The sequence below is a fragment of the Actinomadura syzygii genome (genome assembly GCF_008085905.1).
Taxonomy (GTDB): domain Bacteria; phylum Actinomycetota; class Actinomycetes; order Streptosporangiales; family Streptosporangiaceae; genus Spirillospora; species Spirillospora syzygii.
Genome location: NZ_VSFF01000009.1, coordinates 461,374 through 516,061, shown reverse-complemented (window position 1 = coordinate 516,061; position 54,688 = coordinate 461,374). Strand labels below are relative to the sequence as shown.

56 protein-coding genes and 4 tRNA genes (1 of these 60 cut by a window edge) are annotated in these 54,688 nt (G+C 72.3%); 33 read left to right on the top strand and 27 right to left on the bottom strand.

Going from position 1 to position 54,688, the window contains the following annotated elements; translation table 11 throughout:
* Window positions 1-111 precede the first annotated feature (111 nt).
* From FXF65_RS25215 to FXF65_RS25200, 4 genes are all read left to right on the top strand, one after another.
* Window positions 112-474, top strand: coding sequence for a hypothetical protein (locus FXF65_RS25215; RefSeq protein ID WP_148352473.1), 363 nt, complete (start codon window positions 112-114; stop codon window positions 472-474).
* A gap of 328 nt (window positions 475-802) precedes the next feature.
* Window positions 803-1,654 carry a peptidoglycan-binding domain-containing protein gene (locus tag FXF65_RS25210; RefSeq protein ID WP_148352472.1) on the top strand — a complete coding sequence of 284 codons (852 nt, stop codon included), beginning with the start codon at window positions 803-805 and terminating at the stop codon, window positions 1,652-1,654.
* A 52-nt stretch (window positions 1,655-1,706) separates the two neighbouring features.
* Window positions 1,707-2,594 carry a peptidase inhibitor family I36 protein gene (locus FXF65_RS25205; RefSeq protein WP_148352471.1) on the top strand — a complete coding sequence of 296 codons (888 nt, stop codon included), beginning with the start codon at window positions 1,707-1,709 and terminating at the stop codon, window positions 2,592-2,594.
* Between the two features lie 36 nt (window positions 2,595-2,630).
* A complete protein-coding gene (locus FXF65_RS25200; protein WP_222868727.1) occupies window positions 2,631-3,578 on the top strand; it encodes a peptidase inhibitor family I36 protein in 948 nt (315 codons plus the stop codon).
* A 125-nt stretch (window positions 3,579-3,703) separates the two neighbouring features.
* Here the strand turns inward: FXF65_RS25200 and FXF65_RS25195 are convergent, their stop codons facing one another.
* Genes FXF65_RS25195 through FXF65_RS25185 form a run of 3 tightly spaced genes read right to left on the bottom strand, consistent with a single transcriptional unit; the run spans window position 3,704 to window position 5,861 of the window.
* A complete protein-coding gene (locus FXF65_RS25195; RefSeq protein ID WP_222868726.1) occupies window positions 3,704-4,339 on the bottom strand; it encodes a response regulator transcription factor in 636 nt (211 codons plus the stop codon).
* Window positions 4,309-5,391, bottom strand: coding sequence for a sensor histidine kinase (locus FXF65_RS25190; RefSeq protein WP_246199074.1), 1,083 nt, complete (start codon window positions 5,389-5,391; stop codon window positions 4,309-4,311). Before FXF65_RS25190 ends, FXF65_RS25195 begins: the two co-directional genes overlap by 31 nt.
* 47 nt (window positions 5,392-5,438) lie before the next feature.
* A complete protein-coding gene (locus tag FXF65_RS25185; protein WP_148352468.1) occupies window positions 5,439-5,861 on the bottom strand; it encodes a hypothetical protein in 423 nt (140 codons plus the stop codon).
* A gap of 179 nt (window positions 5,862-6,040) precedes the next feature.
* On the opposite strand from FXF65_RS25185, the gene FXF65_RS25180 reads away from it, so the two are divergent.
* On the top strand, window positions 6,041-6,934 hold the full coding sequence (locus tag FXF65_RS25180) for a DMT family transporter (RefSeq protein ID WP_148352467.1): 894 nt from the start codon (window positions 6,041-6,043) through the stop codon (window positions 6,932-6,934).
* Window positions 6,931-7,800: a DMT family transporter gene (locus FXF65_RS25175; protein WP_148352466.1), complete on the top strand. Its 870-nt coding sequence runs from the start codon at window positions 6,931-6,933 to the stop codon at window positions 7,798-7,800. Before FXF65_RS25180 ends, FXF65_RS25175 begins: the two co-directional genes overlap by 4 nt.
* On the opposite strand, the gene FXF65_RS25170 is transcribed toward FXF65_RS25175, so the two are convergent.
* A complete protein-coding gene (locus FXF65_RS25170; RefSeq protein WP_148352465.1) occupies window positions 7,778-8,845 on the bottom strand; it encodes an MGDG synthase family glycosyltransferase in 1,068 nt (355 codons plus the stop codon). The two genes, FXF65_RS25175 and FXF65_RS25170, sit on opposite strands and share 23 nt — an antisense overlap.
* A gap of 31 nt (window positions 8,846-8,876) precedes the next feature.
* Between FXF65_RS25170 and FXF65_RS25165 the strand changes: the two genes are divergently transcribed.
* The gene (locus FXF65_RS25165; RefSeq protein ID WP_148352464.1) at window positions 8,877-9,587 is read left to right on the top strand and encodes a polysaccharide deacetylase family protein; all 711 of its coding nucleotides are present in this window, start codon (window positions 8,877-8,879) and stop codon (window positions 9,585-9,587) included.
* A 41-nt stretch (window positions 9,588-9,628) separates the two neighbouring features.
* Here FXF65_RS25165 and FXF65_RS25160 read toward each other — a convergent pair whose 3' ends face one another.
* Window positions 9,629-10,303: an HhH-GDP family DNA glycosylase gene (locus tag FXF65_RS25160; RefSeq protein WP_148352463.1), complete on the bottom strand. Its 675-nt coding sequence runs from the start codon at window positions 10,301-10,303 to the stop codon at window positions 9,629-9,631.
* Window positions 10,304-10,565: 262 nt separating this feature from the next.
* Between FXF65_RS25160 and FXF65_RS25155 the strand changes: the two genes are divergently transcribed.
* The 6 genes from FXF65_RS25155 (at window position 10,566) to FXF65_RS25130 (ending at window position 15,138) form a co-directional block, all read left to right on the top strand.
* Complete coding sequence (locus tag FXF65_RS25155; RefSeq protein WP_148352462.1) at window positions 10,566-11,546, top strand: urea transporter; 981 nt, start codon at window positions 10,566-10,568, stop codon at window positions 11,544-11,546.
* Entirely contained in the window at window positions 11,543-12,358 is an 816-nt protein-coding gene (locus FXF65_RS25150) for a CbiX/SirB N-terminal domain-containing protein (protein ID WP_148352461.1), read from the top strand. Before FXF65_RS25155 ends, FXF65_RS25150 begins: the two co-directional genes overlap by 4 nt.
* Window positions 12,330-12,722 (top strand): urease subunit beta, encoded by a 393-nt coding sequence (gene ureB / locus FXF65_RS45425; protein ID WP_148352460.1) that lies wholly within the window; start codon window positions 12,330-12,332, stop codon window positions 12,720-12,722. Before FXF65_RS25150 ends, ureB begins: the two co-directional genes overlap by 29 nt.
* The gene (locus FXF65_RS25140; protein WP_148352459.1) at window positions 12,700-13,461 is read left to right on the top strand and encodes an urease accessory protein UreF; all 762 of its coding nucleotides are present in this window, start codon (window positions 12,700-12,702) and stop codon (window positions 13,459-13,461) included. The genes ureB and FXF65_RS25140 overlap by 23 nt, the downstream gene beginning before the upstream one ends.
* Before the next feature lie 70 nt (window positions 13,462-13,531).
* The gene (gene ureG / locus FXF65_RS25135; protein ID WP_148352458.1) at window positions 13,532-14,167 is read left to right on the top strand and encodes an urease accessory protein UreG; all 636 of its coding nucleotides are present in this window, start codon (window positions 13,532-13,534) and stop codon (window positions 14,165-14,167) included.
* The gene (locus FXF65_RS25130) at window positions 14,149-15,138 is read left to right on the top strand and encodes an urease accessory protein UreD (protein ID WP_246199073.1); all 990 of its coding nucleotides are present in this window, start codon (window positions 14,149-14,151) and stop codon (window positions 15,136-15,138) included. Before ureG ends, FXF65_RS25130 begins: the two co-directional genes overlap by 19 nt.
* A 90-nt stretch (window positions 15,139-15,228) precedes the next feature.
* Here the strand turns inward: FXF65_RS25130 and FXF65_RS25125 are convergent, their stop codons facing one another.
* A complete protein-coding gene (locus tag FXF65_RS25125) occupies window positions 15,229-17,421 on the bottom strand; it encodes an FUSC family protein (RefSeq protein WP_148352457.1) in 2,193 nt (730 codons plus the stop codon).
* 165 nt (window positions 17,422-17,586) lie between these two features.
* Between FXF65_RS25125 and FXF65_RS25120 the strand changes: the two genes are divergently transcribed.
* Entirely contained in the window at window positions 17,587-17,895 is a 309-nt protein-coding gene (locus tag FXF65_RS25120; RefSeq protein ID WP_148352456.1) for an urease subunit gamma, read from the top strand.
* Window positions 17,896-17,987: 92 nt separating this feature from the next.
* Entirely contained in the window at window positions 17,988-19,709 is a 1,722-nt protein-coding gene (gene ureC, locus FXF65_RS25115) for an urease subunit alpha (RefSeq protein ID WP_148352455.1), read from the top strand.
* A gap of 34 nt (window positions 19,710-19,743) precedes the next feature.
* Here the strand turns inward: ureC and crcB are convergent, their stop codons facing one another.
* From crcB to FXF65_RS25100, 3 genes are all read right to left on the bottom strand, one after another.
* Complete coding sequence (gene crcB / locus FXF65_RS25110) at window positions 19,744-20,115, bottom strand: fluoride efflux transporter CrcB (protein ID WP_246199072.1); 372 nt, start codon at window positions 20,113-20,115, stop codon at window positions 19,744-19,746.
* The gene (locus FXF65_RS25105) at window positions 20,112-20,612 is read right to left on the bottom strand and encodes a fluoride efflux transporter FluC (RefSeq protein ID WP_148352454.1); all 501 of its coding nucleotides are present in this window, start codon (window positions 20,610-20,612) and stop codon (window positions 20,112-20,114) included. The genes crcB and FXF65_RS25105 overlap by 4 nt, the downstream gene beginning before the upstream one ends.
* A 72-nt stretch (window positions 20,613-20,684) precedes the next feature.
* Window positions 20,685-21,857, bottom strand: coding sequence for an ammonium transporter (locus FXF65_RS25100; protein ID WP_246199071.1), 1,173 nt, complete (start codon window positions 21,855-21,857; stop codon window positions 20,685-20,687).
* A 364-nt stretch (window positions 21,858-22,221) separates the two neighbouring features.
* On the opposite strand from FXF65_RS25100, the gene ctaD reads away from it, so the two are divergent.
* The 3 genes from ctaD to FXF65_RS25085 are packed head-to-tail and all read left to right on the top strand — an operon-like array spanning window position 22,222 to window position 25,306.
* Window positions 22,222-23,907, top strand: a complete 1,686-nt coding sequence (gene ctaD, locus FXF65_RS25095) for an aa3-type cytochrome oxidase subunit I (RefSeq protein ID WP_148352542.1) — start codon at window positions 22,222-22,224, stop codon at window positions 23,905-23,907.
* 3 nt (window positions 23,908-23,910) lie between these two features.
* Window positions 23,911-24,195 (top strand): hypothetical protein, encoded by a 285-nt coding sequence (locus tag FXF65_RS25090; RefSeq protein WP_148352452.1) that lies wholly within the window; start codon window positions 23,911-23,913, stop codon window positions 24,193-24,195.
* Between the two features lie 55 nt (window positions 24,196-24,250).
* Window positions 24,251-25,306, top strand: a complete 1,056-nt coding sequence (locus tag FXF65_RS25085) for a DUF2776 family protein (protein ID WP_187412488.1) — start codon at window positions 24,251-24,253, stop codon at window positions 25,304-25,306.
* Between the two features lie 134 nt (window positions 25,307-25,440).
* Here FXF65_RS25085 and FXF65_RS25080 read toward each other — a convergent pair whose 3' ends face one another.
* The 3 genes from FXF65_RS25080 to FXF65_RS25070 all read right to left on the bottom strand — a co-directional run bounded on the left by FXF65_RS25080 (window position 25,441) and on the right by FXF65_RS25070 (window position 28,442).
* Window positions 25,441-26,391 (bottom strand): sulfite exporter TauE/SafE family protein, encoded by a 951-nt coding sequence (locus tag FXF65_RS25080; protein ID WP_148352451.1) that lies wholly within the window; start codon window positions 26,389-26,391, stop codon window positions 25,441-25,443.
* Window positions 26,388-26,966: a rhodanese-like domain-containing protein gene (locus FXF65_RS25075; RefSeq protein ID WP_148352450.1), complete on the bottom strand. Its 579-nt coding sequence runs from the start codon at window positions 26,964-26,966 to the stop codon at window positions 26,388-26,390. The genes FXF65_RS25080 and FXF65_RS25075 overlap by 4 nt, the downstream gene beginning before the upstream one ends.
* A gap of 120 nt (window positions 26,967-27,086) precedes the next feature.
* A complete protein-coding gene (locus FXF65_RS25070) occupies window positions 27,087-28,442 on the bottom strand; it encodes an MBL fold metallo-hydrolase (RefSeq protein ID WP_148352449.1) in 1,356 nt (451 codons plus the stop codon).
* A gap of 339 nt (window positions 28,443-28,781) precedes the next feature.
* Here FXF65_RS25070 and FXF65_RS25065 point away from each other — a divergent pair.
* The 5 genes from FXF65_RS25065 (at window position 28,782) to FXF65_RS25045 (ending at window position 30,990) form a co-directional block, all read left to right on the top strand.
* Window positions 28,782-28,866 (top strand) — tRNA-Ser (locus tag FXF65_RS25065).
* Window position 28,867: 1 nt separating this feature from the next.
* Window positions 28,868-28,940, top strand: a tRNA-Met gene (locus FXF65_RS25060).
* A 5-nt stretch (window positions 28,941-28,945) separates the two neighbouring features.
* Window positions 28,946-29,018 (top strand) — tRNA-Arg (locus tag FXF65_RS25055).
* Window positions 29,019-29,020: 2 nt separating this feature from the next.
* A tRNA-His gene (locus tag FXF65_RS25050) sits at window positions 29,021-29,092 on the top strand.
* A gap of 92 nt (window positions 29,093-29,184) precedes the next feature.
* A complete protein-coding gene (locus FXF65_RS25045; RefSeq protein ID WP_246199070.1) occupies window positions 29,185-30,990 on the top strand; it encodes a glycoside hydrolase family 3 protein in 1,806 nt (601 codons plus the stop codon).
* A gap of 23 nt (window positions 30,991-31,013) precedes the next feature.
* On the opposite strand, the gene FXF65_RS25040 is transcribed toward FXF65_RS25045, so the two are convergent.
* On the bottom strand, window positions 31,014-32,276 hold the full coding sequence (locus tag FXF65_RS25040) for an ABC transporter substrate-binding protein (RefSeq protein ID WP_148352447.1): 1,263 nt from the start codon (window positions 32,274-32,276) through the stop codon (window positions 31,014-31,016).
* A gap of 241 nt (window positions 32,277-32,517) precedes the next feature.
* Between FXF65_RS25040 and FXF65_RS25035 the strand changes: the two genes are divergently transcribed.
* From FXF65_RS25035 to FXF65_RS25025, 3 genes are all read left to right on the top strand, one after another.
* Window positions 32,518-33,699: an ROK family transcriptional regulator gene (locus FXF65_RS25035; RefSeq protein ID WP_222868724.1), complete on the top strand. Its 1,182-nt coding sequence runs from the start codon at window positions 32,518-32,520 to the stop codon at window positions 33,697-33,699.
* Window positions 33,700-33,934: 235 nt separating this feature from the next.
* Window positions 33,935-34,237, top strand: a complete 303-nt coding sequence (locus tag FXF65_RS25030) for a hypothetical protein (protein ID WP_148352446.1) — start codon at window positions 33,935-33,937, stop codon at window positions 34,235-34,237.
* Window positions 34,234-34,521 (top strand): hypothetical protein, encoded by a 288-nt coding sequence (locus tag FXF65_RS25025; protein WP_148352445.1) that lies wholly within the window; start codon window positions 34,234-34,236, stop codon window positions 34,519-34,521. The genes FXF65_RS25030 and FXF65_RS25025 overlap by 4 nt, the downstream gene beginning before the upstream one ends.
* A gap of 169 nt (window positions 34,522-34,690) precedes the next feature.
* On the opposite strand, the gene FXF65_RS25020 is transcribed toward FXF65_RS25025, so the two are convergent.
* The 7 genes from FXF65_RS25020 to FXF65_RS24990 all read right to left on the bottom strand — a co-directional run bounded on the left by FXF65_RS25020 (window position 34,691) and on the right by FXF65_RS24990 (window position 42,301).
* A complete protein-coding gene (locus tag FXF65_RS25020) occupies window positions 34,691-35,800 on the bottom strand; it encodes an AAA family ATPase (protein ID WP_148352444.1) in 1,110 nt (369 codons plus the stop codon).
* The gene (gene pnuC, locus FXF65_RS25015; protein WP_246199069.1) at window positions 35,797-36,444 is read right to left on the bottom strand and encodes a nicotinamide riboside transporter PnuC; all 648 of its coding nucleotides are present in this window, start codon (window positions 36,442-36,444) and stop codon (window positions 35,797-35,799) included. The genes FXF65_RS25020 and pnuC overlap by 4 nt, the downstream gene beginning before the upstream one ends.
* Before the next feature lie 86 nt (window positions 36,445-36,530).
* On the bottom strand, window positions 36,531-37,328 hold the full coding sequence (locus FXF65_RS25010) for an anti-sigma factor (protein WP_148352442.1): 798 nt from the start codon (window positions 37,326-37,328) through the stop codon (window positions 36,531-36,533).
* A complete protein-coding gene (gene sigK / locus FXF65_RS25005; RefSeq protein ID WP_148352441.1) occupies window positions 37,325-37,909 on the bottom strand; it encodes an ECF RNA polymerase sigma factor SigK in 585 nt (194 codons plus the stop codon). Before sigK ends, FXF65_RS25010 begins: the two co-directional genes overlap by 4 nt.
* Window positions 37,910-37,971: 62 nt before the next feature.
* Window positions 37,972-39,405: a High-affinity nickel-transporter gene (locus FXF65_RS25000; RefSeq protein WP_222868723.1), complete on the bottom strand. Its 1,434-nt coding sequence runs from the start codon at window positions 39,403-39,405 to the stop codon at window positions 37,972-37,974.
* Window positions 39,402-40,724: a tetratricopeptide repeat protein gene (locus tag FXF65_RS24995; RefSeq protein WP_148352440.1), complete on the bottom strand. Its 1,323-nt coding sequence runs from the start codon at window positions 40,722-40,724 to the stop codon at window positions 39,402-39,404. The genes FXF65_RS25000 and FXF65_RS24995 overlap by 4 nt, the downstream gene beginning before the upstream one ends.
* On the bottom strand, window positions 40,724-42,301 hold the full coding sequence (locus FXF65_RS24990; RefSeq protein WP_148352439.1) for a DUF4331 domain-containing protein: 1,578 nt from the start codon (window positions 42,299-42,301) through the stop codon (window positions 40,724-40,726). The genes FXF65_RS24995 and FXF65_RS24990 overlap by 1 nt, the downstream gene beginning before the upstream one ends.
* Window positions 42,302-42,563: 262 nt before the next feature.
* Between FXF65_RS24990 and FXF65_RS24985 the strand changes: the two genes are divergently transcribed.
* Entirely contained in the window at window positions 42,564-43,349 is a 786-nt protein-coding gene (locus tag FXF65_RS24985; protein WP_148352438.1) for an SDR family NAD(P)-dependent oxidoreductase, read from the top strand.
* Between the two features lie 37 nt (window positions 43,350-43,386).
* Here FXF65_RS24985 and FXF65_RS24980 read toward each other — a convergent pair whose 3' ends face one another.
* The 3 genes from FXF65_RS24980 to pdhA are packed head-to-tail and all read right to left on the bottom strand — an operon-like array spanning window position 43,387 to window position 46,788.
* Window positions 43,387-44,655, bottom strand: coding sequence for a dihydrolipoamide acetyltransferase family protein (locus FXF65_RS24980; protein ID WP_148352437.1), 1,269 nt, complete (start codon window positions 44,653-44,655; stop codon window positions 43,387-43,389).
* Window positions 44,652-45,665, bottom strand: coding sequence for an alpha-ketoacid dehydrogenase subunit beta (locus FXF65_RS24975; protein WP_148352436.1), 1,014 nt, complete (start codon window positions 45,663-45,665; stop codon window positions 44,652-44,654). The genes FXF65_RS24980 and FXF65_RS24975 overlap by 4 nt, the downstream gene beginning before the upstream one ends.
* Before the next feature lie 10 nt (window positions 45,666-45,675).
* Window positions 45,676-46,788 carry a pyruvate dehydrogenase (acetyl-transferring) E1 component subunit alpha gene (gene pdhA / locus FXF65_RS24970; RefSeq protein WP_148352435.1) on the bottom strand — a complete coding sequence of 371 codons (1,113 nt, stop codon included), beginning with the start codon at window positions 46,786-46,788 and terminating at the stop codon, window positions 45,676-45,678.
* Window positions 46,789-46,916: 128 nt separating this feature from the next.
* Between pdhA and FXF65_RS24965 the strand changes: the two genes are divergently transcribed.
* Complete coding sequence (locus tag FXF65_RS24965; RefSeq protein WP_246199068.1) at window positions 46,917-47,555, top strand: GntR family transcriptional regulator; 639 nt, start codon at window positions 46,917-46,919, stop codon at window positions 47,553-47,555.
* Here the strand turns inward: FXF65_RS24965 and FXF65_RS24960 are convergent.
* On the bottom strand, window positions 47,537-48,259 hold the full coding sequence (locus FXF65_RS24960) for a GntR family transcriptional regulator (RefSeq protein WP_148352433.1): 723 nt from the start codon (window positions 48,257-48,259) through the stop codon (window positions 47,537-47,539). The two genes, FXF65_RS24965 and FXF65_RS24960, sit on opposite strands and share 19 nt — an antisense overlap.
* Window positions 48,260-48,420: 161 nt before the next feature.
* Here FXF65_RS24960 and FXF65_RS24955 point away from each other — a divergent pair, with 161 nt between their 5' ends.
* The 3 genes from FXF65_RS24955 (at window position 48,421) to FXF65_RS24940 (ending at window position 52,199) form a co-directional block, all read left to right on the top strand.
* Window positions 48,421-49,650: an NRAMP family divalent metal transporter gene (locus FXF65_RS24955; protein WP_148352432.1), complete on the top strand. Its 1,230-nt coding sequence runs from the start codon at window positions 48,421-48,423 to the stop codon at window positions 49,648-49,650.
* Between the two features lie 319 nt (window positions 49,651-49,969).
* A complete protein-coding gene (locus tag FXF65_RS24945) occupies window positions 49,970-50,761 on the top strand; it encodes a putative hydro-lyase (RefSeq protein ID WP_148352431.1) in 792 nt (263 codons plus the stop codon).
* Between the two features lie 22 nt (window positions 50,762-50,783).
* Window positions 50,784-52,199 (top strand): protein kinase domain-containing protein, encoded by a 1,416-nt coding sequence (locus FXF65_RS24940; protein ID WP_148352430.1) that lies wholly within the window; start codon window positions 50,784-50,786, stop codon window positions 52,197-52,199.
* A gap of 21 nt (window positions 52,200-52,220) precedes the next feature.
* Here the strand turns inward: FXF65_RS24940 and FXF65_RS43925 are convergent, their stop codons facing one another.
* The gene (locus tag FXF65_RS43925) at window positions 52,221-52,835 is read right to left on the bottom strand and encodes a hypothetical protein (RefSeq protein WP_187412487.1); all 615 of its coding nucleotides are present in this window, start codon (window positions 52,833-52,835) and stop codon (window positions 52,221-52,223) included.
* 1 nt (window position 52,836) lies between these two features.
* Entirely contained in the window at window positions 52,837-53,472 is a 636-nt protein-coding gene (locus FXF65_RS24930; RefSeq protein WP_148352429.1) for a hypothetical protein, read from the bottom strand.
* Window positions 53,473-53,721: 249 nt separating this feature from the next.
* Here FXF65_RS24930 and FXF65_RS24925 point away from each other — a divergent pair, with 249 nt between their 5' ends.
* Window positions 53,722-54,111 carry an SSI family serine proteinase inhibitor gene (locus tag FXF65_RS24925; RefSeq protein WP_148352428.1) on the top strand — a complete coding sequence of 130 codons (390 nt, stop codon included), beginning with the start codon at window positions 53,722-53,724 and terminating at the stop codon, window positions 54,109-54,111.
* 43 nt (window positions 54,112-54,154) lie between these two features.
* Complete coding sequence (locus FXF65_RS24920) at window positions 54,155-54,520, top strand: hypothetical protein (RefSeq protein ID WP_148352427.1); 366 nt, start codon at window positions 54,155-54,157, stop codon at window positions 54,518-54,520.
* A gap of 60 nt (window positions 54,521-54,580) precedes the next feature.
* Here FXF65_RS24920 and FXF65_RS24915 read toward each other — a convergent pair whose 3' ends face one another.
* On the bottom strand, window positions 54,581-54,688 hold the 3' end of the coding sequence (locus FXF65_RS24915; RefSeq protein ID WP_148352426.1) for a nucleoside deaminase. It continues 381 nt past the right edge of the window; the window shows 108 of its 489 coding nt (coding positions 382-489); the start codon falls outside the window, past its right edge — the gene reads right to left on this strand; the stop codon is at window positions 54,581-54,583.

Sequence of the window (54,688 nt, the reverse complement as noted above, 5' to 3'; positions counted from 1 at the left end):
CCTCGGCAAGGTGGTCACTGCCCGCACCGCGGCGGGCTGCGACACAAGGGGGCTTCGACGAAGATGAGATTCGCCAAGGGGACATTGGCCGCGCTTCTCGCGGTACCGGCGATGGCAGCGGTTCCGACCGTCGCGTACGCCGAGTCCGCACCCGGCTGCAGCAGCACCGTCCAGATCGGCTCGACCGCCCATATCAATTCGGGCGGGCAGACGTTCGCGTCGGTGAAGCAGTTCAAGGGGTGCGGAAAGAACTGGGCATATCTCTACGTCTGGGCCGGCTACCGCAATTCGCACCGCACCTGGGACGCCTGCGTGGCGGTCGGCGACAATTCCGACCGGAGCCTTGAGGGCACCCAGTGCCGGACGAAGAAGGCGGAGATCTGGTCGCTCGGGAGCAACACGCTGGCGCACTGCACGCAGGCGATCGGCTGGATCCCGGACGGGCCCAGCGCCAAGACCAGCGAACGCTGCTGACAGGCGTCGTCCGCGAACACCGGGCCTGCACGTGACCGGCCCGGCCCCTCATCGGCCGCACGGTCAACGGTCTGAACGACCGCGTCCGAGCTGACCGAACAAGTCCCGCAAAGGGACTGCCTTCACGCGGCGACGCACGCAGGACTCCTGGATCGTCCCGCCGTAGTGGCCCGTTCACCGGAACTCACCCGTCAGGGGCGCGCATGCCCCTGCCGGGAGTCCGGCGAGCAGTCCGACGGCGCCGACCTCCCCCTCCGGCCTGTGCGCGATCCGTGACGGCCTGTTTCGCCGTGGCCATCCGCCCCGGCGCTCGCGATTAGGAGAACCGATGAAACTGCTTCCATACGCCGGAGCCCTCGCGGCGGCGGCCCTGCTCGCCGCCCTGCCCGGGGTGCCCCAGGCGTCGGCGGCGCAGTCGGCCGCCGGCGCCCGGGCCCTGCCGGGCGTGAACATGGAGGCCCTGGTCAAGGCCGCGCAGATCGACCCGCGGCGGGCGGACGACACGCTGACCCCGGGCGCCAAGGCCAGCGTGCTCCTCGTCGAGCAGGCCCTGCTGGACCGGAAGCTGCTCGACAAGAAGTGGGTGGACGGCTACTTCGGCACCACCACGGTCACCGCCTACGCGAAGTACCAGAAGTCGCTCGGATACACCGGCCTGGACGCCAACGGCATGCCGGGCAAGACCTCCCTCGCCAAGCTCGGCGCTGGCCGGTTCACGGTCGCCCACGTCATCACCCCCGGGTCGAAGGTGTCCGCGGGCGGCGGGTTCGTCGTCAACACCCGCACGCGGAGCATGCTCGCCGAGGCGGGACGCCTGCTCGGCCGCACCCTCGTCCTGGACCAGGGCTCGTACAACCCCGGCGGCGACCCCACGTCCGCGGGCACCCACGACGGCGGGGGCGTCGTCGACGTCTCGGTGAAGGTGATGAGCTCCGCCACCCGCGTGTCGGTCGCCCGCGCGCTGCGCCGCGTCGGCTTCGCGGCCTGGGTGCGCAGCCCCCAGCAGGGCGACTGGCCGTGGCACATCCACGCCGCCGCGATCAGCGACACCGATCTCTCCGGCCAGGCGCAGCACCAGATCGGCGACTACTACCTCGGCCAGAACGGGCTCGCCGACCGCGGCCCGGACGACGGGCCGAAGGTCGCCATCCGCACCTGGGAGGAGTACCAGCGCGGCTGACCGGCCGCCTGTCCAGACCCCGCTGAAGAAGGAAAGAGAAAAGGAGAACGGAATGGCAACGCTCAACAAGGCCCTCGCCGTGGCGGCCGCCGCCGTGGCGATCGGCGGGACGACGCTCGCGACCGCATCGACCGCTTCGGCGGCGACCCGCAACGGAACCTGCGAGAGCGGCGAGTTCTGCTACTACTTCAACAGCAACAACGCGGGCTCGGTCTCGGACTTCACCGGTTCGGTCGCCGACTACGGCACCGAGCAGCCCTCCTGCTACGACTTCAAGGGCGCGGGCAACGGCAAGGGGAAGTGCGTCAAGAATGCCGCCGCCTCGGTCTGGAACCGGAGCAGCAAGACCGTCCGGGTGTACTACAACAGCAACTACAGCGGCACGTACCAGGACTTCAAGGCGGGCGCGAAGGGCAACCTGAACTCCAGCCTGAAGAACCAGAACGCCTCGCACCAGTTCTCGCCCGCGTCGCGCACGAACCTGTCGTACGGGCTGTACAAGGCCAGCGGCGGCCGCATCACCTGCGGCTTCGACGGCTACACCAGCACCCCCGGCCGGCACGAGGGCATCGACATCGCCCGCGGCATCGGCTCGGACGTCCGCGCCCTGGTCAGCGGCAAGATCATCTACATCGCGCGGGGCAGCACGGGCAGCTCGGGCCTGTCCACCATCTCCATCTACAACGCCTCGGCGAACAAGACGGTGATCTACCTGCACTCCGCGCCGCGGTCGTCGCTGGCGGTGGGCCAGACGATCAGCCGCGGCCAGATCATCGCGGACGAGTCGTGGCACGGGGTGTCCTCCAGCTCCGGCGCGCACACCCACGTCGAGATGCGCCTCGGAAAGCAGACGCACGCGGCCAAGAGCGTCAACGACCCGCACCTGGACAACCCGAACCCGACCTCCTTCTGGCAGTCGCAGGGCTACAACGTCAAATAACGCGGTCCGTACCGCGACGGGGAGAAAAGGACGACCGTGTCAACACGAACCGCACGGCTGATCTCGCGACTCAGCGCGATGACCGCCGCGATGGCGCTCGGGGCGGCGGCGCTGGCCGCCGTCGCGTCGCCCGCCTCGGCGGCGACCCGCAACGGAACCTGCGAAAGCGGCGAGTTCTGCTACTACTTCAACAGCAACAACCAGGGCTCGCTTTCGGACTTCACCGGTTCGATCGCGGACTACGGTGACGCGCAGCCCTCCTGCTACGACTTCAAGAGCGCGGGGAACGGCAAGGGGAAGTGCGTCAAGAATTCCGCCGCCTCGGTCTGGAATCGCAGTAGCAAGACCGTCCGGGTGTACTACAACAGCAACTACGGGGGTACATACCAAGACTTCAAGGCGGGTGCGAAGGGCAATCTGAATTCGAGCCTGAAGAACCAGAACGCCTCGCACAAGTTCCTGCCCGCCGGGCCGACCGGGTGCAAGACCGACGGCACGCAGACCAAGCTGCCCACGACGATCCTCGTCTACCGGGTCTCCCTCGGGCGCGTGGAGCGGGTGGCGTTCAAGACCTACGTCAAGAACGTCCTGCCCAACGAATGGGTGTCGAGCTGGCCGAAGGAGTCGCTCCGGTCCGGGGCGATGGCCGTGAAGAACTTCGGCTGGTACTGGGCGCTGCACTCGACGAACAAGACGTCATGGGGCGAGTGCTTCGACGTCTACGACACCACGTCGAGCCAGGTCTACAAGCCGGGCTCCGCGAAGGCGTCGACGAGCGCCGCGGTGGACGCGACGTGGAGCACCCGCATGACCCGCGGCGGGAAGATCCTCCAGGCCCACTACTGCTCCACGACGACGGCGTGCGGCGGATGGGTCGACGGTGACTGGCTGTCGCAGTACGGCTCCCGCGACAAGGCCAACGCGGGCTGGAGCTACTCCAGGATCCTGAAGTACTACTACAGCGGGATCGCTCTCGGGTCCTGACCCGGGGAGTCCTGACCCGGAAGCCGTGCGGCCCAGCGCCGCACCGCGACCGGTGGGAAGAAGGGGTGTCTAGGGTCGGCGTGGTCACAGTGCCCGCCGCTCTAGGCACCCTTCTCATGTGCCGCTTACAGCCAGCCGCTCTCTTCGGCCACCCGCAGCGCCTCCATCCGGTTGCGGGTGCCGGTCTTGGTGGTGGCCCCGGACAGGTAGTTCCGCACGGTGCCCTCGGCGAGGTACAGCCGGGCCGCGATCTCGGCGACGGTGGCGCCGGAGCGGGCCGCGATGAGGACGTCGCGCTCGCGGGCGGTGAGCGGCGACTCGCCCGCCGCCAGCGTGGCCGCCGCCAGCGCCGGGTCGACCACCCGCTCGCCCGCCCTCACCCGCCGGATGGCGTCGGCGAGCGCGTCGGCCGGGGCGTCCTTCACGACGAACCCGACGGCGCCCGCCTCCATGGCCCGGCGCAGGTAGCCGGTGCGGCCGAAGGTGGTGAGGATGACCACGCGGCAGCCGGGCACCTGCGCGGCGAGCACGGCCGCCGCGGCGAGACCGTCCAGGCCGGGCATGTCGATGTCCAGCAGCGCGACGTCCGGACGGTGCTCCAGCGCCGCCGCGGCGACCTCGTCGCCGCGTCCGACCGAGGCCACCACCTCGAAGTCCGGTTCGAGGCCGAGCAGCGCGCCCAGGGCCTGCCGGATCATCTCCTGGTCGTCGGCGAGCAGCAGCCGGATCGTCACGCCGGCGCCTCCACCCGCAGCGACCATCCGCGCGGCCGCGTCGGACCGGCGGTCAGCACGCCGCCCGCCGCGGCGACCCTGGCGCGCAGGCCGTCCAGCCCCGAGCCCGCGCCCGCCGGGCCGCCGACCCCGTCGTCGCGCACCTCCACGCAGGACGCGGTCAGCTCGACCGTGCACCGTTCCGCCCGCGCGTGCCGCACGACGTTCGTCAGCCCTTCCCGCACGACCCAGCCGAACAGTTCCTGCCGCTCAGGCGGCACCCCGTCGTAGGCGGTGGGCAGGTCGGCGGCGACGCCCGCCGCCCGCAGCAGCTCCCGGCCGCGGGCGAGCTCGCCCGCGAGCGTGACGTCCCGGTATCCGGACACGGCGGCCCGCACGTCGGCCAGCGCCTGCCGGGACAGCCGCTCCACCGACTCCATCTCCGCCAGCGCGGCGGCGGGCGCGCCGGCGGCCAGCCGCCTGGCGAGGGTGGTCTTCACGGTGATGGCGGTGAGCGAGTGCCCGAGCAGGTCGTGCAGATCGCGCGCGATCCGGTTGCGCTCGGCCTCCGAGGCCAGCCTGGCCACCTCCGCCCTGGCCTCGCGCAACTGCTGGTTCGCCGTCGCGGTGCGGCTGAAGGTGTGCACGAGCAGCGCGGTGAACACGACGGCCACCGCGAAGTACCAGCCCGGCCCGGTGCTCCAGCCGGGCACGAGCATCGGCACCCCGACGCACGCCGCCGCGCCGAGGACCACCAGGGCGGGCGCCGCCCGGCCGTCCACCCGCGCCACCGCCGCCGGGACGATCATCGCGGTGAGGATCAGCGCGTTCTCGTGCGCCAGCGGCGCGACCAGCACGGCCAGCGCCGTCATCCCCGCCAGCAGCCACCAGTAGGTCCGCCACCTCGATCGCATCGAGGCCGTCACGATGGCCAGGTAGCAGGCGGAGACGGCCACCAGCAGCAGGTATCCGGCGACGAGGCCCGCGCCGCTCGCGTGCTGGGCGACGCCCGCCGCCGTCAGGAACGGGTAGCAGAGCATGCCCAGCGAGAGCAGCAGCCGGCGGCGCTCGTCCGGGCCGCGCGAATCCTGAGACTCCACGTCGGTGACCGTACCTCCACGGGGGCGGACGTGTCCCGAGCCCATGATCATCGGGCCGCGAAGGCGGCGCGCACGGTCCGCGCCAGGGTCAGCAGGACGACGATGATCAGCAGCGTCCCGCACACCCCGTTCTCGACCTTGAACCAGACCGGGAAGGAGCCGGGGATCGACTCGATCACCGCGATCGCCGCCACCTGGGCCAGCGCGATGATCCGCACCCTGCGGTAGGCGCTCCGCGAGCCCCTCGCCATCGACACCCCGAGCGCGAAGGTGATCAGCGAGGCGGCGGCGAGGATCGAGCCGCGGACCCACACCGCGCCGGTGACGAGGTCGGAGTCGCCGCTGAACACCACGATCGCCAGCAGGGTCAGCACGCTCACCGCCGCGTAGCCGCCGAGCAGCACCTTGGCGATGTGCAGTTTCTCGCGGGCGTCGGGATCGGTCACCGTCGTGCTCGTTTGCTTCGTCATGCCGTCAATGCTGTTCGTCCGGCTTTCCCGCTGGTAGCGACGTTCTCCACCGCCTCACCGTGACATCTGTCAGAAACCGGACATCCGCCGCCGCGGGGCCGGGGCGGGGCGGGTTCCGTCCGGTGGGCTGGGGTAGGTGCGGGTTCTGACGAATCGGTCGGGGGAGATCGTGGATTCGGATGAGCATTCTCGGGATGGCCATCGCCGTGGCGGCGGCGTTCTTCATCGGGCTCGGGTTCGTGGCGCAGCAGCACGCGGCGTACCGGGAACCGCTGTCGGAGATCCTGCACCCGCGGCTGCTGCTGGAACTGCTGCGGAGCAGGCTGTGGCTGACCGGCATCGCCTCGATGATCATCGGCCAGCTCATCTTCGCGTTCGCGCTGAACATCGCGGACGTCGCCGAGGTCACGCCGGTGCTCACGGTCAACCTGATCTTCGCGCTGCTGGCCGCGCACGTGATCTACCGCGAGCGGCTCGGCCCCCGCGAATGGTGGGGGGCGCTGCTGCTGACCGGCGGCGTCGCGCTGTTCCTCGGGGTGGGGCTGCCGCACGGCGGCTCCCTGCCCGGGGTGCACTCGCCGCGCTGGCTGGCCGGGGCGGTCGTGCTCGCCCTCGTCACCCTGTGCGCGTTCGGCAGCCTGCACCGCGACCTGCGGGTCCGCGCGATGCTGCTGGCATGCGGGGCCGGGCTGCTCTACGGGCTCATGGACACGCTGACCCGCAGCGTCCTGCTGGTGAGCGACGACGGCTTCGTCCACGCCCTGGTGACCTGGCAGCCGTACGTCCTGGTCGCGATGGGCGCGCTCGGGCTGCTGTTCGCGCAGAGCGCGTTCGACGCGGCGCCGCTGCGGATCTCGCTGCCCGCCACCACGGCGGCCGAGCCGCTCACCGGCATCGCGCTCAGCATCGTGATCTTCGGGGAGCGGGTGCAGCTGTCCGTCGGCGACCTCGCCCTGGAGTCCCTCGGGCTCGCGGCGATGGTCGCGGGCATCGTCATCCTCGGCCGGTCGCCCCACCTGGGCAAGCCGGGCGAGCACCCGTCGGCGTCGGCTGACGAGGTGGAGTGCCGATGATCCCCGTCATCTTCGGGATCCTCGCCGGGGCCTCGAACGCCCTCGCCTCCGTCCTCCAGCGGCGGGCCGCCAAGACCGCGCCGGAGTCGGACGCGTTCAAGCCCGCGCTCATCCTGGACATGCTGCGCAACCGGATGTGGCTCGGCGGCATCGGCGCGCTCATCGCCGCGTTCCTGTTCCAGGCGGTGGCGCTGTCGACGGGGGGCATGTCGCTCGTCCAGCCGCTGCTGGCCGTCGAGCTGCCGTTCACGATGGTCCTGATCGGGCTGCTGCCGCCGCGCGGGCTGAAACAGGTGCCGTGGACGGCCGTCGCCCTGCTCACCGTCGGACTCGCCGCGCTGCTGTTCGCCCTCGCGCCCGACGAGAGCTACCACGTGCCGCACGCCGTCGCGTGGATCATCGCGACGGCCGCGTCGGTCGGCTGCGTCGCGGGGCTCGTCGCGCTGGCGTGGGTCATCCGGGGGCCGGTCCGCGCGGTCCTGCTCGGCGTCGGCACCTCGGTGTCGTTCGCGCTGACGGCCGCGTTCATGAACGAGGCCACGCACGACTTCGAGCGCGGCGTCGAGGCCGTCCTGACCTCGTGGCAGCTCTACGCCATGGCGGTGGCCGGGCTCGCCAGCGTCTACCTGTTGCAGAACGCGCTGCACAGCGGGACGCTCGTCGCGGTTCAGCCCGCGCTGACCGTATCCGATCCCGTCGCCAGCATCATCCTCGGGGTCGGCCTGTTCGGCGAGAACGTCCGCGACGGGCCGTGGACGATCGTCCAGGTGGGCGGCATGGCGCTGATCCTCCTCGGCAGCGTCGGCATCGCCCGGTCGCCGCTCCTGCACGAGGAGCACGGCGTCACCCCAGCGCGGACCGGATGACCCGCTCGGCCGGGACGGCGTCGAACAACGCGGCAACCCGGCGCGCCCGGGTGTCACGCAGCGCCCTGCCGCCCAGCCGGTCGAGGGCGTCGACCAGCTCTGCGGGCGACCGGGCGAAGAAGCTCAGGCCGTCCCGCGCCATGGCCTCGGCGCCCTCCCGTCCGTGCCCGGGGATGGGCCGGTAAGAGATCACCGGCAGCCCGCACGCGAACGCCTCCCGGCAGGTCAGCCCCGCCGCGTTGTCGATCATCGCGTAGGCGCCCGCCATCAGCTCGGCCATGTCGTCGCGCCAGCCGAGCGCGGGCGCGTCGCGGATCCGCTCGCGCAGCCGCGCGTTCCGCCCGCACAGCACCACGGGCAGGTACCGGCCGGACGCGGCGAGGCCCCGCGCCGTGTCCACCACCGCCCCGACGCCCCACGCGCCCGCCGAGACCAGCACGATCCGCTCGTCCTGGCCCGCTCCGGCCAGCCGCCTCAGCCGGTCGCCGCCGCCGCGCGGGCGGCGGAACTCCGGCCGCACGACGGGCGCGTGCCCGGTCGCGGGACGGCCGGTCCGCCGCGTCACCGCGCGCGCCGCCCGCTCGTCCGGGCACAGGTAGCGGTCGTTGCCCGCGTGCAGCCACATCCGGTGCACGGCAAAGTCCGTCACCAGGACCAGTGAGGGGACGGTGAGCCGCCCGGTGTTCCGCAGGTGGCCGGCGGCCTGCGCGGCGAGGTGGAACGTCGACACGACCGCGTCCGGCGGCAGCTCCCGGATCCGCCGCTCCAGCCGGGCCGCGATCACCGCCGTCAGCGGGGACGAGCGCGCCGGACGCCCGGACGCGAAGAACGCCCGGTAAATGCCCGCGTACGTCCACGGCGCGGACCTGACCATGGCCTCGTACGCGCGCCGCAGCCCGTCCCCGAGGCGCAGCGGGACGAGTTCCAGCACGTCGATCACCGACGTCTCGACGTCCGCCGACGCCAGCCGGCGCGCCAGTTCCCCCGCGACGGCGTCGTGCCCGGCCCCCATGCCCGCCGTCAGAATTAGGAGTCGCTTGCCCATGACTTGAGCTCCCCCCGGTGACACTTCCCGCATGTCGCGCCGTGTCCTCGCCGCCGTGGCCGCCGTCCTCGCGGGCCACGCCCTGCCCGCGGCGACCTGGCTGCGCCCGGTCCGGCGCCTGACCCCCCGCGTCGCCGGGCGCGGCGGGCCCCGGCACGTCGCGCTCACCTTCGACGACGGCCCGGACGCCCGCTCGACGCCCCTGTTCCTGGACGAACTCGCGCGCCTCGGCTGCCACGCCACGTTCTTCGTCCTCGGCGCGATGCTCCGGCGCGACCCCGCGCTGGGCCGCCGCATCGTCGCGGACGGCCACGAGATCGCCGTCCACGGCTGGGACCACGGCAACGCGCTCACCTCGCGTCCCGGCCGCGTCCTCGGCGGGGTGCGGCGGACGGTCCGGCTGATCGAGGACGTGTGCGGCGTGTCCCCGTCCTGGTACCGGCCCCCGTACGGGGCGCTGAGCGCCGAGGCCCTCCTCGCCGCGCGCCGCGACGGCCTGCGCCCCGTCCTCTGGACGGCCTGGGGCAGGGACTGGACGGCCGCCGCCACCCCGGGATCGGTGCTGGCGGCCCTCGCGCCGGAACTCGTCGGCGGCGCGACGCTCCTCCTGCACGACAGCGACGTCACCTCGGCGCCCGGTGCCTGGACGTCGTCCCTGGCGGCGCTGCCCGGCGTCGTCGCCCGATGCCGCGCCGCCGAACTGGCCGTCGGCCCCCTGCGCGATCACGGGGTGCCTCCCTGACCACTGCTGTCACAGGGCTCTTCTCCCCGCTCATGCGCCCCCTATGTGGGGGAGTGTCCGTCCTCGCGGACGCGCGCGGCGAGGTCGTCGTCGAGTCTCACCCGGACCAGCGCGTCGGCGAGCGCCGCCAGCCGGTCGGCGGGGACGAGGTCCGCCAGCGCGTGCGGGTCGGTGGGCAGGCCGAGGCGCGCGGCGCCCGTGAGGACGCGGTCGTCCAGGGCGGGGCGCAGGAACGGCCACACCGCCTGCGCGTCGCGGCAGAACGCGGCGGCGCCCGCCGGGCCGATCCCGGGGAACTCCTGAAGCAGTTCGGCGACCCGGCCGGGACGCTCGTCGGCCTCGTCGGCCAGTCTTCGCAGGTCGCCGCCGTATCGGGACTGCGCCAGCTCCGCCGTCGCGCCCAGGCGGGTCGCGGTGCCGTTCGCGAGGTGGTGGTAGCGGCCGTCCAGCAGGGCGTCCTTGCGCTGCCGCCAGGTGAGCGTCGCCATTCCCTCGGCGGTCCCGCCGCCCGCCTCGAACAGCGCGCGGCTGCCGGTCACGGCGATCCCGGACTGGATCCGCGCCGACACCAGGTCGCTGAACACCAGGAGCCGCCACAGCGGGCCCGGCTCGTCCGCCATCCGGATCCCGGCCTGCTCGGCATAGGTCGTCCCCGCCTCGGACAGGAGCGAGTCGATCCGCTCGCGATGCGTGGTCTTCTTCGTCGCGTGGCTCATAACAGTCCGCTTGCTCCCCAGCCGGGTGATGTATCCGGGAAGGAGCAAATTACGGGACGAACAATGACGAAAGCGTTGGCTCTGCTCGACGCCCGGCGGCCGAACGGTCGAAATAGGGCAAACCCCGGATTTCCGTGCTTGACCAAACGTTGGCGATCAAGAGTTTTTGCGCGCCGACTTCCGGGAACCGTGCTGGAAGCCGTCACCGCAGGGGCCGCCGCCGAGCGCCATGTGGGCCGTCGCTCCTGATGGGAGAGCATCCATGGACACGCCGCCGACGTCACCGGACGCCCCCGGCGAGCCGTCGCGCCCGTCCGCGGAGCGGGTGAGGGAAGGGGTTTTGGCGATCCCGCGCGGGGTGGCGCAGGTCGATTTCCAGCCCAGTTATTGGACCGGGCTCATCTTCCTCATCGCCCTTTTCGTCGGCGGCTGGGAATTCGGCGCCTTCGGGCTGCTCGGCTGCGCCACGGCCACTCTCACCGCTTGGACCTTCGGAGTCCCCTGGGATCGGATCTCGGCGGGTCTCGAAGGGTTCTCGGGGACGCTCGTCGGCGTCGGCCTGGTCCTCTACCTCGGGACGAACTGGGTGACGGTCCTCGTGGTCATCGGCGCGTCGATCGGGGCCAGCATGGTCAACTCCGCGCTGGTCGTCCTGCTCAAGCAGTACAACCTCCCGGCTCTGACGGCGCCGTTCTGCGTGGTCACGCTGATGATGCTGATCGCGGCGCCGTCCTTTCACCGGGTGTGGATCCACCATCCGCTCAATCCGCCGCCGTCGGCCACCCATCCGGGCACCGAGGTCTCGTTCAGCGACGTCTGGCACGGCTTCTTCAACGGGTTCGGGCAGGTGTTCTTCCAGGACAAGTGGTACGTGGGGCTGATCTTCCTGGTCGGGCTGGCGGTGTCGAGCCGGACGGTCGCGGCGGCGGCGTCGGCGGGGAGCATCATCGGGCTGCTGATGGGCTGGTGGCTCGGCGCGCAGGCGGCGGACCTGGACGCGGGCCTGTACGGCTACAACTCGGTGCTGACCGGGATCGCGCTGGCCGGGACGTTCGTCGTGCTCGGCCCCGCCGGGATCGGCTTCGCCGCGATCGGGGCGGCGACCGCCGCGGTGGCCACCCCGGCGATCACCAACACGTTCAACATCGTCGGCGGACATGCGCTGACCTGGCCGTTCGTCCTGACGACCTGGATCTTCCTGGCCGCCGTCCCGACCCTTTCCATGCTCCGGCGGACCTCGTGACGGGGGACCGCGCCGTCCTGGCGGTCGGCGGGCACGAGAGCCTCGCGGCCGGGACGGCCGGGATCCACGACCCCGGCCGGGGGCTGCGCACCGCTTTGGGCGAGCACGCGCGGGCCGTCGTGGTGCCGATGACGCTGGGACGCGATCCCGGCGTCGCGCAGGCCGCCGCGCAGACGCTGGCGTGGGCGGCGCGCGAGCGGCGGCCAGGGGACCTGCTGCTCGCCCCGCCGCTCGGCACGGCCGCGCACCTGGTCGGGTGGATCCGCGCGGCGGTCGTGCGGACGATCCCCGGCGCGGGCTTCCACGGGGCGGTGCTGCTGGTGGCGCCGGCGGCGGACCCGGAGGCCGACGCGGAGCTGTTCAAGGTCGCGCGGCTGGTCAGGCAGTATCTGCCCGTCCGCTGGGTAGAGGTCGCGTTGGCGGACGGCGAGCCGGACGTGGCCGAGGGCGTGGAACGCTGCCGCCGGCTGGGGGCCGGGGAGGTCGTGCTCGTGCCCGCCTCACTCGTCCCGCTCCGACCCGACTCTTCGACCGGTGCGGACCGCGTCGCGGGGCCGCTGCTCGGCGGGGCGGCGCTCGCGGCACTGGTCCGCGAACGCGCGGCCGAGGCGGAGCGCCGCTGGCGCCGGAACCACGACGACGGCCTCGCCGCGGCCGCGAACCAAGGTCATGGCCACGGGCACGGGCACGAGCACGAGCACGAGCACGGCGGCGCTCACGAGGCGCGTCATCACGACGATTTTTCTGAAGTCATCGGCATGAAACCAGGGGAGGGGGCCGCACATGGGCGGCTACATGTTCGCGGAGGGTGACCTCGAGCTCAACGTCGGCCAGCGCAGAGAGACGCTGACCGTGCACAACACGGGTGACCGGGCCGTGCAGATCGGTTCGCATTTCCATTTCTTCGAGGTCAACCGTGCGATGAGCTTCGACCGCGATAAGAGCTTCGGAATGCGGCTGGACATTCCGGCGGGCACGGCCGTCCGGTTCGAGGCGGGCGACACCAAGGAGGTGAAGCTCGTCGAGTACGGCGGCGGGATGCGGATCGTCGGGTTCGGCGGCCTGCTGGACGGGAGCATCCGCTCCTCGTCCGCGCGCAAGAAGGCGCTGCACCGGCTGCACGTGCGGGGATACAAGGACACCGGGGCACACGGTGGATCGTCCGGCGGGCACTGACCGTCCGGCGGGTGCTGACCGTCCGGCGGGTGCTGACCGTCTGGCGGGCGCTGACGGGCTGGGGCCGCTGCTGGCGCAGTTGCAGCTCACCGACTCGGCCTTCCCGAGCGGCCTGTACACGCTGTCGCACGGGCTGGAAGGCCACTTCCAGCTCCGCGCCGTCCAGGCGGACAACGTGGCCGACCTGGTCCGCGACCTGGTGCGGGCGGCGGGTACCGCCGACGCGGCCGCGCTGGCGCTCGCGCACCGCGCCGTGACCGGCGACGACTGGGACGCGCTGGTCGAGACCGACCGCAGGCTGCACGCGATCAAGCTCAACCGGGAGCAGCGGACGGCCTCCGTCCGCACCGGACGGCAGGTCCTGGACACGGCGGGCCCCGCGTTCGACTCGGCCCCGGCGGCCCGGCTGTCCCGGCTCGTCGCGACCGGCGCGGCGCCGGGCAACCACGCGGTCGTCGTCGGCGCCGTGCACGCCGGGCTCGGGGTGCCGGTCCGGGACGCCGTGGCCGGTGACCTGTACGCGTTCGCGGCGAGCTGCGCCACGGCGGCGGTGCGGCTCGGCCGGATCGACTTCCGGCGGGCGCAGGCGCTGCTGCGGGAGGTCCGGCCGGAGCTGGTCGCGGCGGCGGACACGGCGCTGGCCGTCCGGGACCCGCGCGACCTGCACGCCTCGGCCCCGGCCGCGGACGCCGTCGCGGCCCTGCACGAACGGGCGGAGGCGCGCCTGTTCGTCACGTGACCCGCGTGACCCGCGTGACCCGCGTGACCCGCACGATCCCGCGTGACCGATCGACGTCCGGAGGGACGACATGGAACTGGAAGAGGTTTACAAGATCGGTGTCGGCGGGCCGGTGGGGTCCGGCAAGACCGCCCTCATCGAGGCGCTGGTCCCGATCCTGATCGAGCGGGGGCACGTCCCCGGCGTCATCACCAACGACATCTACACGCAGGAGGACGCCGAGCACGTCCGCCGCACCCTGGCCGGCACGCTGGACGCCGACCGGGTCGTCGGCGTGGAGACGGGCTCCTGCCCGCACACCGCCGTCCGGGACGACCCGACGATGAACCTCGCCGCGGCCGCCGAGCTGCTCGACCGCTTCCCCGACATCGACGTCCTGCTGTTCGAGAGCGGCGGCGACAACCTGACGCTCACGTTCAGCCCGGTCCTGGCCGACACGTACGTGTTCGTCCTGGACACCGCCGAGGGGGAGAAGATGCCGCGCAAGCGCGGCCCGGGCACCACCGACTCCGACCTCCTCGTCATCAACAAGATCGACATCGCCCAGTACGTGCGCACCGACCTGTCGGTGATGGAGCGCGACGCCCGCGCGGTGCGGGGCGCGGGGCCCGTCATCCTCACCGACTGCCTCACCGGGACCGGCCTCCCCGAGGTCGCCGACCTCGTCCTGGAGCGCATGGAGGCGATGTGCTCACCGGCGGGGTGACCACCGCGGGGGCGTCGACGGACCCGTCGGGGCCGGGGCGGCCCGACCGGATGAGCGCGGCCTACTGCGCTCCGGAGCGGGTCCCGCCCGTCGTGGCGCGGCACGCCGCCGTCCCCGACACCCTGCCCGTCGGATCGCCCGGCAAGGTCGGCGTGCTGGAGCTCGGCTTCGACCTGATCGGCGGGCGGACCGAGCTGACCCGCCGGTTCCAGAAGGCGCCGCTGCACATCGCCCGCCCCTTGTTCCAGGACGCCGCGCTGCCCGACATGGCGTACGTGATGTTCCTGACGTCCGGCGGCGGAGTGCTGCAGGGCGACCGCTACCGCATCGGCCTGGAGTGCGGGCGGGGGACGTCCGCGCACTTCACGACCCAGACCGCCACGCGCGTCTACCGGATGGAACACGACTACGCCACCCAGGTCGTCGAGCTGGACGCCGGGCCCGACAGCTACGTCGAGTACCTGCCCGCGACCACGATCCCGTTCCGGGACTCGCGGTTCTACCAGCACATGAGCGTCACCGTCGGAGACCGCGCGACCGTCGTCCTGGGCGAGAAGCTGATGGCGGGACGGCTCGCCCGCGGCGAACGCCACGCCTACGCCGCCTACTGCACCGACCTGGAGGTCCGGGACGGGCAGGGCCGCCTCCTGTTCGCCGACCCGCTCCGGCTGGTGCCCGACGAGCGGACGGTGACCGGGCCCGCCGTGCTGGACGGCTTCGGCGTCATGGCCACCCTGTACGTCATCACCGGCGCGGCGTCGGCGGGCCAGGTCGCCGACGCCATGCACGCCGCGATCGCCGCCACGGGCCTGCGCGGTGGCGCCAGCATCCTGCCGGGCGACCGCGGGGCATGGGCCCGGATCCTCGGCGACCGGTCGCCGGAGGTCGACGCGGCCTTCTACCGGACCTGGGACGCGGTGCGCCGCCTGCTGCTCCACGTGCCCGCGCCCGACCACCACGGGGGCCGCTGACCACGGCCGAGTCGGTCACCTGCGAGGCGGTCACCTGCGAGTCGGTCACGGGCGAGGCGGTCACGGGCGAGCTGGTCACGGGCGAGCCGGTCACGGGCGCGGCATCGCCGAGACCGCGCCGACCAGGTCGTCGACGTCGCCGACGAGGCCGTCGAGGGTCCGCCGGGTGGCGGCGAGGCCGCGCACCGTCCGGTCCGGGAGGTCGTGCTCCGCACGGCGCCGGTGGGCCTCCCGCGCCAGCCGGTCGTCCAGGTCGTCCAGCAGCCCGCTCACATCGAGACCGCCGGACGGCGGGGCGCCGGGCGCGGCGGCGTTCTCGATGGCGTCGGCCGTCCGGTCCAGGACGCGGGCGACGGGGTTCCGCGGACCGGACGTCACGCCGGTGGTGCCCGCCACCGTGATGAGACGGTCGCGGATGCGCCCGCAGGCTTCGATGAGCGTCGTCAGCCGTTCGGTCTGCCCGGGGTCGTGGTCGGGCTCGTTCTCCATCCGGGTCCGCAGCTCCGCGAGGCCGTCGATGGCCTTTCGGGTCGCGGCGAGCGGGCCGTCCGGGCCGTACGGCAGCCGGGACGCCTCGCCCTCGGCCACCGCCGCCGTGGCACGGGTCAGGTCCGCGCACGCGGACAGGAGTTCGTCCACCCGGTCGGGGACCTCCCGCGCCGCCTGCCGCGGCCACAGCACCCGCGTCCCCACCAGGGCGATCGCGCCGCCCGCCGCGATGAGCAGGATGCGCCGCAGCGCGATGGACCAGTCCGCCAGGAACGAGAGGTCCATCAGCATCAGGCTCAACGGGGTGACGAAGACGTTCCAGTACGTGTAGCCGAGCGGCCGCAGCGTGAACGCCGCCACCGCGAACAGCGTCATCGCGAGCGCGGCGTGCGGGCGGCTGTGCGTCGACGCCAGCACCACCGCCGCGATCAGGCAGCCCACGGCGCTGCCCGCGACCCGCTGGCCGACGCGGGACATCGTCTCCCCGTACGTGGCGTGCAACGTGACGAGGACGGTCATCGCCATCCACTGCCCGTGCCGGATCCGGAACGCGGTGGAGATCGTCATCGCGAGGCCGACCATGAGGGCGACGCGCATGGCCTGCTGGAACAGCACCGACCGGTGCCGGACCTCGGCGACGGCGCCCGCCGCCCGCGCCACCGGGCGCACCCGGACGGCGGGCCCCGGCAGCGACCGGTCGGCGAACGCGCCCCTGGCCGACTCCAGCGTGCTGTGGAGGCGGTCGACGGACCGGGTGATCTCCTCGGTGATCGCCGCGTTCAGCAGCTCGTCCCGGTCGTCCCCGGCGGCCCGCCAGACGTCCTCCGCCTGGTCGGCGAGGTCTGGCGACATCGGCGCGGCCCCGCCTCCGGACGGCGGCCGTGCCTCCTCCAGATCGGCGGCGAGCCGCCGGGCCTCGGCCGCCAGCGCGCCGATCGCCGCCGCCGTCTCCGACCGCCAGGCTTCCGGCACGGATTCCGGTAACGCTCCACCGGCGGTCAGGGCCCGTATCTGCGCCTCAAGGCCGACGGTCCGGTGGATCATCCGCCGGAACCCGCCGAGGAGCCGTTGCGGACGGGCGTTCGGCGCCTCCGGCTGCCCGCTCAGGTAGAGGCCGTAGGTGGTGGCGGCCTTCCGCATGGCCGCCGCCGCCTTCTTGCGCCGGTCCTCCCAGTCGGCGGCGCCGGTGGCGGGCTCGCGCAGTCCGTCGGCCGCCGCGTCCAGCATCGCGGCGACCGCGTCGGCCACCGCCCCGAGCGCGCCGCCGAGCGGACGCAGCCGCCGGAAGGGCCAGGGGCTCAGCAGGATCACGGCGACCCACAGCCCGCCGAGGGCCATCAGCGCCATGTTCTCCAGCGGATGCGTGGGCGGCGGGCGGACCGCGGTGAACAGGACGGCGAACTCCGGGACCGGCTTCACCTGGCCCAGCAGCACCGCGCCCGCCACGGTCGCGGTGATCACCACGACGACCGCCCAGGGGAAGGGGGCGAGCAGCCCGCCGAGCCCCCCGCCCACGGCGACGACCACGATGAACTCGGCCATGGACCGGGCCCGCGCCGCATAGGGGCCGGTGGGCGCGGCCACGGCGATCAGGTAGGCCCCGATGGCCGCGAGCGTGCCCCGGTCGGGCCGTCCGCTCAGCAGGCCGAGCAGCAGGGGCAGCCCGACGCCGAGCCCGGCCGCGACGCCGTGGAATGGCGTGGCCTGCCGCACGCCCCGGCGCACGGCCCGGTCGAGCCGCTCCCGCCCCTTCCGCCAGGCCGATCGGGCAGAGAACGACGCAATCTTGATCATTGATGAGTCATGGAGCGCTCTTGGCTTTCCCGCGCGGGGGAACGGAGATCAGGCTAACAGTCGCCTTCCGGCCGACTCGCAGCCCAGAACTCACGGGGCCCGTGCCAATTCGTGGCGGTGTGCCGCTTTTGGTCGTCCCGCCAATGGTCGTCGAAAGGATCGCCGATGAATCTCACACCACGGGAGATGGACCGACTGGTCATATTCACCGTAGCGCAGATGGCCATCAGACGCCGGGACCGCGGCCTGAAGCTGAACTACAGCGAGTCGGTGGCGCTGATCACGCACGAGATCGTGGAGGCCGCCCGCGACGGCAAGTCCGTCGCCGACTGCATGGAGCTGGGCAAACAGGTCCTGGGGCCCGACAAGGTGCTGCCCGGCGTCCGGGAGATGCTGCCGCTGCTCCAGGTCGAGGCCGTCTTCAACGACGGCACCAAGCTGGTCTCCTGCCACGACCCCATCGGAGCCAGCTAGCGGCGACCTCCCCGCCGCGTCCGACGCCGGATCGCGAGGCCCGCCGGAGCAATGAACGAGCGAGATGAACTTCGCCAGGAAGGTGAAATTGAATGACATCCATCAGTCGCCAGAAATACGCCTCTATGTACGGCCCGACGGTGGGGGATCGCTTCCATCTCGGGGACACGAATCTGATCGTCGAGGTGGAAAAGGACCACAGCGAGGGGCACTACGGCGACGAGACCCAGTACGGCGGCGGAAAGACCGCCCGTGACGGCATGGCGGCCGACCCCGCGTCGTCCAGCAGGGTCGCCCTGGACGTGGTGATCACCAACGCCGTCGTCATGGACCCGATCATCGGCATCGTCAAGGGCGACATCGGCATCAAGGACGGCCGGATCGTCGGGATCGGCAAGTCCGGCAACCCGCACACCCAGAACGGCGTGGACCGGCGGCTCATCATCAGCGCGGACACCGAGGTGATCTCCGGGGAGAACCTCGTGGCCACGCCCGGCGCGATCGACACCCACGTGCACTTCCTCGCGCCGGAGCAGGCGCAGCACGCGCTGAGCAACGGGATCACCACCCTGGTCGGCGGCGGCACCGGCCCCGCGGACGGCAGCCGGGGCGTGACGTCCACGCCCGGCCCGTGGAACCTCGCCCGCATCCTCCAGGCGTACGAGGACATCCCCATCAACGTCGCGGTGTACGGGAAGGGCAACAGCAGCCTTCCCGCGGCGCTGGAGGAGCAGATCCGCGCCGGCGCGTCCGGGCTGAAGGTCCACGAGGACTGGGGGACGACCCCCGCCGTCATCGACGCCGCGCTCTCGGTCGCCGACGTCTACGACATCCAGATCGCCATCCACACCGACACCCTCAACGAGGCGGGCTTCGTCGAGGACACGATCAACACGATCAACGGCCGCGCCATCCACACCTACCACTCCGAGGGCGCGGGCGGCGGACACGCCCCCGACATCCTGCGGATCACCGGGGAGCCCAACGTCCTCCCCGCCTCCACCAATCCGACCCTGCCCTACACGACCAACTCGGTCGACGAGCTGCTCGACATGACGATGGTCTGCCACCACCTCAGCTACGACGTGCCCGAGGACGTGGCGTTCGCCGACAGCCGGGTCCGCGCCGAGACGATCTCGGGCGAGACCGTGCTGCACGACCTCGGCATCATCAGCATCATCGGGTCGGACTCCCAGGCGATGGGCCGGGTCGGCGAGTCGGTCACCCGCGCCTTCCAGATCGCGCACCACAACAAGGACAAGCGGGGCGCCCTTCCGGAGGACTCGTCCCGCAACGACAACTTCCGCGTCCTGCGCTACCTGGCGAAGGTCACCATCAACCCGGCGCGGGCCAGCGGCATGGCGGACGAGATCGGCTCGCTGGAGGACGGCAAGCTCGCCGACGTGGTGCTGTGGCAGCCGCACTCCTTCGGCGCCAAGCCCTTCATGGTGGTCAAGGGCGGCATGATCAGCTGGTTCCAGATGGGCGACCCGAACGCGTCCCTGCCGACCCCGCAGCCCGTCTACTACCGGCCCACGTTCGGCGCGCACGCCGGCGCGCTGTCGAACACGTGCGTGACCTTCATGTCCCAGGCCGGGATCGAGGCCGGGGTGCCCGAGCGGCTCGGCCTGCAGCGGCTCATCCGTCCGATCCGCCAGTGCCGGACGGTCGACAAGCGGCACATGGTCCGCAACTCGACGCTGGCCGACATCGCGGTCGACCCGGAGACCTACAAGGTCTCGGTGAACGGCGAGCCCGCCCACATCGAACCGGCCACCGAACTACCCCTCAACCGCCTGTTCTTCCTCACCTGAACGCTCATCGCGACGCGCTGGACGCCCCGCCGGATCAGGAGAAGTGGGCGGTGAGGGCGTGCAGCGCGATGAACGCGAGGAAGCCGAGGGCGAGGCTGCCGATCGCGTTCGCGGCGACCCGGCCGTACTCGCGGTCCTGGATCAGGTGGACGGTGTCGAGCTCGAAGGTGCTGAACGTCGTCAGCGCGCCGCACAGGCCGGTGCCGAGCAGCGCCTCGATGTCGGTGTCGGTCCCCGCGCCGTGCAGGGCGCCGAGAAGCGCGGCGCCGATGACGTTGACGGTGAGCGTCCCCCACGGAAAGGACGTTCCGGCGAGGGATTTGACGTAGCCGTCCATGACGTAGCGGAGCACCGCGCCGACGGCCCCGCCCGCGAAGACCAGAAGGACCGCCACGAAGGTGGTCATGCCGATTCCGAGTTGTGGTGCGGGATCTTGCGCCCGAGGACGAGGCCGACGGCGACCGCGATCCAGCCGACGACGACGCTCATGACCGCGTAGCCGATCCCGAGGCCCGGCTTCCCGTGGTCGCCGAGGGTGTAGATGCCGTCGATGAGGTGCGAGAACGTGGTGAAGCCGCCGAGGTAGCCGGTGACCGCGAACGGCCGGGCCAGCGGGTGCGGCCTGCCGGTGAGCAGGTACGTCGTCAGCAGCCCCATGGCGAGGCAGCCGAGGATGTTCACGGTGAAGGTGTTCCACGGGATCCCCGACGCGGACGCGGGGATCGCCTTCGTGAGCAGGTACCTCGCGACCGCGCCGACCGCACCGCCCCCGGCGACCTCCATCAGGACGCGCGGGGCGAGCGCCGGTGGCGCGGGCTTGGCCTTGCGCGACCGCAGCGCGGCGGCCTCGGCGCGCTCGCGCCGGTAGAAATGGTGAAGGCGCTGCGCGGGCGACTCGTTCATGCGTTCCCGCGTTCCCGAGCGACGTTGATCCGGGCAAGCGCCGACAATGCTCGTCGCATCATGATCCCCCTGTCAGCCTTCGGTGAAGTGGGCGTCGGTGCCGAGGGCCTGCTCCTCGTCGGTCATGCGCATGCGGGTGAACCGGTCGACGATCGTGCCGATGAGGTAGGTGGCGGTGAAGGCGTAGGCGCCCACGGCCAGGACGCCGACGGCCTGCTTGCCGAGGACGGTGACCGAGCCGCCGTAGAACAGGCCCGCCGAGCCCTGGTCCCAGCCGGTGGCGAGGAACCCGAGCGACAGGATGCCGACGATGCCGCCCGCGCCGTGGATGCCGGTGACGTCGAGGGTGTCGTCGTATCCGGCGACGAGTTTCAGTTCGACGGCGTAGGTGCAGACGGCGGCGGCGATGACGCCGATGGCGAAGGCCCCCTCTACGCTGACGAAGGCGCAGGACGGGGTGATCGCGACCAGCCCGGCCAGCGCGCCGGACGCGGAGCCGAGCCGGGTCAGGTGCCGGAAGCGCAGCCACTCGATGAGCCGCCAGGTGAGCATGCCCGCGCAGCCGGCGATCATGGTGGAGACGAAGGCGCGGGTGGCGAGGGCGCCGTCGCTGAGCGCGGACCCGGCGTTGAACCCGAACCAGCCGAACCACAGCAGCCCGAGCCCGAGCAGGACGAACGGGACGTTCCCCGGCCGCGGCCCGTGCCCGCGCCGGAACTCCACGCCGCGTCCGAGGACGAGCGCCAGCGCGAGGCCGGAGATGCCGGAGTTGAGTTCGACGACGAGGCCGCCCGCGAAGTCCATCACGCCCCACTTGTTGAGCCAGCCGCTGGAGGCGAACACCCAGTGCGCGATGGGCAGGTAGACGATCGTGGTCCACAGGGTGGCGAACAGCATCCACGGGCCGAACCGGGCGCGCCCGGCGATGGAGCCGCTGATGAGCGCGACGGTGATGATGGCGAAGGTGAGCTGGAAGCAGGCGTAGAGCTGCTTCGGGATCACGCCCTGCAGGGCGTCCGGGCCGACGTGGCCGAGCCGCCAGTCGCCCCAGCCGATCAGCCCGAGGCCGCCCGCGTCGCGGCCGAAGGCGATGCCGTAGCCGTAGAGGAACCACACGACGGTGACCAGGCTGATGCAGATGAAGCTCATGTAGAGCATGGTGAGGAGGTTCTTCGCGCGGACCATTCCGCCGTAGAAGAAGGCCAGGCCGGGGGTCATCAGCAGCACCATGGCGGTGCTGGTCATCAGCCACGCTGAAGCGCCCGTGTTCAAGCCCGTGGACATTCCAGACCTTCCGGTCGCCGCTCCCTCCGGTCCCCACGATGAGTCCCAGCCGCCGGGGCGGAGCATTCCAGCCGACTATGTTCACTCGCGCCGGGCGAAAAAACGCAATGCTCCGCAACCTTGACTTGTTCATTGCGCGGTGATGATCTCGCCGGGGACGACACGGCATGCGGAGATGAATATTACCCGCATTTTGGTGCTCGGCGGTCTGGCGATATCAAGAGGCTCGCGATGATCAATAGATGGCGAACCTGTCGGCCGGGCCGCGTCTCGCGCGCGCCGTTATGGCCAAAATTCCGGTCGGCCGCCGGAGCGGCCCGTGAGCATGCTCGAACAGCGGTCGCCGGCGCCGCGGATCGCCCGGCCGAGGACGTCCAAGGGGCGCATCATCGCGTCCTGGCTCTCGTCCACCGACCACAAGGTGATCGGGTACATGTACCTGATCACCTCGTTCTGCTTCTTCATGTTCGGCGGGCTGCTCGCGCTGGCGATCCGCGCCGAGCTGCTGCGGCCCGGCCTCCAATTGATGAGCAACGAGCAGTTCAACCAGCTGTTCACCATGCACGGCACGATCATGCTGCTGCTGTTCGCGACGCCGCTGTTCGCCGGGTTCGCCAACGCGATCATGCCGCTGCAGCTCGGCGCGCCGGACGTGGCGTTCCCGCGGCTGAACATGATCTCGTACTGGCTCTACCTGTTCGGCGGGATCGTCGCCGTGAGCGGGTTCCTCACCCCGAACGGGGCGGCCGGTTTCGGCTGGACGGCCTATGCCACGCTTTCCGACCCGGTCCGGTCGCCCGGTATCGGCGGCGACCTGTGGGTGACGGGCCTGGTGCTTTCGGGCGTCGGCACCATTCTCGGCGCGGTCAACTTCATCACCACCATCCTGTGCATGCGCGCGCCCGGGATGACGATGTTCCGAATGTCGTTGTTCACCTGGAACGTTCTACTGACCTCCATTCTGATCCTGCTGGCCTTCCCGGTGCTCGCGGGCGCGCTCGCGGCGCTGGAGGCCGACCGGAAACTCGGCGCGCACATCTTCGACGGCGCGAACGGCGGCACGCTGCTGTGGCAGCATCTGTTCTGGTTCTTCGGCCATCCCGAGGTCTATATCATCGCGCTGCCGTTCTTCGGCATCATCAGTGAGATCATTCCGGTGTTCAGCCGAAAACCGCTCTTCGGCTATATCGGCCTGGTGTTCGCGACGATCGCGATCGCCGGGCTGTCGATCACCGTGTGGGCGCACCACATGTTCGTCACCGGCCAGGTGCTGCTGCCGTTCTTCTCCTTCATGTCGTTCCTCATCGCGGTTCCGACCGGGGTGAAGTTCTTCAACTGGGTCGGGACGATGTGGCGCGGCCAGCTCACCTTCGAGGCGCCGATGCTCTTCGCCGTGGGGTTCCTCGTGACGTTCCTCTTCGGCGGGCTGACCGGCGTGATCCTGGCGTCCCCGCCCATGGACTTCCAGCTCTCCGACACCTACTTCGTCGTCGCGCACTTCCACTACGTGGTCTTCGGGACCGTGGTGTTCAGCATGTACGCGGGTTTCTACTTCTGGTGGCCGAAGTTCACGGGGAAACTGCTCGACGAGAGGCTGGCGAAAATCCACTTCTGGCTGCTGTTCATCGGGTTCCACGGCACGTTCCTCGTCCAGCACTGGCTCGGCGCCTGGGGCATGCCCCGGCGGTACGCCGACTACGCCGATATCTTCGAGCCGTTGAACCACGTGTCCTCGATCTTCTCCTTCGTCCTCGGTGCGTCTACGCTGCCGTTCCTTTTCAACGTCTATGTGACGTGGAGAACGGGGAAGAGAGTGGAGTCGAACGACCCGTGGGGAACCGGGAACTCCCTGGAATGGGTGACGTCCTGCCCGCCGCCCCGGCACAACTTCAACTCCATTCCGGCGATCCGCTCGGAGCGTCCCGCGTTCGACCTGCACCATCCGCATCTCGGCACCGACTTGGCCGACGCCTATCTCACCCAGGGCGGTTCCCGGGCCGGGAGGGACTGACCGATGCGCCGCCCGCCGCCGCTGTTCTGGCTGTGCGCGGCCGTCCTGATGGGCGCGCAGATCCTCTTCCGGCTGGGGAGCGGGGACTGGGCGGGCGGCATCGTCCTGATCGCAGTGGCATGCCTGGCAGGGCCGGTGGCGGGCGGTGTCCGGCACGTCGCCCTCCGGGCACGGCGAACCGGCGGGGGAGCGGCTCCGGAGGCGGGAGAGTCCGCCGTCCGAACGTGGCTGCCGCTGCTGGCCGCCGTATCGATCGCGGTCGCCGTCCTCTGCATCGCCGTCATCTGATGTGTGAAAGGACCGGCACGATGACGGACTCCGACGCCGTCCCTCCGGGGGCTCGGTGAACTACAAGATCAGCCTTCTGTTCCGCGCGATACCCGTGGTCATGGGCGCCGTCTCAGCCGCGCTGGGGGGATACGTACTCGGGCATTCCGCCGGGCCGAGCGCACGTGTCGCCGGACTGGTGCTCATATTCCTGGCGGCGATCTGCCTCTGCCTGTTCGCCACCGCCGCCACGATCATCAGGCAGCTCATCGGCCGCTACACCGCGCTGGACCGGGTGCTCTACCCGGTTTTCGGATTCGCGGTCAGCGGTGTCGCCACGGGTTACGGGCTCTACCTCCTCGCCAGGACCCCGCGATCGCCGCCCGATTTCGTCGCCGGACATGTGATCTTCGGTGTCGGCATGGTCTGCGTGTGCGTCTCGTGCGTCGCCACGGTCTCGACGCGGTTCCTTCTCATCAGCGAGAATTCGGCGCTGCCGGAAGGGTCGCCGCCGCTTTCACCGGCGCCGTTCGGCCCGTCCACCGTGCGGATCCTGTCGACGCTCCCGGTCCTCGCGGCCCTGGCCACCTGGGCGTGGGCCTTTCTGCTGCTGGCGGGCGGGGGAGGCGGGGACTCGGCGGGACGCTTCACCGCCGCGCACGTGATGATCGGCCTCGCGCTCGTCTGCACATGCCTCATCGGGCTGGTGGCCAGCATTCTGCGGCAGATCCAGAACACCTACACGCCGCGGGAGCGCGTCCTCTGGCCCGGCGCGGCCGCCGTCCTGGGAGCCATCGGGATCGCGTGGGCTCTGATCGTCCTCTCCGTGCACACCCGCTCGTCCCAACTGGCCGCCCTTTACGTGCTGATCGGGCTGGGGTTCATCTGCTGGAGCATTCTCAGCAAGGTGCTGCTGCTCGCGCTCGTCTGGCGGCGAGAAGCGCCTTTGGCGAATCGGGTTCCGCTGATTCCGGTCGGTACGGCCTTGCTGTGCCTGTACCTGTCGACGTTCCTCTTCGAGTCGGCGGATTCCGCGGTGCTGGTCGCGGCCCGCGTTCTGGTGGGGCTCGGCAGCATCTGTTTCTCGCTGTTCTCCATCGTTTCCATCCTGGAGAGCGGGACCAGCGGCTAAGAAGGCCGGGCGCGCGTTCAAGCGAGGGCCAGGAACGGTTTCTCCAGTTGGGCGCGGTCGATCTCGGCCTGCTCGGTGCCCGCGTTCTCGCGCGCCTTCTCGGGGCGCTCGGCCGCGCCGTCCCAGATATACCCCTATGGGTATCCAGACGCACGTCGGACGGCTGATATTCCCACGTCCAGCCAGTGCCGCCAACACCGTCGGGGCGGAGCGGCGCGAAGGGGCGCCTTGCACGGCCTGCCGCCCAGCACCGCCACGGCGCCGACCGCCAGCGTGGCGACGACGAGCGCCGTCCCGGTGCCGGGAATCGCGGTCAGGACGTGCCGGGCCTCGGGCGGCGCCTGTCCGGCGAGCACGAACGCGGCCATGACCAGGACGAACCATCCGAAGGCGCGGCGCAGCCGCGCGGGGTCGACCCGTCCGGCGAGCCGCGATCCCGGGACGCCCCCGAGGACGGCCGCGGCGGTGACCGCCAGGGTGAGCCTCCAGTCCAGTTGGACGCCGTGCAGGTACCCGGCCAGGCCCGCGAACGACTTCATCGCGATGACCAGCAGCGAGGTGCCGACGGCCGCGGGCATCGAGAGGCCGCCGAGCAGCACCAGGGCGGGCACGACGAGGAACCCGCCGCCCGCCCCGACCAGCCCGGTGACCAGCCCGACCGAGACGCCTTCGAGGACGATCCGGGCGACCGGCCGTCCGGCGGGCCGGTCCGCCGGGGCGTCGTCCCGGTCGCGGCGGCGCAGCATCGCGGCGGCGGTGACGGCCATCATGACGGCGAACGCGGCCAGCAGCGCCCCGGCCGGAAGGTAGGCGGCGAGGCGTCCCCCGCCGTAGGCGCCGGCCATCCCGGCGGCGCCGAACAGCAGCCCGGTGCGCCAGCGGACCCGTCCGGCGCGGGCGTGCGGCAGCACCCCGGCCAGTGCGCTCGCGCCCACGACGAACAGCGACATCGCGATGGCCTGCTTCGTGTCCACGCCCGCCACGTACACGAGGAGCGGGACGGTGAGGATGGAGCCCCCGCCGCCGAGCAGGCCGAGCGAGGCCCCGATCGCCAGCGCGGCGGCCAAGGTGAGCGCGAGCGTCATCGCGGCGCCCGGTCCCGCAGCAGGGCGGCCACTCCGGCGGCGTCGCAGACCGGCGCGCGGTTGAACGGCAGGCGGGCCAGCAGCATCCCCATCAGGCAGGTGCCGGTCAGCGCGGCCGCGGTCAGCCCGACGCCGATGGCGGCGGCCAGCCACACCAGCGGGGGAACGGCCAGCGCGCCGAGCACGCCGACCAGCACGAGGACCCCGGCGACCAGGCGGACCTGCCGCTCCAGGTCCCAGCGGGCCCGGCCCCGGTCGAGCGGTGCGCCCGCCGCCTCCCAGGCGACGATCCCGCCGGTCAGGACGTGCGCGCCGGTCGTCCCGTCCGCGGCGAGGACGCGCTCGGCCCGCGCCGCGCGGTTGCCGCTCCGGCAGACCAGGACGATCTCGTCCAGATGGGCGCGCAGGTCGGCACGATGCTCGCGGAGGGTGTCGAGCGGGACGTTGTAGGAGCCGGGGATGTGCGCCGCGGCGAACTCGCCCGGCGTGCGGACGTCCAGGATCCGCGGGGCGTCCGGCGCGGCGAGGCGCTCGCGCAGGTCCGCGGTCTCGACGGTGGCGGGGAGGGTGGTCATCTGGGTTTCACCTCGAACGGGGTGTCGGCGTCAGGCCGGTCCCGGGCCCGGTGCGGGCCGGGTCCGAGACCGGGGCGGGCGGGGCCGCGCGGGTCACGCGGGTGGCGCGGCCGTGACCGGTCAGCACACGATGGCCAGTCCGGTCCGGGCGGCGGAGCCGTACTCGTCGTCGACGACCACGACGCGGCGCCCGGCGGCGGCCAGCAGTGAGGCGGCGGTGGACGCCCGGTATCCGGTGCCGCAGTGCACCCACACCTCGCCGGGCGGAACCTGGCCGAGGCGGGCGGGCAGGTCGTGCAGCGGGACGTGGACGGCGCCTTCGACGTGCGACTCGTCCCATTCCGCATCGCGGCGGACGTCCAGGACCGTGACCGGGCGGTGGTGCCGCACGGCGGCCAGGTCGGCGAACGAGGCGACCTGGTGGCTCGCGAGTTCCTCGGCGCCCGCCCACTGCTCCGGCCCGCCGGTGGCGGACGCGGCGGGCCGGTCGACGCCGATGCGCACCAGCTCCCGCTGGGCGGCCGCCACGTCGTCGGCCGTCCGGCCGAGCAGGGTCAGCGGCGTTCCCCACGGGATGAGCCAGCCCAGGTAGGTGGCGAGGCTTCCGTCCAGCCCGAAGTTGAGCGTTCCGGCCATGTGACCGGCGGCGAACGCCGTCCGGGAGCGCAGGTCGACGACCCATTCGCCGTCCTGGATGCGGCGGCGCAGCTCGGCCGCGTCGGCGCGGCGCGGCGGCGACAGGTCGGGCGCCTGCGGCCCGGCGGTGTTGATCGGCTCCATGTGGGCGTAGTAGGCGGGGTGGGCGTCGAGCCCGGCGAGGAGCGATTCCACGTACGCCGCCTCGTCCAGGGTCAGGACCGGGTTGCCGCGCCGTTCCCGTCCGATGGTCGAGGACGCGGCCTGCGACTGGGTGGCCGAGCAGAAGCTGCCGAACCCGTGGGTCGGGAAGATCTCGGCTTCGTCGGGCAGCTCGTCCGCCAGCCGGTGCGCCGAGCCGTACTGCGCCGCCGCCAGCTCGGAGGCGTGCTCCGCCCCGAGCAGGTCGGGCCGCCCGGACGTCCCGTACAGCAGCGACCCGCCGGTGAACACGGCGGGCGGCCGTCCGGGCGCGTCCAGCACGTAGGACAGGTGCGTGAACGTGTGGCCCGGCGTGGCGAGGGCCCGCACGCGCATCTCCGTCCCCACCTCGATCACGTCGCCGTCGCCGACCGGGTCGTGCGCGAAGGCCACCGGATCGGCGGCGTTGAGGTGGTACGCGGCGCCGGTGGCGCGGGCCAGCGCCAGGCCGCCGGTCACGTAGTCGTTGTGGACGTGTGTCTCGAACACGTCCACGATCCGCACGCACCGCTCGCGGGCCGCCGCGAGCATCCGGTCGATGTCGCGCTGCGGGTCGACGACGAACGCGACCGTCCCGTCCGTCACCAGGTAGCTGCGGTCGCCGAGCGACGGCGTGTCCATCGCAACGATCTCGATCACTGGACCTCCTCCGTCGGATACCCCAGGGGGTATAGTCGTCACGGTAGCCGAGGGAGGGAAGCGATGGCAAATACCCTCTGGGGTATCCTGGAGCATGCGGGTCGGTGGCGCGGGGCCCCGCGTGCCGCATCCGTCGGCGGGGCACCGGTAAATGGTTTGCCGGGGCGTAGCCGGGCCCGGCAGAATGAGGGACGTAGCCGAAACGGGATCGGAAGGGCAGGGGATATGCGTCGTCATCGAATGCACAGCCGTCGTTCTGATCTCGGGTGCCGTCGAGGGACGTGAATCGCGCGTCCCGTCGCCGACCGCCCGCTGATCGCGGGCGGTTTTTGTTTTCCCGGAGAGTTGGCCGAGTGGGAAGGCGGCGGCGTGCTGAGCCGTGGCCAGGGTCGTCCCTGCGCGAGTTCGAATCTCGCACTCTCCGCGCTGAGCAGGGACGCTGGTGCGTCCAGCGGTCTCATAAGCCGCGGCAGGCAGGTTCGATTCCTGCGCTCAGCACGCAGGTCTCCGTGGCGCAGTGGAGAGCGCGCCGGGTTGCGGACCCGGAGGACGCAGGTTCGAATCCTGCCGGAGACACGGCCTTCGTGGTGTAGTGGTCTGCACGCCAGGTTGTGGTCCTGGAGGTGTCGGTTCGATCCCGATCGGGGGCCCTTTCGGGGGTAGATATTGCCCAAGGGCTGGAATCCGATTGCATTGATTTTGATCGGCCCTGGGAAAAGCCAGTTGTATGCGTGGTTCCGCCGTGAAGGCTCTGCTGGCGTCCGGGCTCGCGGCGGTGGTCGCCTTGGCCGTCTGCGGCGTTCCCGCGCGGGCGCAGCCGGCTCCGGCGCCGTATCTCGATCCGCGGCTCCCGATCGCGGACCGGGTCAGGGATCTGCTGGCCCGGATGAGCCTGGACGACAAGCTCGGCCAGATGACGCAGCCCGAGCGCAAGTACGTCACGACCGACGACGTCACGCGGTACCGGATCGGCGCGGTGCTGTCGAGCGGCGGGTCGGCGCCGTCCCCGAACACGCCGCAGAGCTGGGCGGACATGGTCGACGGGTACCAGCGGGCCGCGCTCGCCGCGCCGCTGCGCGTCCCGATCCTGTACGGGGTGGACGCGGTGCACGGCCACAACACGCTCCAGCACGCGACGATCTTCCCGCACAACATCGGGCTCGGCGCGTCCCGCGATCCGGAGCTGGTCCGCAGGATCGGCGCGGCTACCGCCGAGGAGTTGGCGGGCACCGGCGTGAACTGGGACTTCGCACCCTGCGTGTGCGTGGCCCGCGACGACCGCTGGGGCCGGACCTACGAGTCGTTCGGCGAGGCGCCGGAACTGCCCGCGATGATGACGACGCTGGTCGACGGGCTGCAGGGCGGGCCCGCGCGCGTCCTCGCGACGGCGAAGCACTTCGTGGCGGACGGCGGGACGGCGGGCGGCGAGGACCGGGGCGACGCGCTGATCACGGAGGCGGAGCTGCGCGCCGTCCATCTGCCGCCGTTCCGGGAGGCGGTGCGGCGCGGGGTCGGCTCGGTGATGGTCTCCTACAGTTCGTGGAACGGCCTGAAGATGCACCAGAACCGGTACCTGATCACTGATGTGCTGAAAGGCGAGCTGGGATTCGGCGGGTTCGTCGTCTCCGACTACAACGGCATCGACCGGCTCGACGACACGCCCGGTTTCACCGAGGACGACGTCGTCGCGGCCGTCAACGCCGGGATCGACATGGCCATGGTGTCGACGGAATGGCGCAAGTTCATCGACCATCTGCGGGACGCCGTGAACGGCGGCAGGGTCCCGATGTCCCGCATCGACGACGCCAACCGCCGGATCCTCACGAAGAAATTCGAGCTGGGATTGTTCGAGCACCCGATGGCGAACCGGTCGTACATGACGACGGTCGGCAGCGCCGCGCATCGCGCGCTGGCCCGGCAGGCGGTCGCGAAGTCGCAGGTCGTGTTGAAGAACCAGAACAGCACCTTGCCCTTGGACGATGACGACAAGGTCTTCGTGGCCGGGCGGAGCGCGAACGACATCGGCATGCAGTCCGGCGGATGGACGATCACCTGGCAGGGCAAGCCGGGCCCGATCACCAAGGGGACGACGATCCTCGACGGAATCCGCCAGGTCGCGCAAACGCCGGACAACATCACCTACGAAAAGGACGGCGCCGGTGTGGACGGCTCCTATGACGCGGCGATCGCCGTCGTGGGGGAGAAGCCGTACGCCGAATACCACGGCGACCGTCCGGACGGCCTCCGCCTGGACCCGGAGGACCTGAAGACCATCGACCGGCTCCGCGCCGCCGAGATCCCGGTGATCGTCGTGCTCGTGTCGGGACGTCCGCTGGACGTGGCCGCCCAGCTTCCGGGATGGGACGCGCTGGTCGCGGCCTGGCTACCCGGCACGGAGGGGGCGGGCGTGGCCGACGTCCTGTACGGCGAGACCGCCCCGACCGGGCGCCTGCCTGTGACGTGGATGCGCGACAACGGCCAGGAGCCGATCAACAAGGGCGACGGGAAGAAGCCGCTGTTCCCGTTCGACTACGGCCTCAACTATTGATCGGTCGGGTCAGGCGACGACGCTCACCTGGTCAGGGCGGAGAGAGCCTGCTGAAGGTCGGCCGCAGCCTGGTCAACCGTTCTCTTGCCGGTGATGGCGTCGGTGACGTGTTTCTGGACGGCGTTGCTCACCTCGTTGTAGCGAACGACCACCGGACGGGGCCTGGCCTTCTCCATGCCCTGTCTCAGGGTGGGCAGGTAGGGATACAGCTTGACCATTTCGGGGTCGCGGTAGAGCGCGGCCAGGGAAAGCGGGAACGACTGGGCGCGCGCGTACTGCCGCTGTACCGGAGCGCTGACGATGTAGGCGATGAAGTCGCGGGCGGTGGCCTGGTGCTCGGAGAACGCCGATACCGCCAGGTTGTCGCCGCCCAGCGTCCCGGAGCCGGGGCCGTCCTCTCCTGGAATGGGCGCGACGCCGAGCTTGCCCGCCACCTTGGAATCCGCGGACGCGAGCGCGTACACGTACGCCCAGTTCCGGTGAAAGACGAGGTGACCCTCCTGGAATGCGCGGCGGCCCTCTTCCTCCTTGAACGTGAGGGCCTTCTTCGGGATCGTGCCGTTCTCGAAGCCGTCCACGAGGAAGCGGAGACCGGCCTTGGCCTGCGGGCTGGTCACCTGCGGCCTCCCGGACGAGTCGAACACCTCGCCGCCCGCCGACTGGACGGCCTCGGCGTAATTCACCGTCAGACCCTCGTATTCGCTGTATTGGCCCGCGTAACAGTCGACGCCCTTCGCCTTCCGCTGGACTCTCGCGCAGTCGGCGCGCAGTTCGTCCCATGTCGTCGGCGGGTACGCGATCCCGGCTTCGGCGAGCAGGTCTTTCCGGTAGTACAGGACGCCGGTGCCGGTCAGCCACGGAGCCGCGTAGAGCCTGCCCCGGTATTGGCCGGTGGCGAGCGCGGCGGGGACGATCGAGGCGGTGTCCAGGAGGCCGTCCGGCAGGGGCGGGATCCAGCGGTGCGCGGCGAACTCCGCCGTCCAGACCGCGTCGAGCCGGACGACGTCATACGCATGCGACTTGATCCGCATGTTCTGGACGAGCTGCCGCCGCGCCTGGTCGCCGTCCTCCGGCAGCTCGACGAGCCTGACCTTCTCCTTCGGGTGCGCGCGGTTCCACGCGTCGACCAGCTTCGGGACGGTCCGCGTCAGGTCCTTGCCGGTGGCGACCGTGATCGTCCCGCGCCCGTCGGCCCCCGCCGGGGAGCCGGACGAGCCGCCGCAGCCGCTCAGCAGCAGGCCGAGGGACAGCGCGGCGGCGCCGCCCCGCAGGGACCTGGTCGTCATGACGGCATCGCACCTTTCGCGGGGAATTCTCCGGAATGATCCAGGCTTGAGACTCGATGACCGTACCGTTCCAATGCGCCCGCGGCCGCCCGTTCGCAGCGGACGGCGGCGGCGTCCCGACCTCGCTATCCTGGCCGGACGCCGCCGCGCCGGACCGTCGCCGCATAGTTATGCAAGTGTCTTTCATAAGTGGCCTTGGAATAATGGGCGTCGTCCGCCGGATCGCTGTCCAAGAGGTGCCGTGACGCCACACTCCCTGCACGGGGGCGACCCCTCGATGCTCCGCCGCCTCAACTCCGCCGCGACGCTGCGCGAGCTCCGCGACGGCGGCGAGGGCACGCTGTCCGAGCTGGCCGCGCGGGTCGGGCTGTCCAGGCCCACCACCGAGGGCGTGCTCGGCGAGCTGATGGAGCGCGGCCTCGTCGCGGAGGACGCGCCGCGTCCCGGCGCGGGGCTCGGCCGCCCCGCCCGCCGCTACCGCTTCCGCGCCCGCGCCGGGCACGCGCTCGGCGTCGACATCGACGCGCGCCGCGTGCGGGTCGTCGTCGCCGACCTGACCGGCGCGGTCGTCGGCGGCCACGTCGCCGTGCTGGCGGAGCAGGCCCCGCCGCGCGAACGGATCGCCGCAGTGCGCGCGGCGGTGAAGGCCGGGCTGCGGGACGCTTCCGTCGAACGGCGGACGCTGTGGGCGGTCGCCGCCGGGACCCCGGGCGTCGTCGCGCCGGACGGGACGGTCACCTCCTGCACCGTCATCCCCGGCTGGACGGGCGTGCGCCTCGCCCGCGAACTCGGCCGCTCGTTCCCCTGCCCGGTCCTCGTGGAGAACGACGCCAACCTCGCCGCGCTGGCCGAGCGCTGGCGCGGCGCCGCCCGCGACGCCGACGACGTCGTCTGCGTCCACGCCGCGCTGCACACCGGCATGGGCGCGCTCCTCGGCGGACGCCTGCACCGGGGCCGCTGGGGCGCGGCCGGGGAGATCGGCATGCTGCCCGAACTCGGCCTGCGCGACACCACCGCCGCGCTGGTCCCGGACGCCGACCCGGGCCCGCTGTTCGAGCAGGCCGAACGCGTGCTGGCGGACGCGGCCCGCGGCGTCCCCGCCGCCCGGGACGCGGTCCAGCGGCTCGCCGCCCGGATGGCGCGCGGAATCGCGGCGATGGCGCTCGTCCTCGATCCCGAGATGGTGGTGCTCGGCGGGCCGCTGATCAGGACCGGGGACGCGCTGGTCGCCGAGCTGCGCAGGCGGGTCGCGCCGCTGTGCCCGAGCCCGGTCCGGATCGAGGCGTCCGAGCTGGGAGACGAGTCGGTGGGCCTCGGCGCCGTCCGACTCGCCCTGGACCGCATCGACGAGAACCTCTTCCGCCTGGACCGCCCAGCCGACACCGATTCCTCTGCCGCCGACGAACACGAGGCGGCCCAATGACCCTTCGCCCTCATCGCGCCTTCCGCGCCTGAATGGCGAATAGCGAGATATTTCCCTTTCGACTATCGAACATGTCCATATTGAGCCGATCTATACCCGACGACTTTGTGTCTTCATATGTCGACGCAAATCAATATGCCGCGCCCTCCGGAAAAGCCCCGCCGTCCTGTCGGCGGGGCGTTGTATTCTCGCCATGCACGGGTGAGCGGGGACCGACGAGCGAGACGGGAGCGACATGAGCGCACAACCGGTAGAGCCCCTCCTGCCAGGCCAGGTCCACCGGGTGCCACGGACGATCAAGGGCATCGGCGACTGGCTGACGGAGGAGAAGCGCGCCGCGTTCCTTGAGGCGGTCCTGGCCGCCAAGGAAGAGGACGACTACGAGCGGGTCATGGACAGCTGGTGGGCCGAGGCCCACCTCGCCCAGGATCCCTACCGCGAGGAGCGCCGCCGCTGGGCCCTGACCGCGGACAGGAGCGAGCTGGTCTCCCTGGACGAGCTCAAGCGCCGGTGGCTCCCGGAGGAAAACGCCACGTGACCGCTGGCAGAAGCGGTTGGACGGTCTTCTGCGTGAAGGAGGCGTCCGACGTTCTGGAGTCCATGCCCACCGCACTCAAGAACGAAGTGATCAAGTTCTTCTGCGACTTCGCGTTCGCGGCCGGAACGGCGATCGGATCGGGAGACCGGCCACCGGGCGACGCGCTGGACGACGCCGGTGTCGCGTACCGCATGGTGGTCGGCGGAACCTCCCTGTTCTTCGACTATGTCGTACTCGCCGACATCCAAGAGTTCCGCATCACGGGGATGGTCTGGCTCGGCTGACCGCATGACCTGGTCACAGGGGGGCGGATGACCGGGCTACCCGGGGAGCGGATGGCCGCGTTACCGAATGAGCAGGGTCAGACGAGCGGGCACTCGGGGGGCCGTGTGAGTAGGGTCGTGTGAGTGGGGCCGGGTGCTCGGGTGGTCGAGTGCGCGGGGGTTTTGTGGGCTAGGAGGTCAGGGGGGTGGTGAAGGGCCAGGGGTTGGTCAGGAGGGCTTCGGTGGCGGTGAGGGCGGCTGCCAGGCGTTGATCGTGGGGGCCCTTCACCTTGATGTGGGGGAGGGACCGTTGTTCGAGTTCTTCCTCGAAGCGGGCTGACATCCAGGAGCGGATGGATGCGCCGTCTCGCCAGCCGTCCTGTTCGAAGGGGACGCCGTCCGGTGCGGTGAGGATCCACAGGTGGTGCGGGTTCCGCTCGTGGACGGCCTCCACCGCGGGCGCGGGACCGCCCAGGTAGCGCTCGTGCCAGAGGGCCGTGGCGAAGGCGTCGGTGTCGCAGACGAGCAGCGGCGAGCCCGAGCGGGCTGCGGCGTCCTCCATGATCGCGTGGTGTTCGGCGATGTGGACGAAGTCGGCCGGTTCCCAGGTCAGGTCGTCCAGCCACAGGGACGGGTCGCGCGCGGCGCGGCGGGCGGCGGCGAGCTTCTCCTCGGTGAACGTCCGGCCGTACTCCGGCACCCAGCGGGTCGCCGCCCAGACCCCGCCCCGGCTCGCGTAGTGCGCGGCGAGGGCGCGGGCGAGCGTCGTCGTCCCGGTCGACTCGGCGCCCACCACGACGACCCGGCGCGCCAGGTACGCGCGGACGGGCGGCGCGAGGAACTCCCAGTGCGCCACGGGATCGTCCCGGACGGCGGTGCCGCTCACCGGGAACCGGCCCCGCGCCGGATCAACCGGGACATGCTCGGCCGAGAGCCGTTTCGCCAGTTCAGGGCCGTACTCCTCGGAGCTGAACACCGCGTCGACGGGCGGGACGGACACGCCGAGACCCGACCGCGTCGCGACGCCCGACCGGAACGCCGCGACGTGCGCCGACCAGATCTCGTCCGACCCGTAGTCGATCTCCGTGTCGTCCACCACCGGGACGATCTCCACGTGCGGCTGCGGGTGCGCCTCGCGCAACCAGGCCGTCCGCAGCGGCAGCGGGACGCTCTCCACACTCGACGCCGCGACGACCACGGTCACGTGGTCGCACGCCGCGGCGGCCGTGTCGATCAGGTGGCGGTGCCCGGCGTGCGGCGGGTAGAACTTGCCGATCACCAGCCCGTGCGCGTACCTCACGCGGGTTGGACCGCCGGGCCGGGCACGCCTCGGGAGCGCAGGTCGCGCCGCCACGCCAGCAGGCCGGACACGCACAGCGCCAGGAACACGACGTACAACGCGCTGGTCAGTTTCAGGTCCTTGTAGAAGTAGAGGGGGATGTAGACGAGGTCGGCGGCGATCCACAGCCACCACGACTCCAGCAGCTTGCGCGACTGCCCGTACGTCGCCGTCAGGGAGATCGCGGTGGTGAGGGCGTCCCAGAAGGGGACGGTCGAGTCGGTCCAGGCGGAGAGGGCCCAGGTCAGCAGGGCCGTCCCGGCGGCGCCCGCGATGGCGAGCGTCGCCCACTCGCCCGCTCGGGTGCGCCGCACCGGGAGCCGGTCGCGGCCGTCCCCGCCGTACAGCCACACCCACCAGCCGTAGAGCTGGAGCGCGACGTAGACGATCTGGAGCCCGGAGTCGGCGTACAGGCCGCCGTCCAGGAACACGAGGCCGAGCAGGATCACGTTCGCGATCCCGACCGGCCAGTTCCAGATGTTCTGCCGGACGACGAGCCATACGTTGACCGCGCCCGTCGCGAAGCCGAGCAGCTCCGCCCACGTCGTCGGGACATCGCCGATGTGGAAGGCGGGATCGAGCAGCGGACCGAGTGGAACGTTCACCGACACGTCCCCTATGATCACATCTCGTCAGACCGACGACAAGGGGCCGCGGCGACGCGCCGCCCGCGCAAGCCTGAGCCAACGGGTCAGGCGGGCATGAGCAGCACTAGCGGCGTTGACGTCGGTTGGGCCGAGCCGCCGGCCGGTTCGACGGTGAGGCCGAGTCTGTCGGTCGGGCGCCAGTCTCCGGCGACGACGGGGCGGCTTCGGTCGGCGGGCAGGAGCCCTGCTGAGCGGGGGCCGTCCGCGCCGATCAGCCAGAGTTGGTAGGTCCGCGACGGCGGCAGCGTTCTCAGTCCGGAGGACGCGACGACCACCCTGCCGCGCGATGTGGACGCGACGACGGTGACCGTCCCGCCGCCGGTGGCGCGTCCCGTCGCGGCGCGGGCGTCGGGCGCGGACAGCACGGACGCGACGTCCCGGTACGCGGCCTCGGCACGCTCCACCCGCTGCCGTTCCCGGACGACCTGAGTGACGGACGCCGCCGTGACCAGGCACGCGGCGGCGACCAGCCCGGCGGCGACCCCGCGCCGCCACCGCCGCGAGCCCGGCCGCGGACGCGAGTCCGCCCGCCGCCCCGCCACCCGGCCCTCCGCGGGGCCCGCCGGGGCGGGGGGCACCCGTCCGGGCTTGGCGTGGTCTGCCGGGTTTCGGGGGGTCTGTGGGACGTTGCGGATGGTGGCCAGGACGTGGGCGCGGAGGGCCGGTGGGGGTGGTTCGGCGACCGCCATGCCGAGTCGTGCCGCCGTCGCCTGGAACTCGCGCAGTTCCGTCGCGCACGGCTCGCATCCGGCGAGGTGCGCCTCGAAGCGGGCGCGCTCGCCGGGGTCGTCGATCGCGTCCACCGCGTAGGCGCCGGTGAGGGTGTGCAGGTCCTCGTTCATCGCTCGACCCCCAGGCAGTCGCGCAGGCGGATGAGGCCGTCGCGCATCCGGGTCCGCACCGTGTTCGGCGGCGCGCCGACGAGTTCGGCGACCTCACGGAAAGAATGCCCCGCGTAGTAGGCGAGCGTCACGGTCTCGCGCTGGAGCCGGGTGAGCGTCCGCAGGCAGCGCCGGACGCGCTCGTGCTCCAGCCGCGCCTCCACCCGCTCGCCCACGGGGTCGTGCGCGGCTCCGGGCCCGGCGGCGGTCCGCGCCTCCCGGTCCCCGGCGCTCTGCTCGCGCCGCACCCGGTCCACGGCCCGGCGGTGCGCGATCGTCATGATCCAGGCCAGCGCGGACCCGCGCGCCGGGTCGAAGCGCGCCGCCGACCGCCACACCTCGATCATGACCTCCTGCGTCACCTCCTCCGCCAGCGCCGGATCGCGGACGACCCGGCGGGCGAGCCCGTGCACCGGCGCCGCCGCCACGTCGTACAGCCGCTCGAACGCCCGCTCGTCGCCGCGCGCCACGCGGCCGAGCAGCGCGTCCGCGTCGTGCTCGGGCGCGCCGCCGGGTTCCGGCGGTCCCGTCTCCGATGGCATGCCGCGCTCCCCTCGGTGGGTCGTCCGACCACCGCACACCACGGCCCGCCGGGGATCGGGGGTCACAGGACGAGGCTGCGCAGCGTCAGGCCGACCCCGAGGACGACGACCGTCGCGGACGACCCGATAGGCATCATTCCGGACGGAACCCACCTCCGGATGGCCGGAATGCGCCGCCCGGCCGCCGGCCGCCGTCCCGCCGTGACCCGCCGCGCCAGGACGCGCCCGGACCCGGCCACCAGCACGCCGACCGACACCAGCGACACCGCGAGCCCGAGCCCGTACGCGAGGACGAGCACGACCCCGAACCACGCGCGTCCGATCGCCGCGCCGCCGACCAGCACCACCACCGCCGACGGGCTCGGCACCATCCCGCCCGCGAGCCCCATAAGGACGACTCCGCCCCGCCGCGGCGGCGCATGCGAATGCCCATGCCCGTGGCCGTGCCCGTGGCCGTGCCCGTGGCCGTGGCCGTGGCCGTGGCCGTGGCCATGAGCGTGCTGGTGGCGGGCGCGGAGGGCGCGGCGGAGGAGGACCGCGCCCGCCGCGGTCACGAGGACGCCGCCCGCCGCGCCGAGCCAGGGGAACACCGTGTCCGGGGCGAGGAGCGTCCCGGACGTGACGAGCAGCCCGAGCGCGAACACCCCGGCGGTGTGCGTCACGGTGACGGTCAGCCCGAGGGTGAGGACGTCCCGGATCCGCCGCCGTCCCGACCCGATGGCGTGCGCGGCCATGATCGTCTTGCCGTGGCCGGGCGCGAGGGCGTGCAGCGCGCCGAGCGCCAGCGCGACCAGGAACGCGAGCAGCGCGAAGCCCGGCGTGAGGTCGTGCCTCGCGACCAGGGACGTGAACCGCTGCGTCAGGCCGTCCGTCCCGCGCGGCAGGAAGCGCTCGGGCCCGGCGGCGGGCGCGGCGAGCGGCGGCCCGCCGTCCCGCGCCGTGAACGTCGCCGACCGCTGGGAGAGCGGCGAGGCGAGCATGTCGCCCGGATAGGCGGTGAGGCGTCGGCTGCGCGAGGCGGCGGGCACGTCCGACGAGGTCAGCGTCATCCGGTCGCCCTGCGCGGTGACCTCGCGCCAGCCGACCCGTCCGTCGGCCTCGCCGGTCCGGAAGGAGATCGCGCCGGGTCCGGCCGGGGCGGTGATGCGGCATTCGGCGCGCAGCGTCGGCAGCCCCGCCTGCCCGGACGGCGCCGTCGCCGACGCCGCCCGGACGGTCGCGACCACCGCCCGCCCGTCCACGGTGACCTGGAACGACGAGGCGGCGCGGCGGCACGTCCCGGCGGCCCAGGCGGCCAGCTCGGCCCCGGACGGACGCCCGTCGTGGTCGGTGTCCAGGTCGGGCAGCGCCTGCGCGGCGGGGATCTCCGCCAGGTCCTCGACGTGGTCGATCCGCAGCTCGTGCGGGGCCGCGACGAGCCCGTCGTAGTGGTTCACGGTGAAGTTGCCGAGCGGGTGCGCGGCGGCGAGCCCGGCCGCGAGCGCGAGAGTGATCACGGGGTGCCTCCGAGGTCGTCCAGGGCGGCCTTGGCGCGGGGCGCCCACAGCGGGGAGAACCGAGGGTTGCGGCGCAGCGAGTCGGCCAGGTCGCGGCGGGCGGCGGCGCGGTCGCCCGCGGCCTTCTCGATGACGCCGAGGTGGAAGCGGAACTCGGCGCGGCGGTACCCGGTCGCGGTCGCCTGGCGGGCGTAGCGGAGCGCCTCCCGGTCCTTGCCGTTGCGGTGCAGGGCCCAGGCCAGCGCGTCCGCCGCGTGGACGCTGCACTGCCGCACGCGGGCGGGCCCCGGGCAGCGCCGCCCGTACTCGGCCCTCGCCGCCCGCAGCGCCTCCGCCGGAGAGCCGTGGTCGCTCTCGAACAACGCGGTCTCCAGGTCGGCGTCGACCCCGTCGGCCTTCGCGATCCGCGCCCAGGTCTCCGCGACGGCGTACTGGCGGTCCGCCTCGGCGCGGCGTCCGGCCGACTCCAGCAGCTCGCCGTACTCGGTCAGGTACTGCGGCAGCGGCAGCCGCCGGACGATCTCCGCCCATCCGGCGAGCGCCCCCGCGACGTCGCCCTTCGCGGCGCGGACGCGTGCGGCGCCCGCCATCGCGGGCACGGAGCCGGGCGACGCGCGCAGCGCCTCCGCGTATTCGCGCTCGGCCCGTCCGAGGTCGCCGTCGTTCCAGGACATCTCGCCGGACGCGGTCGCGATGTAGGCGAGGTCGCCTCGGTCGGTCGCGGAGGTCCGCGCCAGGTCCAGCACGCGGCGCGCCTCCTTCACCTCGCCGCGCAGCTCCCGCACGTACGCGAGCCGCGTGAAGATCGGGATGCCCGGACGGGCCGCGTCCGCGCGCCGTCCCGCCGCGAGCGCCTCGGGGTAGCGGCCGAGCTCGACCAGCGCGTCCACCCGGACGGCCGCCGCCCGCTGCCCGTACGGGTTCGCCGCGAGCGCCGCGTCGGCGTTCCGCAGCGCCCCGTGGAAGTCGTGCCGGGCCGCCGCCAGCGCGCCGAGCCCGGCGAGCGCGCCGTCGTTGCCGGGCGCCTCCTTCAGGGAGCGCCGCAGCACGCCGTCGGCCTTCGGGTAGTACGTGGTGTCGCCGGTGACCCGGGCCTGCTCCACGTACGCGAGGCCGAGCGACGCCCATCCGGCGGCGTCGTGCGGCTGGTCGCGGAGCCGCGCCTGCAGCCCCGCGACGCCGGAGGCCGGAGCCCCGGCGCCGGACCCGGCCGTGGCGCGCACTCCGGAGGGGCGGTGGGGGGCCACCGCCGCTCCGAGCGTCAACGCCACGGCGAGTCCGGCGGCCGAGGCCCCGGCGATCAGGGGACGACGGCGCATCAGCTCTCGCGCCGTCCCGCCACCGGGCTCCGGCGCCGCCACCACAGCAGCCCGCCGGTCAGCACGAACGTCGCGCCGCCCGCCAGCGCCGCGACCGGCAGCGCGCCGAGCAGCGCGGACCCGTCACCGTCACCGGCCGCGTCACCGGCCGTGCTCTCCGTCGCACCGGCGTTGAGGAAGCTCATCGGCTTGCCGTTCGCGCCCGTGCGCTGCCCGGAGGTCTTGACGCCCGGCGTCTTGCCGCGGGCGTCCGTCCCGGATCGGGGAGCCGCGACGTACGGGAACGCCTTGTCGAAGGGGAGGTCGTTGGCGTTGACCGCGTCGCCGAGGTCGTTCTTGTTGCCGAGCAGTTCGCCCTCGGCGACCTGGAGGATGATGTCGGTGACGTCGTCGGTGAGCCGCCGCCCGTTCGGGAAGCCCTGGACGTCGCCGCCGAGGACGCCGAGCCGGTCCGGCTTCGCGGCCGGCTTGATCGACGTGTTGAGCCGCAGCAGCTCGGCCGGTCGCACGTTCTTCGGCTGGTTCAGCCCCGGCACGCCGGTCAGGAACGCCTGGACGAGGTCCTTGCGCGGCGTCGCGGGCGCCGGGATCTTGTAGAGCTGCTGGATCAGCTTCGGCACCTCGGGATCGGTGACGAACTGCGCGAACTGCGCGTCCGCCCACGGGTTGGACGCGTTGAACGTGTCCTTCTTCCCGCGCGGGATGACCACCTCGTTCACCAGCGGGCTGCCGAGCCGCGAGACCTGCGTCCAGTCCCCGCCCGCGGTCTGCCGCTGCACGGTGGAGTTGACGCCGATCACCGGGTCCTGGCCGGTGACCAGGTCCTTCGTCGGCACCTGGACGGCCAGCGTGTTCACGTTGTAGCCGCTGACGGTGTCGTCGCCGACCTCCTTCAGGTTCCCGCCGAACAGCAGGTTGAAGATCTGGAGGTCGATGAAGAAGGAGTCGTCGGCCTGCCCGGCGAACGCGGTCGCCCCGTTCCCGAGCTGCTTGATCGCCTGCTGGCGCAGCACCGGGTAGTTCGGCATGGACGCCTTGCCGACGTTGGACGGCGCGACGGGCGCGTTGTCGGCCAGCTTGCTGACGCCGGTGACCTTGCCCTCCTTCTGCCGGATCAACGTCAGGTCATAGGTCTGGGTGAAGTTGAGGTCGGGATCGTCCAGGCTCGTCACCGGCCCGGTGTTGTAGAGGAAGGTGTTGCCGTTCTTCAGGAAGTCGTTGAACTCGAACCGGTAGATGAGGTCCGGCTGCGCGTCGCCGTCGTTGTCGACGTTGAAGTCGTAGCGGGCGTCGCGGGCGAACTTGTAGAAGTTGGGCCCGCCCGCCGGGTCCTCGAACGGGATGAAGTTGGCGACGAGCGTCGTCGTGTCCGGCTTGTCCGGACTGACGAAGGCGTACACGTCGGTGTTGTCGTACTGCGGCTGCCCCGAGATGAGCGGCGCCTCGCGGTGGCTGGACGCGGTGCTCTGCCGCGGCACGAGCCCGGCGAACCCGCCCGCGAGGAGCAGGCCCCCGGCGGCGACCAGCGCGGCGATCCGCGTCACGGTCGGATGAGTGGTCGGACGAACGGTCGGCATCGTGGATACCCCTCCCGGTCTCCGGACTCCCGTCGCGGCGGCGCCTCGGTGGCGCTGGGCTAGGTCTGCCGCGACGCCGGATCGACCGGTGTCTTCGCCATGCCCGCGACTACTTCGCGGCCCGGCCCCGATCTGATTGGTCCCGGCCGCCCGATGGCCGGATGCGGCCAACCCGCCGGGGCGTCCGTTTGACAATGAGTGAGCGCTCACTCAGACTGAAAGCGCAGGTGGGCAGGCATCAGCAGAGCGCAGAGGAGAAGCCATGTATCCCGAGCTCAGCGGGACGGTCGTCGTCGTCACCGGCGGTTCGCGCGGAATCGGCGCCGACACCGCCCGCGCGTTCGCCGCCGAGGGCGCGAGGGTCGCCGTCATCGGACGCGACCAGGCCGCCCTCGACGGCGTCGCCAAGGAGATCGGCGGGATCGGGGTCGCCGCCGACGTCACCGACCTCGCCGCGATCGAGGCGGCGCGCCGGCGGATCGAGGACGAGCTCGGCCCGGCGGGTGTGCTGTGCGCGTTCGCCGGAGGCGGCATCGCACGTCCCGGGCCGACCGCCGCCATGACCGAGGAGGAGTGGCGGTCGGTCGTCGACGGAAACCTCACCGCGACGTTCCTCACCCTCAAGGGCTTCCTGCCCGGCATGCAGGAACGCCGGGCGGGCGCGATCGTCACGATGTCGTCCTCGGCCGGACGGCTCCCGACGAACCTGCCGGGCGGCGGCGGACGCGAACTCGGCAACCCGTGGGGCGCGCCGGTCGCCTACGAGGCGGCGAAGGCGGGCGTCCAGGCGCTGACCAGGCACGTCGCCGCCGAGGTCGGGGCGGACGGCGTCCGCGTCAACTGCGTCGCGCCCGGCACGATCCGCACCGAGCGCACCGACCGGTACATGTCGCCCGAGGTGCAGGAGGCGGTCGCCGCGTCCCACCCGCTCGGGCGGATCGGGGAGACGCGCGACGTCGCGGGCGCCGCGCTGTTCCTCGCGTCGGCGCAGGCGGGCTGGCTGACCGGCCTCACGGTCGACGTGGCCGGAGGCCGGGTCATGCTCTAGCCGCCGCGGCGGGGCCCGCCGGGCGGCCCGCCGCGGGCTAGGCGACGATCAGCAGCGGGTTCTCCAGCAGCGTGGCGAGCCGGTCCAGGAACTTCGCGCCCGTCGCGCCGTCGGTGGCGCGGTGGTCGACCGACAGCGTCAGCGCGAGGCGCTTGCCGGGGACGACCTGCCCGTCCCGCACGACCGGCTCGTCCCGGATGCCGCCCACCGCGAGGATCGCCGCCTCCGGCGGGTTGATCACGGCGGAGAACGAGTCGACGCCGAACATGCCGAGGTTGCTGACGCTGAACGTCCCGCCGCTCATCTCCTGCGGGGACAGCTTCCCGTCCCGCGCCTTGCCCGCCAGCTCCCGCGTCTCGCGTCCGATCTCCGAGACGCTCTTTCGGTCGGCGTCCTTGATGACGGGGACGAGCAGGCCGTCCTCGACCGCGACCGCGATGCCCACGTGCACGCGCTTGTGGAAGAGGAGGTTCTCCTCGGTGTAGGACACGTTCACGGCCGGGTGCTCGCGCAGCCCGGTCGCGACCGCCTTCACGATCAGGTCGTTGACGCTGACCTTGGCCGGGGCGAGCGCCTCGTTCAGCGTGGCGCGGAACGCCAGCAGCGGCTCGGCGTCCACCTCGCGGTTCAGGTAGAAGTGCGGCGCCTCGCGCTTGCTCTCGACGAGCCGCCGCGCCGCGACCTTCCGGAACCGGTTCAGCGGGACGGCCTCGACGTCCGGATCGTCGACGGCCTGCGCCTTCACGGCCGGAGCCGCGGGCGCCGCAGCGGGCGCGGATGCGGGCGTGGTGGTGCGGATCGCGGCCTCGATGTCGGCGCGGACGATCCGTCCGCCCGGACCCGAGCCGCTCAGCGTCGCCAGGTCGAGGCCGTGGTCGCGGGCCAGCCGCCGGGCCAGCGGCGACGACGGCGGACGCGACCGTCCCGAACGCTGCGGGGCCGAGGCAGGGGCCGAAGCGGGTGCCGCCTGCACCGCCGGGGCCGCGGCTACCGGCGCGGGCTCGCGCGCCGGTTCCGGCTCCGGTCCGGCCTCCGGCCGGGCGGCGGCGGGAGCCGGGGCGGCGGCGCCGCCGACCGGGGCGAGGACGGCGATCGGAGCGCCGATCGCGGCCGTCTCGCCCTCCGCGACCAGGATCTTCTCCAGCACCCCGGCCTCGTACGCCTCGTACTCCATGACCGCTTTGTCGGTCTCGATGTCGACGATGACGTCGCCGACCGCGACCTCGTCCCCCGGCTTCTTCTGCCAGGAGCTGATGACGCCCTCCTCCATCGTGTCGGAGAGGCGGGGCATGAGGATGTCGGTCATGAGGCGGTCTCCAGGACACGGCCCGTGGCGCGGAGGGTGGCGCGGGCGGCAGTGAGCAGGGACTCGGCGGACGGCAGCGCCGCCGACTCCAGGGACTTGGCGTAGGGCAGCGGCACCTCGGCCATCGCGACCCGGCGGACGGGAGCGTCCAGCCAGTCGAACGCGCCCTCCTGGATCGTCGCGGCGATCTCGGCGCCGATGCCGTAGGTGAGCCAGTCGTCCTCGGCGACGACCGCGCAGCCCGTCTTGCGGACCGACTCGACGATCGTGGCGCGGTCCAGCGGGCGCAGGCTGCGCAGGTCCACGACCTCGGCGGACACGCCCTCGGCGGCGAGGGTCTCGGCGACCTCGGCGGCGACCCGCGCCATCCGCGAGTAGCCGATGATCGTGATGTCGGCGCCGGGCCGGGTGACGCCCGCGCGGCCGATCTCGGCGGGCTCGACGTCCTCGACGGGGACGGACAGCTCGCCCTTGGTGTTGTAGAGCGCGAGGTTCTCCAGGAACAGCACCGGGTCGTCGTCCCGGATCGCGGCCTTGAGCATCGCGGACGCCTCGGCGGGCGTGCTCGGCGCGACGACCTTCAGCCCCGGGATGAACGAGTAGAACAGCTCGACGTTCTGCGAGTGGGTGGCGCCGAGCTGCTGCCCGCCGCCGCCCGGCGTGCGGATCACCATCGGCACGCTGGCCTGCCCGCCGAACATCCCGTAGATCTTCGCGGCGTGGTTGACGATCTGGTCCAGCGCGAGCAGCGAGAAGTTGATCGTCATGATCTCGACGACCGGGCGGAGGCCGAGCATCGCGGCGCCGATCGCGGCGCCGACGAAGCCCTCCTCGGCGATCGGGGTGTCCCGGACGCGGCGCGGCCCGAACTCCTTGAGCAGCCCCTCGGTGATCTTGTAGGAGCCCTCGAAGAGGCCGATCTCCTCGCCCAGCAGGAAGACGTTCTCGTCCCGGAGCATCTCGGCGCGCAGGGTGTCCCGGAGGGCCTGGCGGTAGGTCACGGTTGCCATGGGGTGCCTCTCAGGAGCCGAATACGGGGTCGGCGGGGAGCCTGCGCAGCTCGCCCGGGACGGGGGTGGCGTAGGTGTAGTCGAACAGCGTGGACACGTCGGGCGCCGGGCTCTCGTCGGCGAACGCGGCCGCGGCGTCGACCTCGGCCGTGACCTCGGCGTCCAGCCTGTCGCGGTCGTCGTGGGAGAGGATCCCCGCCTCCTCCAGCTCCAGCGCCATCCGGGCCAGCGGGTCGGCGGCCTTGAGGGCCTCCTTCTCCTCCTTGGACCGGTACCGGGCCGGGTCGACGACCGAGTGGCCCTTGAGGCGCGGGCTCGTCGTCTCCAGCAGGTACGGCTTGCTCTCCGACCTGGCGCGCTCCACGGCGAGGCGGGCGGCGTCCCGGACGGCGACGACGTCGGTGCCGTCCACCCGGGCGCTCTCCATCCGGTAGGCGGCGCCGCGCCGGTACAGCTCGGGCTCGGCGGCGGAGTTCTCCACGGTCGTGCCCATGCCGAGCCCGTTGTTGATCACGACGAAGACGACCGGGAGGTCCCAGAGGCCCGCGATGTTCAGCGACTCGTGGAAGGCGCCGATCGCGGTCGTCCCGTCGCCCATGTGGCACATGACGACCTCGTCGCCGCCCTTGTAGGACACCGCGAGCGCCGCCCCCGCCGCGAGCGGCACCTGGCCGCCGACGATCCCGTACCCGCCGAGCAGCCGCGTCTCGGCGTCGAACAGGTGCATCGACCCGCCCCAGCCCTTGGACACGCCGGTCGACCGCCCGTAAAGCTCCGCCATCACGCGGTCCGCGCCGATGCCCTTGGCCAGCGCGTAGCCGTGCTCGCGGTAGTTCGTGAACAGATAATCGGAGGGACGCAGGGCCGCCATCAACCCGACGACCGTGGCCTCCTCGCCCAGGTTCAGATGGCAGTAGCCGCCGATCTTCGCCTCGGTGTAGGCGCGGGCGGCCCGCTCCTCGAACCGCCTGATCAGCAGCATCTGCCGGTAGTAGCCGACGAGCGTATCGGCGTCCGCCGGCGGGACCGGGGGCGTCGCCGCCGCGGTCTCCGGCCGGGGGGTCTTCGCGCCGCGCGTCCTCGATCGCGTGGCTCGGGGAGCCGATCGGACGGTCTCAGTCATCGGCGACCTTCCTCTGTCCGGGGCAGCGTCATAGGATCACCAGACGCTCCCGATCATCATTGATCTATGATCGATCATATTGTATCCGTCAAGGCTCACTTACCGACGTGCCGTCTAACATGTCGTCCGTGAACGCGCCGACCCCAGCCCATCTGCTCCGCACCGGTCTCGCCGACCAGATCCGCGAGTTCATCGTGGACGGCATCAGCTCCGGCCGGTGGGAGCCCGGCGAGCGCGTCGTCGAGCGCCGGATCGCCGCCGAGCTGGGCGTCAGCCAGGGCCCCGTCCGGGAGGCGCTGCGCCAGCTGGAGGCGCAGCGGCTGATCGAGTCGCTGCCGAACCGGGGCGCCCGCGTCCGCGACTTCACCGCGCGGGACCTCGCGGAGATCTTCCCCGTCCGGGCCGGGCTGGAGCGGACGGCCGTGGAGCTCGCCCTGCCCCGCCTCGCCGACTGCATGGACGCCCTCGAAGAGCACAACCGGCGGCTCGCCGCCGCCGCGCGGGACGGCGACCTCGTCGAGCAGATGCGGCTCAGCATCGCCTTCCACCGCGAGATCGTCGAGTCGGCGGGGAACCGGCTGCTCGTCTCGGTCTGGGAGGGCCTCGGCATCGAGCTGTGGACGACCCTGTCCCTGCGCCTGCACCAGACGGAGATCTACTCCAAGTCGGCCGAGCACGCCGAGCTGATCGAGGCGTTCCGCCGCCGCGACCCGCGCGCTCCGCAGCTCCTGCACGACCACGTCATGAACTACGCGCCCGACCGTTGACCCGGCCGCTGGCCTTTCGCGCGGTAGGCGCTCGTGAGCTGCGCCTCGGCGTCGTCCAGGTAGGAGCGCAGCTCGCGCTCGGCCGCCGCCGGGTCGCCGCCGGCCAGCAGGTCGTGGATGCGCCGGTTGCGGGCGAGGTAGGGCTCGTGGAACTCGCGCGGCGAGCCCATCTCGTGGAAGACGAGCCGCATCTCGGCGAGCAGGTGCCGGGTCATCTCGTCCACCCGCGGGCTGCCGACCAGCGCGGCGAGCGCCCGGTGGAAGCGGATGTCGGCGGTGCCGACGTCGGCCCAGCGGCCCGCCGCGGCGGCGCGCTCGCCGTCGGCGACCGCCGCCTCGACGCGGGCGAGCGCGGCGGCGGACGCGTCCCGCGCGCACCGCACCCCCTCGCACTCCAGGATCCGCCGGACGCGGTACAGGTCGGCCAGGCCCTCGGCGGTGACGCGCCGGACGAACACCCCGCGGTTGAACTCGTGCACGAGCAGCCGCTCCTGGACGAGCAGCCGGAACGCCTCCCGCATCGTGTTGCGCGACACCTTCACGGCGCGGCAGAGGTCCTCCTCGGGGAGCCGTGCCCCGGGGACGAGCCGCCCGTCGGTGATCTGCTCGCGGAGCAGGTCGGCGACCCGGGCCGCGGTGCTGGAGCGATCCAGCTCGTGCCGCGCCGCCGCGATCTCGTCGAGCCACGACTCCTGCGTCGGCATCGGCCTGCCCTCCCGGTGGCGGCGGACGCCACGCGCTTCGACGTCGGTGCGACGGCCAGGGTATCCCAGCGGCGCCGGAAATAACCCTACAAAAGGATTGAAGGATTGTTCAACAATCCTTACCCTGGCGGAAAGGTCGCACCCCTGGAAGGTCAGCCCCCATGACGGACCGGACCACCCTGGAAAAGCCCCCCTCGCCTCCCGCCCGCTCCCGCCGCGCCGCGCTCGCGGGCGCGATGTTCCTGATGGCGACCAGCGCCATCGGACCCGGCTTCATCACCCAGACCACCGTGTTCACCGCCAAGCTCGGCGCCGCGTTCGCGTTCGCGATCGTCGTGTCCGTGCTGGTGGACATCGCGATCCAGCTCAACGTGTGGCGCGTCGTCGGCGTGTCCGGCATGCGCGCGCAGGAGCTCGGCAACCGCGTCCTGCCCGGCGCGGGCTACGGCCTCGCCGCGCTGGACGTCTTCGGCGGCCTCGTGTTCAACATCGGCAACATCGCGGGCACGGCGCTCGGCCTGAACGCGCTGCTCGGCCTGGACGTCAAGCTCGGCGGCGCGCTGTCCGCGCTGGTCGCCATCGCGATCTTCCTCAGCCGCCGGGCCGGGGTCGCGATGGACCGGATCGTCATCGTGCTCGGCGCCGCGATGATCCTGCTGACGCTGTACGTGGCGTTCGTGTCCGAGCCGCCGCTCGGCGACGCGCTGCGGCAGAGCGTCTCGCCGGAGACCGTTGACTTCCTCGTCATCACCACCCTGATCGGCGGGACGGTCGGCGGCTACATCACCTACGCGGGCGCGCACCGCATGATCGAGTCCGGGCTGACCGGCGCGGACAACGTCAAGGAGATCAACCGGAGCGCGGTCACCGGCATCCTCGTCACCGGGCTGATGCGGGTGCTGCTGTTCCTCGCCGTCCTCGGCGTCGTCGCGGGCGGCGTGACGCTCGCCAAGGAGAACCCGCCGTCGTCGGCCTTCCAGCACGCGGCGGGCGGTGCCGGGCTGCGGCTGTTCGGCGTGATCATGTGGGCGGCGGCGATCACGTCGGTGATCGGCGCGTCCTACACGTCGGTGTCGTTCCTGGTGTCGTTCTCGACGTTCGTCGAGCGGCACCGCAACCGCCTCGTGGTGGCGTTCATCGCGATCTCCGCCGCGATCTACCTCGTGATCGGCACCGCCCCGGCGAAGCTGCTCGTCCTCGCGGGCGCGCTGAACGGGATGATCCTGCCGTTCGGGCTCGGCGTCCTGCTCTTCGCGGCCGGACGGCGGCGCGACCTCCTCGGCGGCTACCGGTACCCGGTCTGGCTGCTCGCGCTCGGCGTCGCCGCGTGGCTGCTGTCGCTCTACCTCGGCTGGAACGCCCTGTCCGGCCTCGATGACCTGTGGAAATGAGGGACGGTGTGCTGATTCCCCTACATAGCGCGAAAAGTCCGGCGCGTCCGGGAACCATGCGGCCGGGGCCGCGCGTTCCCCTTACAGGGCCGCTGGCGACAGTCCGGTACCTGGGGCGTCCGGGTCATGCGGCACTCGGCGTGGGGGTGTCGGGTGCCGCAGACCCGGACTCGCTCCGGCCCGCGTACGGCCGGCCGCCCGGTGTCCCCGCGGACGCGGCGGCGAACGGGATCGGGTTCGGGGGCCACCGCGTCCGCCGACATTGCGTCCGCTGGCACTGCGTCCGCCGACGCTGCGTCCGCCGACACCGGGGGGACCGATGACCGCCCCGATCAACCCGGGCGAGTTGTCGCCCGGCCAGGCGAGGGCCCTGTTCCGGGCCGGGCTCCGCGCCCCCACCGCGGGCTGGTGCCGGGGCTGGACGCAGGCGAACCTGATCGCCGTGCCCCGCGAGCACGCCTACGACCTGCTGCTGTTCGCCCAGCGCAACCCGAAGCCGTGCCCCGTCCTGGACGTCACCGAGCCCGGCGAGACGTCCGCGTCGCTGTTCTCCGGCGACCTGCGCACCGACCTTCCCGGCTACGTCGTCTACGAGGACGGCGAGCCGGTCGCCGAAGTCCCCGACGTGACCGGATACTGGCGGGACGACCTCGTCTCGTTCCTCCTCGGGTGCAGCTTCACCTTCGAGGCGGCGCTGGAGGACGCGGGCGTGCCCATCCGGCACGTCGAGCAGGGCCGGAACGTCCCGATGTACCGGACGAACCGCATGTGCCGCCGCGCCGGGGAGTTCGGCGGCCCGCTCGTCGTGTCGATGCGTCCCGTCCTGGCCGCGCAGGTCGCGGACGCCGTCCGGGTCACGGCGCGGTACCCGTCCGTGCACGGCGCGCCCGTCCATGTCGGCGACCCCGTCGAACTCGGCATCGACGACCTCGGACGGCCCGACTACGGCGACCCGGTCGACGTCCGGGTGGACGAGATCCCGGTGTTCTGGGCGTGCGGAGTGACCCCGCAGGCGGCGGTGGCGGCGTCCCGGCCGAAGTTCGCCATCGGGCACGCGCCCGGTCACATGGCGATCACCGACGCGCGCGACAGCCGGTACCTCGTGCCCTGAGCCCGGGCATAGGCTGCTCCCCATGCCGGAGATCGTCGCCCCGGGCGACCGCCTCGGGGAGCGCTACCGCCTGGAACGACCACTCGGCGCGGGCGGCATGGCGACCGTCTGGCGCGCGGTCGACCTCGTCCTCGACCGCGCCGTCGCCGTCAAGGTGCCGAAGGACGGCTGGCCGGAGGAGTTCACCCGGCGGCTCCGCCAGGAGGCGAAGGCCGCCGCGGGCCTCACGCACCCGAGCATCACCGGCGTGTACGACTACGGCGAGCAGGACGGCCCGACGCGGACCGTCCCCTACGTGGTCATGGAGCTGCTGGACGGGGAGAGCCTGTCCGCGCGCCTCACCCGCGGCCCGCTGCCCTGGCGGGAGGCCGCCGGTGTCTGCGCGCGGGTGGCGGACGCCCTGGCCGCCGCCCACGCCGCGGGGATCGTCCACCGCGACGTCAAGCCCGCGAACATCTTCCTCACCCCGGTCGGGGTGAAGGTGCTCGACTTCGGGATCGCGTTCACCGGCCCCGCGACCGCGGGCGGGCCCGTCCTCGGCACGCCCGCCTACGTCGCGCCCGAACTGCTGACGGGCGCCGCGCCCACGGCGGCCGCCGACGTGTTCTCGCTGGGCGTGGTCCTGCACGAGTCGCTGACCGGGCTGCCGGTGTCGACGCCGTCCCTGCCACCGGACGTGCCGGACGAGGTCGCCGCGCTCTGCCGCCGCTGCCTCGCCGAGCGTCCGGAGGACCGGCCGACGGCGGCGGAGGCGGCCCGGGTGCTGGCGGCGGCGGGCGGCGTCCAGCTCGCGACGCGGCACGGCGGCGGCGACGCCCGTCCCGCCGAGCACGGCCGCTGGACGTCCGAGTCGCCGGAGCCGCCGGACGCGACCGGCGTCCTGGCCGGACCGCCCGTCTCGCCCGAGCCCGCGCCGAACCCGACGCGCGTCCTGGCCGAGCCGCCGCCGCAGGACCCGCCGCCCGCACCGCGCTCTTTCCGGAAGCCGCTGCTCATCGGCGGCGCCGCCGTCGGAGCCCTGGCCCTCGTGGCGCTGCTGCTGGCCGCGCTGGCGCCCGACTCGTCCGACCGGGCGAGCGCGGGACGGCCGAGATCGCCGTCCGCGAGCGCGAAGCCGTCTACCGCCTGCTCGGTGTCCTACCAGATGCAGGGGACGTGGCCGGAGGGCTTCCAGGCGTCCGTCCGCATCACGAACCTCGGCGACCAGGCGATCAACGGCTGGACGCTCGGCTTCGAGTTCCCGGACGGGCAGTCGATCGTCCAGCTCTGGAACGGCGGCAGCACCCAGAACGGCGCGGCCGTCACCGTCACGGCGGCGGGCTGGAACCGCTCGATCCCGCCGCGCGGGACGGCCGAGTTCGGCTTCCTCGGACGCCAGGACGGAGGGAACGGCGTGCCGTCCCGCTTCACGCTGAACGGCGGCGAGTGCCGGAGCTGACCGGCCAGCTCGCCGGGGTCGTCAGCTTGCCGGGGTCATCAGCTCGACGCCGATCAGCGACGCGAGCACGAGCGTCCGCAGCGGCTCGGGCAGGGGCGCGAAGACCCGGACGGTGTGGCGCCGACGCCGGTCGTTGTAAGGGGAGTGGGCGGTCAGGTACGACCCGATCCGATTGCCGCCGGGATCGGTGATCGTGCCCTCCTCGTTCGGGTTCCGCATGCCGGGGCCGGTCACGAACGCGATCTCGTTGCGCTGCGCGTCGAGGAGCCCGTAGCGGCCGCCCCGCTTGCCGGACATCAGCTTCACGACGCCGCCCAGCCCGCCCGTCATGACCGCGACCGAGCCGATCAGGCCGCCGTTCGGCGCGACCACGTAGGCGGGTTGCGGACGCATCGGGTCGTTGGTCCGGTCGACATAGAAGTACGGCGTCCCGTCAGGCCCGGCGACGCAGACCACCGTGCGGGTCTCGTCGTACTGGGCGTGCGGGTTCGCGTACGGCATCGCGGAGTCGTCCTGCCGCTGGACGGGAACCCGGGTGACGTTGGCGAGCAGCTCCCCGCCGTCGTGGACGACGTACTCGCGCGGCCGCTGCGGCTCGTCGATCGTCCAGGTGAGCGCTTCGTACAGGGACGGCACGTCAGCTCCGGGTCAGGTCGAAGGCGAGGGGCGAGGCGATGACCATCGTGCGCAGCGGCTCGGGGAGCTGGTACATGAGCTGCAGGACGTACCGGTCCTTGAAGGTCGCCTCCCGGACGTCGGCGTGCGCGATGAGCTGCCCGTTCACGTCGGTGTAGTCGCAGCCGACCGGGATCCACCGGAGCGTATTGTCGCCGGGCGTGCCGACCTGCCGCATCTCCCACGCCAGTTCGCACAGCGGACGGTCGGCGCCGTCGAGCAGGCGGTGCCGCATCGCGGCCGCGCGGCCGAACACGGCGCCCATCACGCCGCCCGCCGCCATCTGCTGCGCCACGCCCTGGAGGTCGTACTGGAACCGGCCGATCACCTGGCCGCCGGGCGCCACCACCGCGACCGGGGCGCCGTCCTGGTGGTCGACGTAGAACAGCGGCGCGCCGTCGAGCCCGCCGACCTGGACGACGACCCTCGCGTTCTTGAGCCCCGAGCCGAACATGCCGAGCAGTCCCTTGCGCGGTTTCGGGCCCGCGACCTGCGTCGCGTGACCGAGGGGCAGGTCGTTCTCGCCCTCGATCCGGTAGTCGAGCTGCGACGACTGCTGTTCGATCTTCAGGAAGGGCGAATTCAACAGGTCGGTCATGACATGCGAGCCTAGCGCGGTGTGTACGGGCCCCGCGGGCGATACCGCGGCCGCCCGCCGCATTTCGGCTACGCGGCATTGGAAAAATGGGCAGACTCGATTTCGGAGTTCACCGACGGCCGACCCGAGACCGGAATTGACCTTGTTTGGGGGATTTTATGGCGCGCCCATTGGCGGGGCGCCACGGTGATTCGGCGTCCGGGCGGCCGACGCCGCGGATCGCGGCGGGCAGAAACTGGGGAGGAAGAGATGCATGAATCGCGTGCCCGTCTCCGCTGGGCCGTGCTGGCGACGGGAATGGCCGTCCTCGCGCAGGCGGCGCCCGCGCAGGCGCGCGAACCGGCCGCCGCCTACCGGCTGTGGGTGACGCCCGAGAGGGGGCACGGCACCGTCCGCACGTTGACCTGCGACCCGGACGGAGGCACCCACCAGGACGCGGCCCGAGCCTGTGACCAGCTCAAATCCGTGCGCGGTGAGGTGTCGCGCATTCCCGCGCAGGACGGGGTGTGCACGCTGGAGTACGCGCCCGTCCGGGTCCGCGCCGAGGGCCGCTGGCACGGCGCGCCCCGGCATTTCGCCCGCACCTACGGCAACCGGTGCGCCGCGGTGCGGGAGACCGGCGGAATCCTTTTCCGGTAAGGGCGCTGATCGCCGACCCGCGGGCCGCCGGACGGGACCCGGTGTGCTTTCCGGCGGCCCGCCCGAAATGGAGGGCTTCGACGCGATGCTGGCCCATGCGGGATCGGACATCCTGGTGACCTATGAGCGGACCGGCGGATTCGCCGGTTTCGACGACCGCGTGACCGTCGACGATTCGGGGACGGCGGTCGTCCGCGACAGGAAGATCATGCTGCGGGGCGATGAAATGCGCGACCTGCGCGCCGCGCTCCGCGGGATCGTGACCACGCGGTCGTCACCGGCCGGATGCCAGGTGGCCGATCACTTCACCTACACGCTCACCTATCGGGGGCGCCGCGCGACGCGCTGCCAGGTGCCGCCGGACTGGCGGGCGGCGGTGGAGCGGCTCGACGCGCTGCTCGCCCGCTGACCGATCCCCGCGAAAAGGCGCGCCGTCCACAAAAGGGACGGCGCGCCTTCGGTCGTCAGGTCAGCGGCGGGCGGCGGCGCGGGTGTGCAGGTCGCGCATCGCGGACTCGAGGGACGCGACCGGCCCGTCCACCTGGATGCCGGGCACGACCTCCTGGATCGGGAAGGC

Bases quoted from the DNA above. Each gene is read 5' to 3' on its own strand.
- FXF65_RS25215 (WP_148352473.1), top strand. From the start codon at position 112: ATGGCAGCGGTTCCGACCGTCGCGTACGCCGAGTCCGCACCCGGCTGC.
- FXF65_RS25210 (WP_148352472.1), top strand. From the start codon at position 803: ATGAAACTGCTTCCATACGCCGGAGCCCTCGCGGCGGCGGCCCTGCTC.
- FXF65_RS25205 (WP_148352471.1), top strand. From the start codon at position 1,707: ATGGCAACGCTCAACAAGGCCCTCGCCGTGGCGGCCGCCGCCGTGGCG.
- FXF65_RS25195 (WP_222868726.1), bottom strand. From the start codon at position 4,339: ATGGTCGCTGCGGGTGGAGGCGCCGGCGTGACGATCCGGCTGCTGCTC.
- FXF65_RS25185 (WP_148352468.1), bottom strand. From the start codon at position 5,861: ATGACGAAGCAAACGAGCACGACGGTGACCGATCCCGACGCCCGCGAG.
- FXF65_RS25180 (WP_148352467.1), top strand. From the start codon at position 6,041: ATGAGCATTCTCGGGATGGCCATCGCCGTGGCGGCGGCGTTCTTCATC.
- FXF65_RS25175 (WP_148352466.1), top strand. From the start codon at position 6,931: ATGATCCCCGTCATCTTCGGGATCCTCGCCGGGGCCTCGAACGCCCTC.
- FXF65_RS25170 (WP_148352465.1), bottom strand. From the start codon at position 8,845: ATGGGCAAGCGACTCCTAATTCTGACGGCGGGCATGGGGGCCGGGCAC.
- FXF65_RS25165 (WP_148352464.1), top strand. From the start codon at position 8,877: ATGTCGCGCCGTGTCCTCGCCGCCGTGGCCGCCGTCCTCGCGGGCCAC.
- FXF65_RS25160 (WP_148352463.1), bottom strand. From the start codon at position 10,303: ATGAGCCACGCGACGAAGAAGACCACGCATCGCGAGCGGATCGACTCG.
- FXF65_RS25155 (WP_148352462.1), top strand. From the start codon at position 10,566: ATGGACACGCCGCCGACGTCACCGGACGCCCCCGGCGAGCCGTCGCGC.
- ureB (WP_148352460.1), top strand. From the start codon at position 12,330: ATGGGCGGCTACATGTTCGCGGAGGGTGACCTCGAGCTCAACGTCGGC.
- ureG (WP_148352458.1), top strand. From the start codon at position 13,532: ATGGAACTGGAAGAGGTTTACAAGATCGGTGTCGGCGGGCCGGTGGGG.
- FXF65_RS25125 (WP_148352457.1), bottom strand. From the start codon at position 17,421: ATGATCAAGATTGCGTCGTTCTCTGCCCGATCGGCCTGGCGGAAGGGG.
- FXF65_RS25120 (WP_148352456.1), top strand. From the start codon at position 17,587: ATGAATCTCACACCACGGGAGATGGACCGACTGGTCATATTCACCGTA.
- ureC (WP_148352455.1), top strand. From the start codon at position 17,988: ATGACATCCATCAGTCGCCAGAAATACGCCTCTATGTACGGCCCGACG.
- crcB (WP_246199072.1), bottom strand. From the start codon at position 20,115: ATGACCACCTTCGTGGCGGTCCTTCTGGTCTTCGCGGGCGGGGCCGTC.
- FXF65_RS25105 (WP_148352454.1), bottom strand. From the start codon at position 20,612: ATGAACGAGTCGCCCGCGCAGCGCCTTCACCATTTCTACCGGCGCGAG.
- FXF65_RS25100 (WP_246199071.1), bottom strand. From the start codon at position 21,857: ATGACCAGCACCGCCATGGTGCTGCTGATGACCCCCGGCCTGGCCTTC.
- ctaD (WP_148352542.1), top strand. From the start codon at position 22,222: ATGCTCGAACAGCGGTCGCCGGCGCCGCGGATCGCCCGGCCGAGGACG.
- FXF65_RS25090 (WP_148352452.1), top strand. From the start codon at position 23,911: ATGCGCCGCCCGCCGCCGCTGTTCTGGCTGTGCGCGGCCGTCCTGATG.
- FXF65_RS25080 (WP_148352451.1), bottom strand. From the start codon at position 26,391: ATGACGCTCGCGCTCACCTTGGCCGCCGCGCTGGCGATCGGGGCCTCG.
- FXF65_RS25075 (WP_148352450.1), bottom strand. From the start codon at position 26,966: ATGACCACCCTCCCCGCCACCGTCGAGACCGCGGACCTGCGCGAGCGC.
- FXF65_RS25040 (WP_148352447.1), bottom strand. From the start codon at position 32,276: ATGACGACCAGGTCCCTGCGGGGCGGCGCCGCCGCGCTGTCCCTCGGC.
- FXF65_RS25030 (WP_148352446.1), top strand. From the start codon at position 33,935: ATGAGCGCACAACCGGTAGAGCCCCTCCTGCCAGGCCAGGTCCACCGG.
- FXF65_RS25010 (WP_148352442.1), bottom strand. From the start codon at position 37,328: ATGAACGAGGACCTGCACACCCTCACCGGCGCCTACGCGGTGGACGCG.
- sigK (WP_148352441.1), bottom strand. From the start codon at position 37,909: ATGCCATCGGAGACGGGACCGCCGGAACCCGGCGGCGCGCCCGAGCAC.
- FXF65_RS24995 (WP_148352440.1), bottom strand. From the start codon at position 40,724: ATGCGCCGTCGTCCCCTGATCGCCGGGGCCTCGGCCGCCGGACTCGCC.
- FXF65_RS24990 (WP_148352439.1), bottom strand. From the start codon at position 42,301: ATGCCGACCGTTCGTCCGACCACTCATCCGACCGTGACGCGGATCGCC.
- FXF65_RS24985 (WP_148352438.1), top strand. From the start codon at position 42,564: ATGTATCCCGAGCTCAGCGGGACGGTCGTCGTCGTCACCGGCGGTTCG.
- FXF65_RS24980 (WP_148352437.1), bottom strand. From the start codon at position 44,655: ATGACCGACATCCTCATGCCCCGCCTCTCCGACACGATGGAGGAGGGC.
- FXF65_RS24975 (WP_148352436.1), bottom strand. From the start codon at position 45,665: ATGGCAACCGTGACCTACCGCCAGGCCCTCCGGGACACCCTGCGCGCC.
- pdhA (WP_148352435.1), bottom strand. From the start codon at position 46,788: ATGACTGAGACCGTCCGATCGGCTCCCCGAGCCACGCGATCGAGGACG.
- FXF65_RS24960 (WP_148352433.1), bottom strand. From the start codon at position 48,259: ATGCCGACGCAGGAGTCGTGGCTCGACGAGATCGCGGCGGCGCGGCAC.
- FXF65_RS24955 (WP_148352432.1), top strand. From the start codon at position 48,421: ATGACGGACCGGACCACCCTGGAAAAGCCCCCCTCGCCTCCCGCCCGC.
- FXF65_RS24945 (WP_148352431.1), top strand. From the start codon at position 49,970: ATGACCGCCCCGATCAACCCGGGCGAGTTGTCGCCCGGCCAGGCGAGG.
- FXF65_RS24940 (WP_148352430.1), top strand. From the start codon at position 50,784: ATGCCGGAGATCGTCGCCCCGGGCGACCGCCTCGGGGAGCGCTACCGC.
- FXF65_RS24930 (WP_148352429.1), bottom strand. From the start codon at position 53,472: ATGACCGACCTGTTGAATTCGCCCTTCCTGAAGATCGAACAGCAGTCG.
- FXF65_RS24925 (WP_148352428.1), top strand. From the start codon at position 53,722: ATGCATGAATCGCGTGCCCGTCTCCGCTGGGCCGTGCTGGCGACGGGA.